At 56.7% G+C, this 52,531-nt stretch carries 62 protein-coding genes (3 of these 62 cut by a window edge); 34 read left to right on the top strand and 28 right to left on the bottom strand.

Annotation, left to right across the window (positions count from 1 at the left end; all coding sequences use genetic code 11):
* The 4 genes from FPV09_RS06755 to FPV09_RS06740 form a co-directional block, all read right to left on the bottom strand.
* A protein-coding gene (locus FPV09_RS06755; protein WP_148883744.1) for an ATP-binding protein crosses the window boundary here: on the bottom strand, positions 1-111 show its start. The gene continues 1,311 nt to the left of window position 1, outside the view; the window shows 111 of its 1,422 coding nt (coding positions 1-111); its start codon is at positions 109-111; its stop codon lies beyond the left edge, outside the window.
* A gap of 66 nt (positions 112-177) precedes the next feature.
* Positions 178-2,085 carry an indolepyruvate ferredoxin oxidoreductase subunit alpha gene (gene iorA, locus FPV09_RS06750; RefSeq protein ID WP_148882815.1) on the bottom strand — a complete coding sequence of 636 codons (1,908 nt, stop codon included), beginning with the start codon at positions 2,083-2,085 and terminating at the stop codon, positions 178-180.
* A gap of 84 nt (positions 2,086-2,169) precedes the next feature.
* Positions 2,170-2,448, bottom strand: coding sequence for a hypothetical protein (locus tag FPV09_RS06745; protein ID WP_148882814.1), 279 nt, complete (start codon positions 2,446-2,448; stop codon positions 2,170-2,172).
* A 5-nt stretch (positions 2,449-2,453) separates the two neighbouring features.
* Entirely contained in the window at positions 2,454-2,711 is a 258-nt protein-coding gene (locus FPV09_RS06740; RefSeq protein ID WP_342781698.1) for a hypothetical protein, read from the bottom strand.
* Between the two features lie 81 nt (positions 2,712-2,792).
* On the opposite strand from FPV09_RS06740, the gene FPV09_RS06735 reads away from it, so the two are divergent.
* Complete coding sequence (locus FPV09_RS06735) at positions 2,793-3,080, top strand: hypothetical protein (protein ID WP_148883742.1); 288 nt, start codon at positions 2,793-2,795, stop codon at positions 3,078-3,080.
* Positions 3,081-3,099: 19 nt separating this feature from the next.
* Complete coding sequence (locus tag FPV09_RS06730) at positions 3,100-3,417, top strand: nucleotide pyrophosphohydrolase (RefSeq protein ID WP_148882813.1); 318 nt, start codon at positions 3,100-3,102, stop codon at positions 3,415-3,417.
* On the opposite strand, the gene FPV09_RS06725 is transcribed toward FPV09_RS06730, so the two are convergent.
* Entirely contained in the window at positions 3,407-3,856 is a 450-nt protein-coding gene (locus FPV09_RS06725) for an HIT family protein (protein WP_148883741.1), read from the bottom strand. The genes FPV09_RS06730 and FPV09_RS06725 overlap by 11 nt on opposite strands.
* Positions 3,857-3,902: 46 nt before the next feature.
* Here FPV09_RS06725 and FPV09_RS06720 point away from each other — a divergent pair, with 46 nt between their 5' ends.
* The 9 genes from FPV09_RS06720 (at position 3,903) to FPV09_RS06680 (ending at position 9,560) form a co-directional block, all read left to right on the top strand.
* Positions 3,903-4,133, top strand: a complete 231-nt coding sequence (locus FPV09_RS06720) for a hypothetical protein (protein ID WP_240703258.1) — start codon at positions 3,903-3,905, stop codon at positions 4,131-4,133.
* Between the two features lie 77 nt (positions 4,134-4,210).
* Positions 4,211-4,993: an archaeal proteasome endopeptidase complex subunit alpha gene (gene psmA / locus FPV09_RS06715; protein WP_148882812.1), complete on the top strand. Its 783-nt coding sequence runs from the start codon at positions 4,211-4,213 to the stop codon at positions 4,991-4,993.
* An 11-nt stretch (positions 4,994-5,004) separates the two neighbouring features.
* Entirely contained in the window at positions 5,005-5,715 is a 711-nt protein-coding gene (locus tag FPV09_RS06710; protein ID WP_148882811.1) for a ribosome assembly factor SBDS, read from the top strand.
* The gene (rrp4, locus tag FPV09_RS06705) at positions 5,712-6,482 is read left to right on the top strand and encodes an exosome complex RNA-binding protein Rrp4 (RefSeq protein ID WP_148882810.1); all 771 of its coding nucleotides are present in this window, start codon (positions 5,712-5,714) and stop codon (positions 6,480-6,482) included. Before FPV09_RS06710 ends, rrp4 begins: the two co-directional genes overlap by 4 nt.
* The gene (rrp41, locus tag FPV09_RS06700; protein ID WP_014012606.1) at positions 6,479-7,228 is read left to right on the top strand and encodes an exosome complex exonuclease Rrp41; all 750 of its coding nucleotides are present in this window, start codon (positions 6,479-6,481) and stop codon (positions 7,226-7,228) included. The genes rrp4 and rrp41 overlap by 4 nt, the downstream gene beginning before the upstream one ends.
* Before the next feature lies 1 nt (position 7,229).
* Positions 7,230-8,039 carry an exosome complex protein Rrp42 gene (gene rrp42 / locus FPV09_RS06695; protein WP_014012605.1) on the top strand — a complete coding sequence of 270 codons (810 nt, stop codon included), beginning with the start codon at positions 7,230-7,232 and terminating at the stop codon, positions 8,037-8,039.
* Positions 8,040-8,062: 23 nt separating this feature from the next.
* A complete protein-coding gene (locus FPV09_RS06690; protein WP_148882809.1) occupies positions 8,063-8,350 on the top strand; it encodes a hypothetical protein in 288 nt (95 codons plus the stop codon).
* Between the two features lie 51 nt (positions 8,351-8,401).
* Positions 8,402-8,806, top strand: coding sequence for a cell division protein SepF (locus FPV09_RS06685; protein WP_148882808.1), 405 nt, complete (start codon positions 8,402-8,404; stop codon positions 8,804-8,806).
* Positions 8,807-8,885: 79 nt separating this feature from the next.
* Entirely contained in the window at positions 8,886-9,560 is a 675-nt protein-coding gene (locus tag FPV09_RS06680; protein ID WP_148882807.1) for a ZPR1 zinc finger domain-containing protein, read from the top strand.
* Here the strand turns inward: FPV09_RS06680 and FPV09_RS06675 are convergent.
* Positions 9,557-10,081 carry an ASCH domain-containing protein gene (locus FPV09_RS06675; RefSeq protein ID WP_148882806.1) on the bottom strand — a complete coding sequence of 175 codons (525 nt, stop codon included), beginning with the start codon at positions 10,079-10,081 and terminating at the stop codon, positions 9,557-9,559. The two genes, FPV09_RS06680 and FPV09_RS06675, sit on opposite strands and share 4 nt — an antisense overlap.
* A gap of 57 nt (positions 10,082-10,138) precedes the next feature.
* Between FPV09_RS06675 and FPV09_RS06670 the strand changes: the two genes are divergently transcribed.
* Positions 10,139-10,504: a hypothetical protein gene (locus tag FPV09_RS06670; RefSeq protein WP_148882805.1), complete on the top strand. Its 366-nt coding sequence runs from the start codon at positions 10,139-10,141 to the stop codon at positions 10,502-10,504.
* 33 nt (positions 10,505-10,537) lie between these two features.
* Here the strand turns inward: FPV09_RS06670 and FPV09_RS06665 are convergent, their stop codons facing one another.
* The 9 genes from FPV09_RS06665 to FPV09_RS06625 form a co-directional block, all read right to left on the bottom strand.
* Positions 10,538-11,548 (bottom strand): homoserine dehydrogenase, encoded by a 1,011-nt coding sequence (locus tag FPV09_RS06665; protein WP_148883740.1) that lies wholly within the window; start codon positions 11,546-11,548, stop codon positions 10,538-10,540.
* A gap of 43 nt (positions 11,549-11,591) precedes the next feature.
* Positions 11,592-12,437 (bottom strand): CBS domain-containing protein, encoded by an 846-nt coding sequence (locus FPV09_RS06660; protein ID WP_148883739.1) that lies wholly within the window; start codon positions 12,435-12,437, stop codon positions 11,592-11,594.
* Positions 12,438-12,522: 85 nt separating this feature from the next.
* Positions 12,523-13,731 (bottom strand): sodium ion-translocating decarboxylase subunit beta, encoded by a 1,209-nt coding sequence (locus tag FPV09_RS06655; protein ID WP_148882804.1) that lies wholly within the window; start codon positions 13,729-13,731, stop codon positions 12,523-12,525.
* Positions 13,732-13,737: 6 nt separating this feature from the next.
* Positions 13,738-14,205 (bottom strand): biotin/lipoyl-containing protein, encoded by a 468-nt coding sequence (locus tag FPV09_RS06650; RefSeq protein ID WP_148882803.1) that lies wholly within the window; start codon positions 14,203-14,205, stop codon positions 13,738-13,740.
* Positions 14,206-14,207: 2 nt separating this feature from the next.
* Complete coding sequence (locus FPV09_RS06645; RefSeq protein WP_058939815.1) at positions 14,208-14,564, bottom strand: OadG family protein; 357 nt, start codon at positions 14,562-14,564, stop codon at positions 14,208-14,210.
* 18 nt (positions 14,565-14,582) lie between these two features.
* Entirely contained in the window at positions 14,583-16,151 is a 1,569-nt protein-coding gene (locus FPV09_RS06640) for a carboxyl transferase domain-containing protein (protein ID WP_148882802.1), read from the bottom strand.
* A 129-nt stretch (positions 16,152-16,280) separates the two neighbouring features.
* On the bottom strand, positions 16,281-16,712 hold the full coding sequence (locus FPV09_RS06635; RefSeq protein ID WP_139680118.1) for a translation initiation factor IF-2 subunit beta: 432 nt from the start codon (positions 16,710-16,712) through the stop codon (positions 16,281-16,283).
* 62 nt (positions 16,713-16,774) lie between these two features.
* The gene (locus FPV09_RS06630) at positions 16,775-21,241 is read right to left on the bottom strand and encodes an LAGLIDADG family homing endonuclease (RefSeq protein WP_246112241.1); all 4,467 of its coding nucleotides are present in this window, start codon (positions 21,239-21,241) and stop codon (positions 16,775-16,777) included.
* Complete coding sequence (locus FPV09_RS06625) at positions 21,241-21,735, bottom strand: DNA replication complex GINS family protein (RefSeq protein WP_148882801.1); 495 nt, start codon at positions 21,733-21,735, stop codon at positions 21,241-21,243. Before FPV09_RS06625 ends, FPV09_RS06630 begins: the two co-directional genes overlap by 1 nt.
* A gap of 105 nt (positions 21,736-21,840) precedes the next feature.
* Here FPV09_RS06625 and FPV09_RS06620 point away from each other — a divergent pair, with 105 nt between their 5' ends.
* Positions 21,841-22,353, top strand: a complete 513-nt coding sequence (locus FPV09_RS06620) for a metallophosphoesterase (RefSeq protein WP_058939813.1) — start codon at positions 21,841-21,843, stop codon at positions 22,351-22,353.
* A 109-nt stretch (positions 22,354-22,462) separates the two neighbouring features.
* On the top strand, positions 22,463-23,305 hold the full coding sequence (locus tag FPV09_RS06615; RefSeq protein ID WP_148882800.1) for a hypothetical protein: 843 nt from the start codon (positions 22,463-22,465) through the stop codon (positions 23,303-23,305).
* Here FPV09_RS06615 and FPV09_RS06610 read toward each other — a convergent pair.
* Positions 23,286-23,876, bottom strand: a complete 591-nt coding sequence (locus FPV09_RS06610) for a hypothetical protein (RefSeq protein WP_148882799.1) — start codon at positions 23,874-23,876, stop codon at positions 23,286-23,288. The genes FPV09_RS06615 and FPV09_RS06610 overlap by 20 nt on opposite strands.
* An 89-nt stretch (positions 23,877-23,965) precedes the next feature.
* Between FPV09_RS06610 and rtcA the strand changes: the two genes are divergently transcribed.
* The gene (gene rtcA / locus FPV09_RS06605) at positions 23,966-24,994 is read left to right on the top strand and encodes an RNA 3'-terminal phosphate cyclase (protein WP_148883737.1); all 1,029 of its coding nucleotides are present in this window, start codon (positions 23,966-23,968) and stop codon (positions 24,992-24,994) included.
* On the opposite strand, the gene FPV09_RS06600 is transcribed toward rtcA, so the two are convergent.
* The 8 genes from FPV09_RS06600 to shyB all read right to left on the bottom strand — a co-directional run bounded on the left by FPV09_RS06600 (position 24,991) and on the right by shyB (position 31,470).
* Positions 24,991-25,839: a TatD family hydrolase gene (locus tag FPV09_RS06600; protein ID WP_148882798.1), complete on the bottom strand. Its 849-nt coding sequence runs from the start codon at positions 25,837-25,839 to the stop codon at positions 24,991-24,993. The two genes, rtcA and FPV09_RS06600, sit on opposite strands and share 4 nt — an antisense overlap.
* Positions 25,840-25,848: 9 nt before the next feature.
* Positions 25,849-26,166 carry a tRNA-binding protein Pbp11 gene (gene pbp11, locus FPV09_RS06595; protein WP_148882797.1) on the bottom strand — a complete coding sequence of 106 codons (318 nt, stop codon included), beginning with the start codon at positions 26,164-26,166 and terminating at the stop codon, positions 25,849-25,851.
* Positions 26,167-26,170: 4 nt separating this feature from the next.
* Complete coding sequence (locus tag FPV09_RS06590) at positions 26,171-26,836, bottom strand: DUF257 family protein (protein WP_148882796.1); 666 nt, start codon at positions 26,834-26,836, stop codon at positions 26,171-26,173.
* Complete coding sequence (locus tag FPV09_RS06585) at positions 26,811-27,500, bottom strand: DUF257 family protein (protein WP_148883736.1); 690 nt, start codon at positions 27,498-27,500, stop codon at positions 26,811-26,813. The genes FPV09_RS06590 and FPV09_RS06585 overlap by 26 nt, the downstream gene beginning before the upstream one ends.
* A gap of 112 nt (positions 27,501-27,612) precedes the next feature.
* Positions 27,613-28,860 carry an NAD(P)-dependent hydrogenase/sulfhydrogenase 2 subunit alpha gene (gene shyA / locus FPV09_RS06580; protein WP_148882795.1) on the bottom strand — a complete coding sequence of 416 codons (1,248 nt, stop codon included), beginning with the start codon at positions 28,858-28,860 and terminating at the stop codon, positions 27,613-27,615.
* The gene (shyD, locus tag FPV09_RS06575; RefSeq protein ID WP_148882794.1) at positions 28,857-29,597 is read right to left on the bottom strand and encodes an NAD(P)-dependent hydrogenase/sulfhydrogenase 2 subunit delta; all 741 of its coding nucleotides are present in this window, start codon (positions 29,595-29,597) and stop codon (positions 28,857-28,859) included. The genes shyA and shyD overlap by 4 nt, the downstream gene beginning before the upstream one ends.
* Positions 29,594-30,469, bottom strand: coding sequence for an NAD(P)-dependent hydrogenase/sulfhydrogenase 2 subunit gamma (gene shyC, locus FPV09_RS06570; protein ID WP_148882793.1), 876 nt, complete (start codon positions 30,467-30,469; stop codon positions 29,594-29,596). Before shyC ends, shyD begins: the two co-directional genes overlap by 4 nt.
* Positions 30,466-31,470 (bottom strand): NAD(P)-dependent hydrogenase/sulfhydrogenase 2 subunit beta, encoded by a 1,005-nt coding sequence (shyB, locus tag FPV09_RS06565; protein ID WP_148883735.1) that lies wholly within the window; start codon positions 31,468-31,470, stop codon positions 30,466-30,468. Before shyB ends, shyC begins: the two co-directional genes overlap by 4 nt.
* A 167-nt stretch (positions 31,471-31,637) precedes the next feature.
* On the opposite strand from shyB, the gene nuoE reads away from it, so the two are divergent.
* From nuoE to FPV09_RS06550, 3 genes are read left to right on the top strand one after another with little or no spacing between them, the layout of a single operon-like run.
* Positions 31,638-32,102, top strand: coding sequence for an NADH-quinone oxidoreductase subunit NuoE (gene nuoE / locus FPV09_RS06560; protein ID WP_058937877.1), 465 nt, complete (start codon positions 31,638-31,640; stop codon positions 32,100-32,102).
* The gene (gene nuoF / locus FPV09_RS06555) at positions 32,095-33,897 is read left to right on the top strand and encodes an NADH-quinone oxidoreductase subunit NuoF (protein ID WP_148882792.1); all 1,803 of its coding nucleotides are present in this window, start codon (positions 32,095-32,097) and stop codon (positions 33,895-33,897) included. The genes nuoE and nuoF overlap by 8 nt, the downstream gene beginning before the upstream one ends.
* A 1-nt stretch (position 33,898) precedes the next feature.
* Complete coding sequence (locus FPV09_RS06550; protein WP_148882791.1) at positions 33,899-36,757, top strand: NAD(P)-binding protein; 2,859 nt, start codon at positions 33,899-33,901, stop codon at positions 36,755-36,757.
* A 26-nt stretch (positions 36,758-36,783) separates the two neighbouring features.
* Here the strand turns inward: FPV09_RS06550 and FPV09_RS06545 are convergent, their stop codons facing one another.
* Both FPV09_RS06545 and FPV09_RS06540 read right to left on the bottom strand, forming a co-directional pair.
* On the bottom strand, positions 36,784-37,962 hold the full coding sequence (locus FPV09_RS06545) for an aminotransferase class V-fold PLP-dependent enzyme (RefSeq protein ID WP_148882790.1): 1,179 nt from the start codon (positions 37,960-37,962) through the stop codon (positions 36,784-36,786).
* Positions 37,963-38,015: 53 nt separating this feature from the next.
* Complete coding sequence (locus FPV09_RS06540) at positions 38,016-38,918, bottom strand: asparagine synthetase A (RefSeq protein WP_148883734.1); 903 nt, start codon at positions 38,916-38,918, stop codon at positions 38,016-38,018.
* A 199-nt stretch (positions 38,919-39,117) separates the two neighbouring features.
* Between FPV09_RS06540 and FPV09_RS06535 the strand changes: the two genes are divergently transcribed.
* Positions 39,118-39,699: a P-loop NTPase family protein gene (locus FPV09_RS06535; RefSeq protein ID WP_058937883.1), complete on the top strand. Its 582-nt coding sequence runs from the start codon at positions 39,118-39,120 to the stop codon at positions 39,697-39,699.
* Here the strand turns inward: FPV09_RS06535 and FPV09_RS06530 are convergent.
* Both FPV09_RS06530 and FPV09_RS06525 read right to left on the bottom strand, forming a co-directional pair.
* Positions 39,692-40,477 carry a hypothetical protein gene (locus FPV09_RS06530; RefSeq protein WP_148883733.1) on the bottom strand — a complete coding sequence of 262 codons (786 nt, stop codon included), beginning with the start codon at positions 40,475-40,477 and terminating at the stop codon, positions 39,692-39,694. The genes FPV09_RS06535 and FPV09_RS06530 overlap by 8 nt on opposite strands.
* 29 nt (positions 40,478-40,506) lie before the next feature.
* Positions 40,507-41,661, bottom strand: coding sequence for a pyridoxal-phosphate-dependent aminotransferase family protein (locus tag FPV09_RS06525; protein WP_148883732.1), 1,155 nt, complete (start codon positions 41,659-41,661; stop codon positions 40,507-40,509).
* Positions 41,662-41,824: 163 nt separating this feature from the next.
* On the opposite strand from FPV09_RS06525, the gene FPV09_RS06520 reads away from it, so the two are divergent.
* Positions 41,825-42,991 (top strand): MFS transporter, encoded by a 1,167-nt coding sequence (locus FPV09_RS06520; RefSeq protein ID WP_148882789.1) that lies wholly within the window; start codon positions 41,825-41,827, stop codon positions 42,989-42,991.
* Between the two features lie 89 nt (positions 42,992-43,080).
* The gene (locus tag FPV09_RS06515) at positions 43,081-43,629 is read left to right on the top strand and encodes a 50S ribosomal protein L16 (protein ID WP_014012566.1); all 549 of its coding nucleotides are present in this window, start codon (positions 43,081-43,083) and stop codon (positions 43,627-43,629) included.
* 128 nt (positions 43,630-43,757) lie between these two features.
* A complete protein-coding gene (locus FPV09_RS06510) occupies positions 43,758-44,900 on the top strand; it encodes an RNA ligase (RefSeq protein ID WP_148882788.1) in 1,143 nt (380 codons plus the stop codon).
* 51 nt (positions 44,901-44,951) lie between these two features.
* A complete protein-coding gene (locus FPV09_RS06505; protein WP_148883731.1) occupies positions 44,952-46,319 on the top strand; it encodes an ATP-binding protein in 1,368 nt (455 codons plus the stop codon).
* A gap of 634 nt (positions 46,320-46,953) precedes the next feature.
* Entirely contained in the window at positions 46,954-47,724 is a 771-nt protein-coding gene (locus tag FPV09_RS06500; protein ID WP_139680142.1) for a putative RNA uridine N3 methyltransferase, read from the top strand.
* 1 nt (position 47,725) lies between these two features.
* Positions 47,726-48,769 (top strand): 50S ribosomal protein L3, encoded by a 1,044-nt coding sequence (locus FPV09_RS06495; protein WP_148882787.1) that lies wholly within the window; start codon positions 47,726-47,728, stop codon positions 48,767-48,769.
* A gap of 10 nt (positions 48,770-48,779) precedes the next feature.
* A complete protein-coding gene (gene rpl4p, locus FPV09_RS06490; RefSeq protein ID WP_148882786.1) occupies positions 48,780-49,547 on the top strand; it encodes a 50S ribosomal protein L4 in 768 nt (255 codons plus the stop codon).
* Between the two features lie 6 nt (positions 49,548-49,553).
* Positions 49,554-49,814 carry a 50S ribosomal protein L23 gene (locus tag FPV09_RS06485; RefSeq protein WP_148882785.1) on the top strand — a complete coding sequence of 87 codons (261 nt, stop codon included), beginning with the start codon at positions 49,554-49,556 and terminating at the stop codon, positions 49,812-49,814.
* Between the two features lie 13 nt (positions 49,815-49,827).
* Complete coding sequence (locus tag FPV09_RS06480) at positions 49,828-50,547, top strand: 50S ribosomal protein L2 (RefSeq protein WP_014012558.1); 720 nt, start codon at positions 49,828-49,830, stop codon at positions 50,545-50,547.
* Between the two features lie 5 nt (positions 50,548-50,552).
* On the top strand, positions 50,553-50,954 hold the full coding sequence (locus tag FPV09_RS06475; protein ID WP_058937910.1) for a 30S ribosomal protein S19: 402 nt from the start codon (positions 50,553-50,555) through the stop codon (positions 50,952-50,954).
* Positions 50,955-50,964: 10 nt separating this feature from the next.
* A complete protein-coding gene (gene rplV, locus FPV09_RS06470) occupies positions 50,965-51,435 on the top strand; it encodes a 50S ribosomal protein L22 (protein ID WP_058937895.1) in 471 nt (156 codons plus the stop codon).
* A gap of 5 nt (positions 51,436-51,440) precedes the next feature.
* Positions 51,441-52,073: a 30S ribosomal protein S3 gene (locus tag FPV09_RS06465; protein ID WP_148882784.1), complete on the top strand. Its 633-nt coding sequence runs from the start codon at positions 51,441-51,443 to the stop codon at positions 52,071-52,073.
* Positions 52,060-52,260: a 50S ribosomal protein L29 gene (gene rpmC, locus FPV09_RS06460; RefSeq protein ID WP_014012554.1), complete on the top strand. Its 201-nt coding sequence runs from the start codon at positions 52,060-52,062 to the stop codon at positions 52,258-52,260. The genes FPV09_RS06465 and rpmC overlap by 14 nt, the downstream gene beginning before the upstream one ends.
* A 36-nt stretch (positions 52,261-52,296) precedes the next feature.
* On the top strand, positions 52,297-52,531 hold the 5' portion of the coding sequence (gene yciH, locus FPV09_RS06455) for a stress response translation initiation inhibitor YciH (RefSeq protein ID WP_206204241.1). It continues 32 nt past the right edge of the window; only the first 235 of its 267 coding nucleotides appear in the window; its start codon is at positions 52,297-52,299; its stop codon lies off the right edge, out of view.
* Positions 52,449-52,531, top strand: the 5' end (the start) of a protein-coding gene (locus FPV09_RS06450; protein ID WP_148882783.1) for a ribonuclease P protein component 1. Its footprint extends 295 nt past the window's final position; 83 of the gene's 378 nt are visible here — the first part of the coding sequence; its start codon is at positions 52,449-52,451; the stop codon falls past the right edge of the window. Before yciH ends, FPV09_RS06450 begins: the two co-directional genes overlap by 115 nt.

Here is a 52,531-nt window from a genome sequence, read left to right as displayed (position 1 = left end):
TAAGGCGGTCTTTCCAACCCTTCGCCTGCCGTAGATGATGAGGAAGCTCGAACCGGGGAAAGAGTACACCTCGTTGAGCTTTTCAAGCTCGCGCTCCCTGTTATAAAACATATTACCCACCGAGTATATTACCGAATCAGTAATATTTAAGGCTTGCGGAAAAGAGAAAGTACGGGGCTAAGCCCCCTTCTCCAGCTCGCTCGGGAACTTTATCGCGTCGAACGGGCAGAGCTGGTTGCAGACGCCGCATCCGGTGCATAGCAGGTTGTCTATCCTGACCTTGTTGGTATCCGGCTCGTAAACGAGCGCCGGACAGCCGGTCAGGAGTATGCAGGCCTTGCAGCCGGTACACTTGTCCTCGACGACAACCGGTATCTCTCCTATCTCGCCGCGCCTTATGACCGGAATGACGCACTCCTGCTTCGCTATTATCACTGCCGGCCCTTCAACCTGCATCGCTTCCTTTATGGCCTCCCTCGTTGCCTTGAGGTCGTAGGGGTCAACGGTCTTGACGTACTTAACTCCTAACGCCTTGACGAGGGCCTCTATGTCAATCTCGTTGAACTTCCTGCCGGTCTCACTCCCGCCCGTTCCCGGATGAGGCTGGTGGCCGGTCATCGCGGTGGTTCTGTTGTCGAGTATCATCACCAGAACGTTCAGGTTCTTGTAGACGGCATCAACCAGCGGCTGGATTCCGTTGTGGAAGAACGTCGAATCACCGATGGTGGCTATCACCTTCTTGTTCAGCGCCACGCTCTGGCCGTTGGCCAGGCTTATGCTAGCGCCCATCACGTACTCGGTCCAGATGGCTTCGAGCGGTGGGAGGAGCGAGAGGGCGTAGCAGCCTATGTCGCCGTGTATCGGGACGCTGTATCTGCCGAGCTTGAGGTCCCTCAGAGCGTCCAGCGCGGCCCTGTAGGAGCCCCTGTGAGGACAGCCTGGGCACATCCCAGGGGGTCTCTTCGGGGCGAGGCTTTCGGCGAGCTTGACCTCCTCCGGCTTCTCGTAGGTCTCTCCCTCCTCGCCGATGAGTCTTAAGAGTGCGTTCCTGACGAGGCTTGGGGTGAGCTCGCCCTCGAGCGGGAAGTGGCCTGTCCTCTTGCCGTATATGGGCACGTTAAGACCAGCTTCGTAGGCCGCTATTTTCACCTCCTCCTCGAGGAAGGGCGCGCCGTCCTCAACCACTATCGCGAAGTCCACGCCCTTGAGGAACTCAACGACGAGCTTCCTCGGAAGCGGGTGCGGCGTTGAGAGCTTGAGGACCTTGAAATCACCGTCGATCTTCGGGAGAGCCTCGCGCACGTAGTTGTAGGGCGCGCCCTCGACGATGATTCCGATCCTTCCCCCGCCCTCGACCCAGTTGAAGGACATCGAGTTGAACTCCTCCTCTATCTTTGCCAGCGTCTCGTTCAGCCATCTGTGCCTCTTCCTGTTGCCCTCCATACTCGCTCTAACGTAGCGCTCGATGTCCTTCTTGAACTTCGGCTCGCGCTCCAGCTCGACGAACTCTCCAACTTCCACATCGGCCGTCGTGTGGTTCACCCTCGTGGTAGTCCTGAAGATGACCGGGACTTTATACTTCTCGCTCAGCTCGTAGGCGTAGATGATTAAATCGTGGGCCTCCTGCGGGTCTGCGGGCTCAAGAACCGGCAAAAGCGAGATTTTTCCATAATACCTGTCGTCCTGCTCGGTCTGGCTGGTGTGCGGTCCGGGGTCGTCGGCGACGAGGATTACGAGGCCACCTTCAACGCCGGAATAGGCGAGACTCATGAGAGGGTCGGCGGCGACGTTGAGACCGACGCACTTCATGGTGACAAGCGTTCTTAAGCCGGTGTACGCAACTCCCGCGGCTTCCTCAAGGGCGACCTTCTCGTTGGGAGCCCACTCGGCGAATACCTCCGGCTTCAGATGGGCTATCGTTTCAATGACCTCGGTTGATGGCGTTCCAGGATAACCTGTGGCGAAGGCGACGCCGCTCTCCAGGGCGCCGTAGGCTATCGCCTCGTTCCCCATGAGAAGTTTTCTTTCCCTTTTTTTGGCCTTGGGCTCGGCCGAGTCAGAAGGGTAAGCCTTAACCGCTTCCATATTACCACCGCTCAAACTTGTATCGAAGGGTTAAAACTCTACCTTCAGAAAAACCCCGAGGAAAACTGAAAAATTTTCGGAAAATCATCGCCGTTTTTTCTCGTTCTTGCCGTAGTGGACCTCGTTGTGCGTCCGGAAGAAGGTTCTCGTCATGGTCTCCGAGCGCCATTCTTTGGGAACCATGATGAAGAGGGTTCCTAGGATGAATGCAACCACTGTGATGACGCCGGCAAGGGGTGCGTAATCGGAAAAGCCCCAGAACATGATGAGAAACGGAACGCTGATAATCCCGATCACTATGGAGGCGAAGAGCACCGTGAGGAGCTTGTATCCGTACCGCTCCATGAAGAGACCGGGATCCATCTCGTTTACCTCCGTTTCCTATCGTCGTAGAAGTACTTGCTGAACACCTTGGCCTGGGCGTCGAGTATTCTCCTGTTCACGAGGCTGCGGACGGCAACAAGGGCCACTACCAGACCCCCGAAGAAGAGGCCTAGGTACTTCAACGCCACGTATGCCCAGATGCCGATGATCGCGAACATACCCAGGATTATCATGCCAAAAATCCCGAGCAAGATTTTGTACCCGTACCTCTCCATGAAGAGGTCGAAATCCACCACAACCACCGTATGAGTTTTATCCTCTTCAACGTAAAAGCCTTTCGGGAGGCTTAAATACTCTCCCTGATAAATGGGTACGTGGTGAAGATGAAGGTTCGCGAACTTTTGGAAATCCTGGACGAGACGATAGCGACGGTGAGGATAGCCATCGTTTCCAACCAGCAGAGGGCCTTTGAAAGTCCCCACACCAGCTACGAGTTCACGCAGAGGGCGATTGAGCTCCAGGAGGACCTTGACGATCTCCTGAAAGCCAGAGATGCCCTGGCAAAGCTCGACCCGGAAGACGATGTTGAGAACCACTACTCCCAGGAGGAGCTTGAGGAGTTTTTAAAGCTCTTGGAGCTTCTCAGAACGGCTGAACCGCATGCCTTCTAAAACCTGCTGGGGTGGTGGTATGGACTTCCGGGAGATTGAAAGGAAGGTCGTCGCCTTCCGCGAGGAGAGGGGCTGGGGGAGATACCACACGCCGAAGAACCTGGCCATATCCGCGGCGGTCGAGCTGGGCGAGCTTTTAGAGCACTTTCAGTGGGAAAGCGATGGGGAGATACTCGAGGCGGTGAAAGACCCGGCCAAAAAGGAGGCAATAGCAGACGAAGTAGCCGATGTCGTGATTTACCTAACCCTCCTCGCCCACGAACTGGGCATAGACCTCGATGAGGCGGTTGAGAGGAAGCTGGAGAAGAATGGGAGGAAGTATCCAATCAGGACTTGAAGGTCTCTCTGAGCTTCTCGATTTCTTTCTCGTTCAGCCTGTTCTTTACCCACCGCTCCTTTAGGCTCAGGTTCTCGTCCTCCAAATCGAGAACTGCCTTCCTGACCCCTCCCCTGGGGTGAGCGCAGTCACCTTCCCAGCGGGGAATCACGTGGAGGTGAAGGTGCGGAACGGTCTGGCCGGCTTCCCTCCCCAGGTTCATTCCCACGTTGAAGGCGTCCGGCTTCAGGGTTTCCCTCAGCTTCTCCATCGCCAGCTCCATGCCCCTTATCAGGGCGGCCTTTTCCTCCCCGCTCAGCTTCCACCAGCTCTCGACGTGCCTCCTCGGAACCACCAGGAGGTGGCCCCTGTTCGCGGGGTAGGAGTCGATTAAAATTCTGATCAGCTCATCCTCGTAAAGGATTACCTCGGACCTTGCGCTGCAGAACGGGCACTCCATTGGAAACACCAAAGGCTTAAAACAGGTTCGGAATAAAAAGCCCTCGGTGAGTGCGGTGGACGATACCTTGGAGGTTATGAAGAAAAGCTACCAGAGGTTCCTGGCCGTTGGCCTCGGCCTCATGCTGATCGCGTTCCTCCTGATGATATGGCAGCCGCTGGGCAGACAGAACTCTCTGATACTGGCGGTGATAGTCTTTCTGGTGGCGTTTCTGCCGCTGGAGTTCGCACGCAGGATAGCGAGAAAGATGGCCCTCGTGGCTTTGAAAGGTGAATAGAAAAGCTTAATTAGACCGCCCGAGAATTACGGGAAGAGTGTAGAGGAGTGACGATAATCCGTTAGAGGTGATGTAAAATGGCGTTTGTACCACCACAGGCAGGCTACGACAGGGCGATTACCGTTTTCAGCCCTGACGGAAGGCTCTTCCAGGTGAACTATGCCCGGGAGGCAGTGAAGAGGGGCGCCACCGCCGTCGGCGTCAAGTGGAAGAACGGCGTCGTCCTCGCGGTGGAGAAGAGGATAACGAGCAAGCTCATCGAGCCGAGCAGCTACGAAAAGATTTTCCAGATCGACGACCACATAGCCGCGGCTCCAAGCGGCATCATAGCCGACGCCCGCGTTCTTGTGGACAGGGCCAGGCTGGAGGCCCAGGTTTACAGGCTTACCTACGGCGAACCCGTTCCGCTCACCGTTCTGGTGAAGAAGATCTGCGATCTCAAGCAGGCCCACACCCAGTACGGCGGTGTGAGGCCCTTCGGTGCCGCCCTGCTCATGGCGGGCGTGAACGACAAACCCGAGCTCTACGAGACCGACCCGAGCGGGGCTTACTTCGAGTGGAAGGCCGTGGCAATAGGCAGCGGCAGGAACACCGCCATGGCGATCTTCGAGGAGCACTACACCGACGACATAGACATGGGCGGGGCAGTGAAGCTCGCGATAATGGCCCTGGCGAAGACCCTTGAGGAGCCGAGTGCGGATGGCATAGAGGTTGCCTACATAACCACGGACGACAAGCGCTGGAAGAAGCTCTCCAGGGAGGAGGTCGAGAAGTACCTCTCGGAGATACTGGAAGAGGTCAAGGAAGAGGAAGTCGAGGAGAGGGAAGAGGACTACTCCGAACTCGACCAGAACTACTGAGGTGACGGGCGATGCCCATAGGTGTGGATAAAGCCGTCATCGCCCGTCTGAAGACGCACGGCGAGACGTTTGAGATACTCGTTGACCCGTACCTTGCGAGGGACTTCAAGGAGGGCAGGGACGTCCCGATAGAGGATGTCCTCGCCACCCCTTACGTTTTCAAGGACGCCCACAAGGGCGACAAGGCCAGCGAGCACGAGATGGAGAAGATATTCGGAACCAGCGACCCCTACGAGGTGGCCAAGGTAATCCTCCGCAAGGGAGACGTCCAGCTCACCGCGGAGCAGAGGCGGCAGATGCTCGAGGACAAGAGGCGCTACATAGCGACGGTAATACACAGGCATGCGGTTGACCCCAGAACGGGTTTTCCCCACCCCGTTGACAGGATTCTCCGGGCGATGGACGAGGCCGGTGTCCACGTTGACCTGTTCAAGGACGCCGAGGCGCAGATTCCGGGAGTCATCAAGGCCATACGACCGCTCCTCCCGATAAAGATGGAGATGAAGGTCATCGCCGTGAAGGTGCCCGGTGATTACGTTGGAAAGGCCTACGGGGAGATCAGGAAGTTCGGAAAGATAAAGCGTGAGGAGTGGGGAAGCGACGGCTCGTGGATGTTCCTCATAGAGATTCCGGGAGGAATTGAAGAGGAGTTTTATGAGAAACTTAACGCCCTCACAAGGGGCGAGGCGGTAACTAAACTGATAGAGAGGAAGGGACTATGAGGCGGATTTTTGTAAAGAGTAGGGAACTTGTGGTCCCGGGCACTTTACTTGCCCAGGGGCCGTTTAAGAACGGAAGAGGGACCTTCAGGGAAGGCAACAGGATATACTCCACTGTCGTGGGGCTCGTTGAGATAAGGGGCGACACCATACGTGTTATCTCGCTCGAGGGGCCGTACATACCCGAGGTCGGCGACAACGTCATAGGGAAGATAGTGGACGTCAGGTTCTCAAACTGGACGGTTGACATAGGCGCCCCGTATCAGGCGGGCCTCCGCGTTCAGGACGCCACGGAGGAGCGCATCGACCTGGCAAAGACGGACCTGCGTAGGATATTTGACATAGGGGACATAATCTACGCCAGGATAAAGGCGTACAACGAGATAAACCAGATAGACCTCACCACGAAGGGCATGCCCTTCAGGGGCGGTCCCCTGCGCGGGGGGCAGATAGTGGAGATAACCCCCTCCAAGGTGCCCAGGCTCATAGGTAAGGGCGGTTCGATGATAAACCTCATCAAGAAGCTGACCGGCACGAGGATAATCGTCGGCCAGAACGGCTGGGTGTGGGTCAGCGGAAAGAACGAGGAGCTCGAAAAGCTGGCCATCGATGCCATCCTCAAGGTGAACAGGGAGAGCCACACTCAGGGACTGACCGACAGGGTCAAGGAGCTTCTCATGACCAGGCTCCAGGAGCTCAAGGAGCGGGGAGTTATTGAGGAGATACCGCAGATTGAGGAACCAACCGCTGGAAAGGGTGAGGGAGAATGATGGGCAAGCCCGAGGATTTAAAGCTCATAGATGAGAACGGAAAGAGAGTCGATGGGAGAAAGAAGTACGAATTGAGGCCCATTAAGATGGAAGTTGGTGTTCTAAAGAACGCTGATGGCTCCGCCTACGTTGAGTGGGGTAAGAACAAGATCCTGGCCGCGGTTTACGGGCCGAGAGAGATACACCCCAAGCACCTCCAGAGGCCGGACAGAGCTATTTTGCGCGTCCGCTACAACATGGCCCCCTTCAGCGTCGAGGAGAGGAAGAAGCCCGGCCCGGACAGGAGAAGCGTTGAGATAAGCAAGGTCATAAGGGGCGCCCTTGAGCCAGCGCTCATACTCGAGATGTTCCCCAGGACTTCTATAGACCTGTTCATTGAGGTTCTCCAGGCCGATGCGGGAACGCGCGTCGCTGGAATAACAGCAGCCTCACTCGCCCTCGCCGACGCGGGTGTGCCGATGAGGGACCTCGTCGCCGCCTGCGCCGCGGGCAAGATAGAGGGCGAGATAGTGCTCGACCTCAACAAGGACGAGGACAACTACGGTGAGGCCGACGTTCCGGTGGCGATAATGCCGCTCAAGAACGACATCACCCTCCTACAGATGGACGGGTACCTCACGAAGGATGAGTTCGTCGAGGCCGTGAGGCTCGCCATCAAGGGTGCCAAGGCGGTCTATCAGAAGCAGCGCGAGGCGCTGAAGGTCAAGTATCTCAAAATAGCCGAGGAGGTCGGTGGAGGTGAGTGAGATGGAAATAATGGCGGGCATAATGCGCGACCACATCCTGGCGCTCCTCAAGGAAGGCAAGCGCGTGGACGGCCGCGGCCTTGAAGACTACAGGGACCTCGAAATCAAGGTCAACGTCATCGAGAAGGCCGAGGGCTCCGCATGGGTCAGGCTCGGCAACACCCAGGTTCTCGTGGGCGTGAAGGTCGACATGGGAGAGCCCTTCCCTGACCTCCCGGACAGGGGCGTCATAACGACCAACGTGGAGCTCGTTCCCCTTGCCTCCCCGAGCTTTGAGCCCGGCCCGCCGGACGAGAACGCCATAGAACTCGCCCGTGTGGTTGACAGGGGTATAAGGGAGAGCCAGGCAGTTGAGCTTGAGAAGCTCGTCATAGTTCCGGGCAAGCTCGTCCGCGTCGTTTTCATAGACGTCCACGTCCTCGACCACGACGGCAACCTCCTCGACGCGAGCGGCATCGGCGCGATAGCGGCCCTGCTCAGCACCAGGATGCCGAAGGTGGTCTACAACGAGGAGACCGACGAGGTCGAGGTTCTCGACGAGTACGAGCCCCTCCCGGTCAGGAGGATACCGATACCGGTTACCATGGCCAAGATCGGTCCGAACATCCTCGTTGACCCGAACCTCGATGAGGAGCGCGTCATGGACGGCAGGATAATCATAACCACCGACGAGAACGCCATGATATCCTCCGTCCAGAAGAGCGAGGGCGGTTCGTTCAAGCTTGAGGAGGTCATGTATGCGGTTGACACCGCGATAAAGAAGGCCGCCGAGATACGGGAGAAGGTTCTTGAGGCCGTTAAGGCCGAGTGACCTTTTCCCCTTTGGTGATTTTTATGGACCTTGTGGACGCCATCGCAGTGGCCGTGATGGTGCTGTTCACGCTCCAGTTTCTTGCACTGGCGGTTAGGGGCGGCTCAAAAAAGGAGCTTTTTCTGACCCTCGCACTGTGGTCAATGAGCCTCGGCGTCTGGGTTATCTACAGTGCCTCCGTTGAGGGGGGATGGGACTTTTACGCGTACGTATCCCTAATGTTCGCCGCGGTCACGTTCCTCCTGAGCGTTTTTGGACTTTATCGGCTGCGTGAGGAGGAAGGACTGGGCGAATTTCAGAAAGAGATATAAACACAAATGCCCAAAATAATCCAGCCTTATGATTAATTGGGGGGAACGGTTATGGGATTGTTTGACAGCCTTAAGAAGAAGGACGAAAAGCCCAAGCCCAAGAAGAAGCCGCCGGCGGCGGTTAAGAAGAGTGTTGCCGCTCCTAGGCGTGACATCGATGTCGTTCCTCTTGAGGAGGATGTTATTGCTAAGGAGATAGTCAAGCCCCAGATCAGGTACCTCAAGAAGATCGTCGTCACCAGCTACGCCGATCTTGAGAGGATATCCGAGGAGCTCCAGAACGGCAACATAATCCTGGTCGACCTCACCCCGCTCGAGGTCAAACCGGAGGTTCTTGAGAAGGTCGCGGAGCAGCTCAAGGGTATGGTCGGGGCCCTCGGCGGTCAGGCCGCTAAAATATGCAAGCACGAGATAAAGCTCATTCTCGTCCCGTCGGACATCAAGATAGCCAAGTGATTTCCTTTTTGGCCCTTTCTACTTCTGCCTACCATGGATTTATAAAGGGGTCGGTCCCTCTATTCTCCGGTGGTGTGAGATGACGGAAGGTGAGAAACCCCGGGTTGATGTGGGAGAGGCAGATGATATTCAGGTCATCTCTCTTGGGGACTGTCCGATCTGCGGCGGCAAGGGCACGCTTAAGGCCATGCAGTACATCCACGAGATACCCTACTTCGGCAGGGTCATGGAGAGCACGATATTCTGTGAGAAATGTGGCTACAGGAACGCTGACGTTGTGATGCTGGAGGACAGGCCCCCGAAGCTCTACACGGTTCGCGTTGAGGAGGAGAAGGACCTCTTCACCCGCGTCGTCAGGAGCAAGAGCGGAACAATCGAGCTGGACGAGATTGGTGTCAAGATAGAGCCCGGTCCCGCGGCGGAGGGCTTCGTCAGTAACGTGGAGGGCGTTCTCGAGCGCGTTCGCGAGACCCTCCTCATGGCGAGGGAGTTCAAAAAGCAGGAGGGCGACGAGGAAGCGGTGCGCAGGGCGGACGAGGTGCTTGATTATATCAACGCCGTCAAGGACGGCAAAAAGCCTCTGACGGTCAGTATAATGGACCCCCTCGGCAACAGCGCCCTCATCGGTGAGAAGGTGAAGAGCCGCCTGCTGACGCAGGAGGAAATCGATAGCCTCAGCCTCGGCCCCTACGTCACGGTCGAGCCCGAGGCTGGAGAGGATACCCCAGAGGAGAACCCCGAAGGCGGCTCTTAGAGATAGACTGCCTCCCTCGACAGGAGGTCCTCGATAAGATTGTTTACCCACTCCTTTCGGCTTTTTCTTGAGAGATGGATTATACCTTCAACCTGGACCCCGTAGCGCTCCCTCATCTCCTCCCTGCTCATGGGCTCCTTAAAGAGAAACGGCCTCTCTATCGTGAAGGCGTAGCCGTACCCCCTGATATACCCTCCCAGCCAGCGCTTTCCGTTTTCTCCGTGAACCAGGGTTAAACCGCTGGTCTCCCCGGTCATCTCCCACAGCGTGTCCAGGTCAGCCCTTATGACCTCCCCGACTTCGAAGCCCCCCGCTATGGTGCCCCTTCTTGTCAGGGTCTGCTCCTCGTGGAGGCCGAGCCTTCTCAGTGTATCCCTGAGCTCGTAGGGGTTCCCCCTCGCCACGTAGAGAAATACCGTGTCTCCCTCCCCGAACGCCCTGCTCTTCCTGAGCTCTACCGTTTTCAGTCCCCGGAATATCAGCTCCGCGTAGACCTGGTGGAGCGCTATCACGTGCTCCATGGTCTCACCGCCCTTCCCTCGCGGATAATCTTTTAAAACCTTCGATGATTACTATTGATGGGGGTTACGGTGAGCCAGGTCAAAGTATCTCCCAGGCGTGGGGGGCTTACGGTAGCCGCTTTATCCCTCCTGCTCTCCGTCGTTGCCCTTTGGTGGGGTTTTGAGTTTTTGGGGCAGTTCCTCGTGATCTTCGGGTTCATAGTTCTGGCCCTCTCCTTCGAACGGACCGTTATCGCTGGAGATTACGGGGTTCGGGTTAGGAAAAAGGGAGCCACCTTTGAGGTAGAGGTCTTTCGGGATAAGAGAAGGGTGTGGCGCGGAAACGTATCGGACTACGCCGAATTCGGCGATTTTGCCTTTGATGTAAGGGGCAGAAGGGTGGCGGTCGTTTACAGAGGGGAGGAAGTTGGACTGCTCCCGTGAGGCAGTTCTGCCCCGAACAGGGAGAAGGGGAAGTCAGGCTCCCCTGAGGCTTAGCGAGGCTTTCACGATGTCGCTTACCACGCCACTTGCCGTCTCCTTCAATCCTGCCCCGGCCCCCTTGATGACCAGCTCGCCGAGCAGGTCGGTCCTTATTACTGCGGCGTTCTCGTGGCTCTCAACTGCGAGGGGGCTTCCGAGCGGTACCTCCCGCGGTTCGACGACGACCTTTCCCTTCTCCACGGCGGCAACGAGCCTTATCGTCCTTCCGCGCTCCCGGGCCCTCCTCACCTCCCCGGATGTGACCTCCGCTATTCCCTTGACCGCTATATCGTCAAATGTTATCGGGTGGAATGCGAGGCAGTGGAGCACGGTCGCCTTGTAGCCCGCGTCGATGCCCAGGACATCGCCGCTTGGGTCTCTTTCAGCTATTCCGAGCCTTTGGGCGGTTTTTAGGGCCCTCTCGAAGTCCTGCCCCATCTCCATCTGGCTCAGAATGAAGGTCGTGGTGGCGTTGAGCACCGCCTCCATGCCTTCAATTGAGTCTGCGAGGATGCCCTCGCGCAGGAGGGTGATGATTGGCGTGCCCGCCATCACGGTGGCCTCGAAGAGGTACGGAAGGTCTCTTTTCTCGGCTTCCCCGATGAGGTCGGCGTAGTGAAAGGCCAGGGGCGGTTTGTTGCTCGTAACAATCCCTCTGCCATCCCTGAGTGCCGCCAGATGCCACTCGTGGGCGTTTTTGTCGTTGGTCACGTCCACGATTATGTCGGCATCTATTTCCCTCACGGCCTCCTTTGGTGTGAGGCTGTAAACCTCGTAGTCGTTGGTCCAGGAGGAGAGCTTTCCGAAGGTCTCCTTAACCGCGAGGGCCTCGCGCATATCCATTCCCTCTGGGAGCCACACCACCCCGCTCGTGTCCGCTACGCTCACGACCCTGAACTTCAGCCGGTACCTCTCACGGAAGAACGCCTCCTTGCTGAGGAGAACGCGCGCGACTGCCCGTCCGACGTTCCCAAAACCGAAGAGCGAGAGCTTCACCTCTCTCACGCGCATCACCGTAAGAAGAGGGAGAAAAGGGGCTTAAATCCTTTCACTTGTTGAGGATCACTTTTATGATGTCCATGTCCCTGACGATGCCGACGAGCTCGCCCTCGCCCCGGATGACGGGCAGCTGCTCTATCTCGTACTTGACCATCTTCTGGGCGACGTCGTAGACGCTCATGTGCGGTGTCGCAACGACCAGCTCGCGGTTCATTATGTCCTCAACGGGCTTCTTTGGCAGCTGGAGCTCGGCCTTCTCGAAGAGGAGCGTCGGGTTGCTCTCGAGTATCCAGTCCTCCTCGCTCGAGGCGGAGAGGGCGGTGCTCTTCATGACGCGGATAACCTCGCTGTCCTTGAGGATGTCCGTCTCGTCCACCATTCCAACCAGGTTGCCTTCGTCGTCGATGACCGGGATGGCCATGGCGTTGCACAGGAGGAGGGCCTTGAGAGCGGCCTTGAGCGGCGTTCCCCTCCAGACAACACCCACGTTCTTCTGGTAGTAGTCCTCTATCGTCACGTTCTTCAGCTTCTCGTTCTTGGCGAGGTATCTGCGCACTATGTCGCCGACTGTTAGAACGCCTATAACCCTGTTCTCCTCATCAACGACGACGACACGCCTGTAGTCCATCTCCAGCATCGCCCTGACGGCCTTTTTGAGGTCGTCGTTGGGTTTGACTGCCGGCACGTCCCTCTTAACCAGCATTGCTAGCTGCTCCTCATCAGGGTGAAGCAGAACCCGCTTTATACTTATGATCCCGACGAGGGCCTTGGTGTTCTTGTTGATTACGGGAAATGACCTTACCTTATGCTTTCTGAAGAGCTCGAGGGCGTATCCCCTCGTGGCTGGAAGCTCCACAACCACCGGCTCCGAAGTCATCAAAGTCTTCACACGCATTTCCTTCACCACCGCTTTAAGTTAAAGCGCCCTCCTCCTATTTTAAGCTTTTCATTCAAAAATTGACAAAAAAGTGAGGGGGGCCTCAGCCCGCCAGAACTGAGAGGAAAACACCCGCGGCGACAGCGGTTCCGATGACTCCTGCAACGTTCGGCCCCATGGCGTGCATGAGGATGAAGTTCCCCGGGTCCTCCTCGCTGGCCATCCTCTGGACGACGCGAGCCGACATCGGGACCGCTGAAACGCCAGCCGCCCCTATCATCGGGTTTATCCTTCCTCCGGAGAGCTTCATCATGAGCTTCCCGAAGAGCACACCGCCGGCGGTGGCGCTGGCGAAGGCAACGATACCGAGGCCGAGGATCATCAGGGTCTCCTGGGTGAGGAAGCTGTCGGCCCTCATGGTCGAACCGACACCGAGGCCGAGGAAGATGGTGACGATGTTCATGAGCTCCTCCTGGGCGGCCCTGCTGAGCCTCTCGACGACACCGCTCTCGCGGAAGAGGTTGCCTATCATGAGCATTCCGACGAGCGGGGCGGCGCTCGGAACGAGGAGGCCGATGACGATCATGCTGATTATGGGGAAGATTATCTTCTCCCTCTTGGACACGGGCCTGAGCTGCTCCATTCTGATTTTTCTCTCCTCCCTGGTCGTGAGGGCCCTGATGATGGGTGGCTGAATGAGCGGAACCAGGCTCATGTAGCTGTAAGCAGCGACCGCCGTCGCTCCCAGTATCTCGGGCGCGAGCTTTGTGGTGAGGTATATCGTCGTCGGCCCGTCGGCGCCACCGATGATTCCTATCGAAGCGGCCTGGTGCAGGTTGAAGCCGAGGGCCAGTGCGGTGAGCATCGCTATGAACACACCTATCTGTGCCGCCGCACCCATGAGCGCCGTCTTGGGGTCGGCTATCATCGGCCCGAAGTCGGTCATGGCTCCTAGGCCGAAGAATATCAGGAGCGGCACTATCTCCGTCCTGATGAGGGTGTAGTAGATTATGTCAAAGATGCCTGGAGGTCCGTACTGCTGGTTGAGGTAGCTCAGCGTTGCGAAGATGTTGTCCGCTATGTGCTCGGGCAGGTTCGGGGCTATGGGCCAGTTGGCCAGGTGGCCGAGCGGGATGTTCACCAGCACGGCGCTTATGCCTATCGGGAGGAGCAGGAGGGGCTCCATCTCGTAGCGTATGGCCAGGTAAACGAGCGCCAGACCGACGGCTATCATCACCACGTTGCCCCAGCTGAGGTTGAGCAGCCCCATTCCCTGGAAGAACGCTATTATCGATTCCATCAGTCCCGCCATCTGTCCTCACCCTAGCTCTATTAGTGCCTGTCCGGTGTCCACGGTGTCGCCCTCTTTGACGAGGATCTTCTTAACCACTCCGTCCTTTGGAGCGGGGATTTCGTTTTCCATCTTCATTGCTTCCAGGACGAGGAGGCCCTGTCCGGTCTTAACCTCTTCGCCCTCTTTCACGAGTATTCTCAAAATCTTACCCGGCATTGGGGCCGTCACGGCACCCTCGCCGGCGGGAGCGGGAGTCGGAGCCGCAGGGGCAACCGGAGCCGGAGCGGGGGCGGCCGTGGGAGCGGGAACGCTCGGGGCACTCGGGGCGCTCGCGGCGGGAACCGCGCTCAGGGCACCCACGTCGATTCCAAGCCCCTTCGCTTCAACGGTGTACTCCTTGTCCTCAAAGGCGACCTTAAAGCGGCCGCCTCCGAGTTCCTCAACCTCAACCTCGTATTCAACACCATCGACGATGACCTTAACCTTCGCCATCTTCACCACTTCCCAATTTCATAGTTGAAGTCCTCAACTTCCTCCATGCTCGACTGAACGCCGTATAGGCGCCAGGCGTCTGAAACCTTCCTCCTGAATGGCAGGGGCCTGAGCTGGGCGGCCTTCTCGGCGGTGTACGCGAGAACCGCGGCGGTTACAACCGCGAGGTCCCTCGGCGGTATGGCGGGCTTCTCCTCCCTGGCCGCGGCGGTCGGCGCGGGGGCGGGGGCCTCCTTCTCAACGAGCCTTCTCTCGCTCCAGCCCACGAAGTAGAGAACGACCGCCAGTATGCTGAGCACCATGAAGACTATGGTAACGCCCAGCACCGTCAGGTTCAGGCCCTCCATGAACTCGCTCATTACTACCATGCTAACACCTCACAGGGGTATGTTGCCGTGCTTCTTCGGCGGCAGCTTGACGCGTTTGCTCTCGAGGGCCTCGAGTGCGAGGATTATCTTAGCCCTGGTTTCGGCGGGGTCTATGACGTCGTCGATGTAGCCCCTCGCGGCGGCGACGTACGGGTTGGCGAACTTCTCCCTGTACTCGGCTATCTTCTGCTGCCTCACTTCCTCCGGGTTTTCGGCCGCCGCTATGTCCTTCCTGAAGATGATGTTGGCGGCTCCCTCTGGCCCCATGACGGCTATCTCCGCGGTCGGCCAGGCGAAGACGAAGTCCGCTCCAAGGTGCTTGCTTCCCATGGCGAGGTAGGCACCGCCGTAGGCCTTCCTAAGGACGATGGTGACGAGTGGAACGGTCGCCTCTGCGTAGGCGTAGAGTATCTTCGCTCCGTGTCTGATGATTCCGCCGTACTCCTGCTGGGTTCCCGGCAGGTAGCCGGGGACATCGACGAGGGTAACTATCGGGATGTTGAAGGCGTCGCAGGTTCTCACGAAGCGGGCAATCTTGTCGGAGCTGTCGATGTCGAGAACGCCCGCGAAGTGTATCGGGTTGTTGGCGACTATGCCGACGGTCTGGCCGTTCATCCTTCCGAAGCCGACGACCGCGTTCGGGGCGAAGTACGGGAGTATTTCAAGGAAGTCCGGGTTGCCGTTCTCGTCCCTGTCAACTATCTCATAGATGACCTGCCTCACGTCGTAGCCTTTGTTCGGGTCGTCGGGGACGATGGAGTAGAGGTTCTCGGTCTTCCTGAAGGGCAGGTCGTTCGTCTTGACGCGCGGCGGCTTCTCCATGTTGTTGGAGGGCAGGTAGCTCACGAGGCGCCTTATGAGCGCCAGAACCTCCTCATCGCTCTTGCCTACGAGGTGGGCCTGTCCGGCGCGCTGGGCGTGAACCATGGCACCGCCGAGCTGTATCGGGGTGACCTCGACGCCGGTGACTGCCTTAACGACCTGCGGCCCGGTGATGAACATGAAGCTCGCCGGGTTGTCCACCATGAGGATGAAGTCTCCTATCGCCGGACTGTAAACAGCTCCACCGGCGCAGGGTCCCATTATCGCCGTAATCTGCGGAACAACACCGCTGAGAATCGTGTTCATCTTGAAAATATCGCCATAGCCCTTGAGCGAATCAACGCCCTCCTGAATCCTGGCACCGCCGGAGTCGTTGAGGCCTATCACCGGCGCCCCTGCTTCGAGGGCCAGCTCCATGACGCGCTTTATCTTCGCCGCGTGCATCTCACCGAGCGAGCCGCCCATGACGGTGAAATCCTGAGCGAACACGAAAACGAGTCTTCCGTCGATGGTTCCGTAGCCGGTTATGACACCATCGGCGGGCAGCTCCTTCTTATCGAGGCCGAACTCCGTTCCGCGGTGCCTGACGAAGGCACCTATCTCGACGAAGCTTCCCGGATCCAGGAGCTTCTCAATCCTCTCGCGGGCGGTCAGCTTGCCCTTGGCGTGCTGCTTTTCAACGGCAGCCTCCCCGCCCATCTCAAGAACCTTCCTCTTCCTCTCATACAGTTCGTTGACCTTTTCCTCCATGCTCATGAGAACTCCCCCTGATGGCTTGGGTGCCTTGCACTTGTAGTTTGTAAAGTTTAAAAGGGTTTTCAAAACCGTTAGGCCTTCCAAAGAAAAAATGTGTACAATCGTACAAAAAATTGAGTGAAAAAAGGTTCAGAGATGCTGTATCGGCGTCTCGGCACCGCACGCCTCACACTTGAGGAAGTGGAAGCGGCCCTTCTTGATGATCTTGGTGTCCGGCGAACCGCAGACCGGACAAATGACGTAGTCCCTGAGGTACTTCTTCATCTTGTTTGCTATGAGGTACGGTGTGAAGCGTCCCTGGAGGATTACGCGCCTGCCTTCGAGCGTTCCCGCAGTGGCTACCTCGCGCAGGATGAACTTGAGCAGGTGGTTCGGGTCGCGGTTCATGGCCTCGGCTATGTCGACGAAGTTCTCGATTATAGTCCTGTTTCCGGCTATTGTGACGGCCGCCGCGGGCACCTCGAAACGGGAAGTGTGATGCTTGACGTTCTCAGGGAGCTCCTCGTAAGCCTTATCGAGTAAACCTTCGAAATCGTAAAAGTCAACCTTCTTTTCGCTCATGCTCTCACCTCCATCTTAACTATCCGAAGGCGTTTATAACCTTTTGGAAAAATGGATAAGAATCAGAGGACGCGGTAGAACCCTGCTCGCGGCTCGTATATCCTGGCATCGCGCTTGAGGTCGTTCAGAAGCTTTCTCACGTCGTTCTCCGAGCCTATACCGGCCTGCTTCGCGGCTTCGAGGACCTTGTCCTCCGGCGCCCCGAACTCTCCCTCGCTCTCAAGGTTCTTTATGATGTCCATGAGCCTGTCGATCTTGTTTATCTTCTTGGAGCTCTTGCCGACCTCCAGTATCGAGATATCGAGCGTTCCCTCCTCGTCGGTGGCTATCTTTCGTATCATTTCCTCGATTATCTTTATCGCGGCCTTGGCGTCCTCCCTCGTCACGGTCTCGCTCAGACGCATCCTCGCGTGGGCCTCGCTCAGACGTATGAGGGCCTCCAGCTGCCTCGCCGTAACCGGAATCGGCTGAACGCCCTCCTCCTCGCCGGAGCGCTTGAAGCCCTTTCTCATCCTGACGTAGTAGCGCTTTATCTCGTCCATCGCCTCCCTGCTGAGAACGGGGTGGACGTTCTTCCTCGCGTAGGCTATGTACTTCTTGAGCAGGTCGTAGGGTATCTTCGGCGTCACGACCTCGGCCTCTCCCCTGCGGACCTTGAGTATGTGCTCCGCTATGCTGGCGTCGACCTTCTCGTCCGGCTCGTCCAGGAGGAGGAAGATGAGGTCGAAACGGCTCAGCAGTGTGGGCGGAAGATCGAGCTGCTCGGGGAGGCTCTTGTGGCGGTTGAACCTGCCGTACTTGGGGTTCGCGGCAGCGATGACCGTCGTTCTGGAGTTCAGGGTCGCGGTGATGCCGGCCTTGGAGATGCTTATCGTGTTGTGGAGAACCAGTCCGTGGGAGACGAAGAGATGGTACGGCTCAACGGTGACATCGTAAACCCATTCCCAGCGGTCGTTTGGAACCGTTTTAACTTCCCTGACCTTCAGGAAGTTCACGTTGCGGCTGAGAAGGTCTTCGGCCCTTTTGATTGCCAAATTTATCTCCCTAACCCTGTTGTAAACCTCGTCCCGGACTATGCCAACGACAACGGGATCGCCCCTCTTCACTTTGTTCCTAAGAGTCAGGAAAGCCATGCTGTAGAGGCTGGCCAAATGGGTTTTGGGGAGGTAGTTAAAGGCCTTCTCCGGTTTCTCCTCGGCGAGCTTCAGGAGAGTTTCCGCGTGCCTTCTTAAGCCCTCGATTGTGCGCCTTATCAGGGACTCCGGAACGAGCTTACCTGCCTGGGCGTACCTTTCTGGCTTGAACTTGAGAAGTTTTCCAGCCTTAAGGAGCTCATGGAGGACCTCTGACGGGAAGTACCTCTCGGCTTCCACAACCTCAAAACGCCCCGGCAAGCGTCTTATCTTCGAAACCACGCCGATGGAGTAAAGATAGTCCTGTCTGGCTTCGGCGTCACGGAGTTTGCGGAACATGTCGCCCTCGACAGGGGGGAGCCCAGTGGGGTAGCGGGCGACGCCGAGCACTATATCGTGGGGGTAAACCATCTCGGCCGGTTTTTCGACTATTCTGCCGTTCTCCCATACCATTATCGGGTGCTCTGGCGTTACGGTTATTTCCCTTCCGTTCGAAAACTTCAGCTTTATGAACCTCTCCGGGGCTTTGTGTCTGCTCACCCTGTCCGCTTTGACCTTCACTATCTCCTTTCTTTCGAGGTCATAGGCAAGCAGATGGAGGTCATCAACGGGCAGAATCTCGGTGTCTTTGCCGAGGATTACTTTATCGCGGTTGGCCTCGATGAGCGAATCCACGAGTTCGCCTATCTTAACCTTCCTGCCGTCAGCGAGGAGAAGCTCGAAGTCGTGATGATAGCTCTGCTGCTCAAGTGCCTCGTGTATCGCGCTCCTGTCTCTGTCGCTCATCTTGTCGAACTCGTCGATTAACGCGAACCCTCCATCGGCCAGAACGAGAACACCAGCCTCAAGAACCCACGAGCCGGTGAACTCGTCGCGCACGGCTGCGGCCGTCAAACCGGCGGCGCTTGAGCTCTTACCACTCGTATAAATTGCCCTCGGCGCCAGATTGGCAACATAGCGAAGGATTTGGCTGTTGTGAACGAAAATGTTGTTGGCTATGAAGTTGTGATGTTCCGGAACCTGGAGGTCGTAGACCCATGGATGTTCGGGTTTGTACTCCTCGATCTCGACTATCTTGTCCCAGAAGATGTCTGATTCGGCAAGGAGCCGAAGGAGACTAACATCGGAGGATTTTTGTAGATGCCTACTTAGTGTTTCTGCAATCACTTTGAGTTTCTCCCTGCTTGGTAGTCTATCTCCCCGTTCGTAGTGGAGATAAGTTGAGCGGTTTATACCCATCTGTGCCTGAGTGAGTCCCGCCTTAGTGCGAAGGTTCCTTAGCAGGCTTCCAACTCCTGGAACGACATCAACGTTGGTGTTTGGCTGTAGGTTTGAAGTGACTTTTTCCAAGAGTCTTATCTTTGAGGATAACCCAAACCCAATTTTTTCTCTGAACTTGAGAGCGTCTTCTCCAGTTATGAACAGCCGATAGTACGTTTCTTTGGTTTTCATTTTTCCGTTAGTTGCACGTGCTCTCGTCTCGTGGAGCTGGGATTTCACACCGAAGCGCAGTAGTAAATGTTGGATGCCCTGAAGCAGTTCCTTTGAGGCAGAGACAATCGTAATCTTTGGCCGTCTCTTGTCTACTGTAGCCTCAGCGTCGAAGTATCCCCGGAGGAATTCCTTTATGTCCTTCAGTCTCGCACTGAACAATTGAGGTGGAACCTTTTTCTCCCGTGATTTTTTGGCTATCCCAAGCCATTCCAGTAAACGGTATAGTTCTACACTGCTCACATAGACCTCCTTGGCGCTTTTGCCTTTATGACTCTCCCTAATGGTTGGGGTGAGACCAAGAGCATTGATGTAGTTGTGAGCAAATCTTATCAGCTCCTCATCGTTGTTGGTGAAATAAACTGTGGCACTGCCGTTCCTGTTCTGGGAGTACCCTTCACCAGTCAGCAGTCCAACTAAATACCAGAATTTCTCGTCTGCAACATCAGGGAGTTTCAGTCTAGGTTTAGCGGTTTTTGGCCTCTCAATTGGGGCATCTGAAAGCTTAACAGCTTCTCCGTCAACTGGAATAACCCGAGGTACTGCGATGAAATCCCCAATCTTCAACTCTTCCGCTTTTCTTGTCTTGAACTGGCCGCCCTCAAAGGTAAAGAACGGGTGAGTCGGAGTAACCTTAATCTCCCTTCCGCTCGCGGTTTTTATCCTGAACATCCTCTCTGGGGCGGTTCTCTTCCAGGCGATGTTGGCCTTAACCTTCCTGACCTTTAGAGTTTCTGCATCGAGTGAGTATAGCTCAAGGTCAATCGTGGCATAGAAGCCATCATCAACCCTTCCGAGGTTTCCTTCCGTTTTGGCTCTCTCTATGGCCCCCTCAACCAACTCACCTATCTCTTTCAGGCTTCCATCGGCGAGGAGGACCTTCGTGTGGTAATCAACACACTTTGCAACACCCGGATCTCCAACTAGCAGAACGTGGCTCTCTCCCCTGAGCTTCGTCCCATCGGGGAGCGTTCTCTGCACACCGCCGAACAGCGCCAGGGCTATGCCCTTCTTAACTGTCTTGTGGCCCCATATGGCGGGGGCTATGGAGTCAACGATGGCATCGACGATGTCCTTTCTCCTGGCCAGCTCGCGTATCTTCTGTTCGTCCTCCGGGGAAATCTCGAGCTCCTCTATCTCCTTGCTGAGCTGTTCTATGTGGTTCACCTCGAGAACCTTCTTGAATATGGGCCTCTTGTCCTTCTGCTCCAGGATAACGCGCAGGATCCCCGTGACGAGTACGCGGTCGCCCGGCAGGGCGGTATCCACCAGGTCGTCGAGGAGTATCGCATCAACGAACCTGGGCATCTGGCCGCCCTTGAGGCTCTCTGGCCTGTCCTGAAGGCGGAAGCTCTGGAAGTTTATGAAGCGGCTCTTCTCGACGTCGAGGTCAACGTTCCTTGAGCCGCAGGCATCGCACTTGGCCGGCTTAACGAGGTTGTCGTAGGGTCTCTGGAGACGGACCATCTCGTTGCCGCAGTCCTTGCATACAAATACCGCCTTCTCAACGAATGGTTTGACCTCGCTCACACGTGTGATGATTCCGTCAACCTGAATGAGCCTGTTTATGTGCTCGCTTCCAAGCTCCTTGACGAGGAGCGTCTTGGGGAGGTTGTAGAACCTCGCATGGGCGGTAAACTCCTCCTTCTTCTCGATGGGGGGCTCCCTCAGGACTATCTGAATGGCATCCTCCGCTGCTAGAATACTTTCCTCAGGGTTTTCTATCAGCTCCGCCGCCAGTTCCGGGTCGAATGAGTTGAGGTGCGTCCAGTCTATCGCGAGCGACCGTCTGGGGGTCACCGTGAGCAGGTCCTTCAGTTTGTTGAGGTAGACCTCCTTGCCCTCGTCGTCGACGTACTCCCTCAGAAAGCGCGCGTACCTCTCTATCATGTCCTCCCTGTCCATCACTCCTCACCGAGCCATTCGTTCCGTATCTTCGACAGCTGCAGGTATATCCTCCTCTCCTCCGGCGACAGGCGGGAGAGGAGTTCCAGGCTGTTGGGCCTCAGCCGCACCGCCTCGAGTATCTTTCTGAATCGTATCTGCTTGAGGTGCTCAAGCTTCTTCTTCAGGTTGGCCAGTTTGGTCAGCTTGATGTTTATGGTCTCTATGCTCTCGCCCGCGTTCAGCCTCACGTAGTTCTCGAGGTAGTACATGTAGAACTCCGCCCTCTCATACAGCCCGGCCGGGAGGGACGTGAGGGGCTCGCTCTCCCTCTCCTCGGCTATGGCCCTGTCTATCTCTCCGATTACCTTATCAGCCTCGTCTATAACCTCGACCACCTTCGCTTCCCAGAGCTCCTTTGCCTTCCAATCCTCAATGAGCACGACGTCTCCGGCGCTCCAGTCCCCGAAGGGGCGGAGGATTTTAACGGGTATCACTGCCCTCCCCGTGAACATGACATCACCCTCTCGAATATACCCCTACCCCCGGATGCTCTTAAAGTTCTCGGTTCATGGATAAGCCTATAAGCCCCGCCGCCCTATTCCAGCGCAGGTGAGAGCATGCTGATAGGTATAATGAGCGATACCCATGACAACCTCCCGGCAATCGCGAAGGCGGTCGAGCTGTTCAACGGAAGGAACGTTGAGCTGGTTATTCACGCCGGGGACTACGTCGCCCCGTTCGTTGCCAGGGAGCTCAAGAAGCTCAGGGCGCCGCTCAGGGGTGTTTTTGGGAACAACGACGGCGAAAGGAAAGGCCTCTATGAGGCACTGGACATCTACGATGAGATACTCGAAATCGAGGCCGACGGAATGAAGATAGCCGTGACACACGGCACCGACGAGCGCATCGTCCGCGCGCTGGCCAGGAGCAGACTCTACGACGTTGTCATAGTCGGCCACACTCACCGCTACGAGATACGCGAGGTGGGTAGGACTATACTCGTCAACCCCGGCGAGGTCTGCGGCTACGTCACCGGAGTGAAGAGCGTCGCCCTGCTCGACACCAGGAAGAGGGAGGTGCAGATAGTCAACCTCGACACCGGGGAGCTCCTGGGCGCAATGAGTCTCTAAAGAGCGCCTCTAACGAGCGTCTCTAACTAGCACCGCTGAAGGGCTGCTGAGCTTCCTGCACTCTCGATTTTTGCCTCTTTGAATCAGCAGAAACGAACCGGCGATGGGTATGGAGGATATACTGATTCCGAAGGAAAGGCGCGACGCGGTTGTGCTGATAGGTGTGGATCGGTCCGGGAGCGTCGAGTTCATCAAGGTCTATGCGGTCAGCGAGGAGAAGGCAAAGGAAACGCTTGAGGAGTTCTTCAGCGCGAAGGGTCTGTTCCCCAGCGACTATCGCCTCGTGAGCAGGGGGATCGAGGAAACCGGGGGGAAGGCGGCGATAACAACGCGGAGTGAGTCATCTCTGGGCGCATCCCTCTCGAGGCTCGGCCTCCGCCTGCTCTCGAACGGTGTGCTGTACCTTGAGGGTGTCGATAGGGTCTACCAGTTCACCCTGGTGAGCGAGGACCTCTACCGCAGGATAACCTCCGAGAAAGCCGGAACTGGTCCGGAATTTGAACCGCAGGCAATACTGCCGGAGGACGTTCTCTCCCTCGGCCTGGATACGCTCGTGGAGAACCTGCGGGGGATCGAGCTGGATGAACTCCTGCCAGAGGGCGCGGTTCTTCTGCGAGAACCCCCCGTCGATAGGGTCGCCGAGATTCTGGCGGAGGCGAGGGATTACCCGGTTGTGATTGAGACGAAGGATGCCGGGAAATACGGATTCCTTGAGTTTCCAGTCGTACTCAGGCTCCCCCCTCTCTCGCCGGACGAGTTCGCCGCCGAGCTGTCGGCGATGCTCGGCTTCGAGGTCGGCGCGGGATACTTCCTTGACTACCCTCCGGAGAAGCTCGGCCTGAGGAACGCGAAGGCCCTCGCGCGTCTCGTCCGGGTGCTCGTGGAGAAGAGGGGTCTGGGGGAGAGGGAGGCCCTGGCCCTCGCGGTGCGGCTTAACCTTGGAGAGCCTTGAAGTATCGAATCACGGCCTCCCTGAACTGGGGATTGTTCTTTCCGAGGGCCGCGTTTATCAGTCCCCGGAGCTTTTCGTCCTCCGCGATGTACACAAGCAGAAGCCCCTGGTCCGGGCTAAGCTCGCCGAGAAACTCCGTTCCTTTCAGCAGACCCTCTCTGCTTCCGGTGGTTTTTTCAAGCTCCACTATCCTCTCGAGGTACGGTTCAACTTTCTTTCTCCTCGCCTCAAACTCCAGCCAGTCTATCGCCAGCCTCTCCCCGGGGAATATGTGGCGTCCGGGACTTTCTATATAGGGCCTGAGAACGTCCCCGAGCTTCGAGCCCAGCATCTTCCTTCGGAACCGTTCAATGGCCCTATAGTCGTTTTGAAGACGCTTTTTGTCCACGAAGTCGAGGGAGTCGTAGAGGGCTATTCCTGTGAGGTAGCAGAGGGCGGCGAAGGGAATCTCCGGGAGGGTGATGCAGTTTCGCGTTACCCTGACGAATTCTCCATGTCTTCTTCCGGACCCCTCCAGGAGCATTCCCAGGGGATAGCTCATGCTCTTGATGCAGAACTCAAGTTCGTCCATACTCACACCGCCTGAAATTCGTTCCGTAGAGTAAAAGCCTTTCGGCAAGGTTTTTAGCGGTCCCGCCGAAACTAATAACGGTGAGAAGGGTGATAGTGATAGACGGTTCCTACGGCGAGGGTGGAGGGCAGATACTGAGGACCGCCATAGCTCTCTCCGTCATCACCGGAAAGCCCGTTAAAGTCGTCAAGATTCGCGCTAACCGGCCGAACCCCGGTCTCAGACCGCAGCACCTCCACGGAATTCTGGCCCTGAAGGAGCTGAGCGGCGCGAGGGTTAAGGGTGCCCAGGTTGGCTCGACGGTCCTTGAGTTCATACCCGGAAAGGCCGAGCCAAAGCGCATCCGCGTTCCGATAAAGACCGCCGGCAGTGTGACCCTTGTCCTTCAGGCCATACTTCCGGCGATGGCATTCATCGGTGGAAGCTTTGAGATAACAGGCGGAACCGACGTCCCCTGGAGCCCGCCGGTCGATTACCTGAAGAACGTAACGCTCTACGCCCTTGGGAAGATGGGGATTAAGGCCGAGGTGGACCTCAAGAGGCGCGGCCACTACCCGAAGGGCGGTGGCCTAGTCACTGGAAGGGTCGAGCCCTGGGAAGAGAGGAAACCCCTGAAGGCCATTGAGTGGGGTAGGATAGAGCGCTTCGCAGGGATAAGCCATGCCACCAATTTACCCGCCCACGTCGCCGAGAGACAGGCGAGGGCTGCAGAGGAGAGGCTTGAGGAGCTTTACAGCGCCCCCGTTGAGATAGAGACCGAAGTTTCTCGCTCCCTTGGGCCGGGAAGCGGTATCGTCCTCTGGGCGGAAACCGATTCGCTGAGACTCGGCGGAGACGCCCTTGGAAAGCGCGGAAAGCCTGCCGAAGTTGTCGGCAGGGAAGCCGCCGATGAACTCCTCGACCAGCTGACGGGCGGAAAAGCGGTTGACAGGTTCCTTGGAGACCAGCTGATACCGTTTCTAGCTTTCGCCGGCGGAGAAATAGGCGTTGCCGAGATCACCAGCCACCTCGTCACAAACGTCTGGGTTGTGGAGCAGTTTCTGGGCAAGATCTTCGAGGTGGAGGGAGAAATCGGCGAACCCGGGATTGTGAGGGTGATGAAGCGGGCGGAGGTTTAATCCTCCTCCACCTCTACCTCATAGACCTTCCTCGGGTTCTCCATGTGGATCTTGTAAACGTCCTCCTCTGTGAATAAGCCGTTCTGGAGGAATGCCTTCGTTCTCTTCGGCACGGTCTTCGGCCCGAGCACTGCTCCCGGACGGCGCTTGTCGTCTATGTAGTCCGTCTCCATCATGAACCTGTTTCCCTGCTCTATTGCCTCCTTGATGTTCTTCTTGCTGGCTATTATGCTCGGGAAGACGCCGACCTCCTCGGCCACCTTCACGAGGGGCGGCGAGAAGTGTTTGACGACCTTATACGGCTTTATTCCAACTTCCCTCACGTACTTCCCAAGCTCCCTGAACTTCTCCTCGTCGAAGCTCTCGGTGTGGAGCTGAACCGCGCAGTCGGCTTCCTTGGCAAGGCTCATCCCGTACTTCATCAGCTCGATGCTGGCGTTCCAGATTTCTTCGCTCACCTCGTAGTGCGGCCTGCCTATCTCGCCTATGGCTATGGCCTTCCCCTCCATGCACAGCCCCTGGGCGTATTCAAGGGCCTTCATGACCTCGTTTTTGGCGTATTCAAGGCCTTTCTGCTCCGCAAGATAAACGAACTCCGCAGGGTGCACACCGACGACGGCATAGGCCTTGACGGGCGTCTCCTTGTTTATCTTCTCGACGAGCCCGATGTGGAAGTCCATCGCATTCATGAAGTCCTCCGCCCTCAGCCCCGAAAAGCCGTAATCATGGGCGGTTTTGTAGACGACGACGAGATGTGTCCCTCCTGCCCTGTGGAACTGCCTCACGGCCTCAAGAAAGATGCCCTTGTATGGGTCAACGTGGAAGTGGTCGTCCCAGATTATCATGCCATCACCTCACGACTGGTAAACTTCTATGATTTCACCCTCTTTGACCTTCAGCGTTCCCTCGAGAACCAGGGCCGCTTCGTCGTGCTCCACGACGAAATCTACCTTCCTGTTCTGGAGGTGTATCTCCCTCACGAGCGCTATTCCCCCACCCTTGAGCTTGTAACCGGGGTATATGACGCCCTCAAGCACAACGCCGCCCAAAACCTGCTTTCCGAGGACGTAGGTTACCCCAACCACCTGGAACCTGCCCGCGGGCTTTCGGGAGACGATTTGAACATCTCCCCCGTTTCTGCCCCTGCCGAACAGCCGGTCCAGTATTCCCATGCTCTCACCTTGCACTCCCGTCCAGGTATGCTATCATGTCGCCGTCGACTATCCGAAGGGTAGGCCCCTTGGCGAAGACGAGGGCGTGCCGCTTGTTCCGCAGCTGAATCCTTACGACGGTTGTGGCTATCTCCTCCAGCTCCGGTATCGGGTTGGTTCTGAGGGCGGAAACTACACTTCTGTTCAGTATGTAGAACGAGACGTGGCTCTCGTCCCCAAGCCGCTCCTTTATGGCCCCGGTCATCATGTAGAACTCGCGTTTGCTTTCAAAGAATGCGAACAGTCTCTCTATGCCGAGGGTTATGTGTATGTATCTCTCACTGGGGGCCGCTTCTTTGAGGGCCTCTCTGTGCTGGTTCAGATACCTGGCGGCGTCGCTCTCTATGCCTATCCTCGCCACGACGTTTCCGATGCTCTTGACCCCGCCTGTTTTTATGACGCGGACGTCTGAGAAATCCTCTTCTATTCCCAGGAACCGGAGATGTTCCCTGACTACGTGAAGCGAATCCAGGATATCATCCACGTAAACGGGTACCCCCTTCTTTCTTCCGTACTCCGCTATCAGGCGGGTCATCAGGGCGGTCCCGTAGGGGGATTCGTTCTCCACTAGGATCACATCGCCGAAAAAGACGCTGTCCAGGTACTCATAGACCCTTTCCGTGGAAAGCATCGAGCATCCCCTCCAGGCTCACCTCATACTCCCTCCCCAGGAGTTCCCTTACCGGTGTTTTCAGGAAGGTGACCTTTGCACTGACCGGGGTGGGGGTTATCTCCACAACGGTGCTCGCTATGTACTCCAGCTCCGGCAGGGGGTTGAACTCCAGGGTTGAGGCCACCTCCGTGTTCATCAGGTACGCCGCCTTTCTCTTCGTGTTCCCGAGCATCTTCTGAAGTTCAGTTATGAACAGATAGTACTCTCTGGGGCTGTGGATGAAGGCAAAGAGCCTTTCTAGGCCGAGGGCAATGTTTATGGAGTCTTTAATTTCGGCGAGTGCATTTTTCATGGTCTCTTCATACTTTTTTATGTAAACAAGCGGCTCCGAGCTGAACTCCACGTTGGCTATGACGTTTCCAACGTTTATCCTGCCCCCCGATTTCACGACGAGTGCATCGCTGAAATCCTCCTCGATTCCCCAGAACCTGAGGTGCTTCTGAAGCACGTGAAGGGAATCAAAATTATCATCTATGACTATCGGGACGTCCCTCTTCCTCCCGTACTCTATCAGCAAAAGAACGAGGAACTCGGGTGCGTAGGAGGGATGGTACTTCACGAGAACGCTCTCCCCGGACTGTACCAGATCGACTATCCTGAAAAGCTCCTCGAGCTGCTCCATGGTTCTCACCTTTCAGAGTTTTACCATGGAGTGATATAAACATTTTGGGAGAATCTGAGGTTTGTGCACTGGATTTGAGGTTTTAGACTAAATTAAAATAAAAAACAACGCTTCAGAGCTTCACTAGGTGCACGGAGCAGGAGATGCACGGGTCGAATGCTCTGACGGTCTCCTCGAGCCTTCCTATCATCGCCCTCTCGTCGGCCTCACCGTACAATTTCCTTGCCTCTTCCAGTAGGCTGGCCTCCATCATCGCGTGGTTCAGCGCGGTTGGGGTTATTATGTTGGAGTAAGCGATGTTGCCGCTTCCGTCTATCCTGTAGTGGTGTATCAGAACACCCCTCGGGGCCTCGACGTAGCCTATCCCCTCGCCCTCCCTGGGCTCAACCGGGATGTTCTCCCCTTCGATGCCCCTGTCGAGAAGGGTCTTCGCTATCTCGTTTGCCCTCTCGAGGGAATAGACAAGCTCTATCGCCTGGGCCAGGTTGTTGTAGCTGACGTAGCCGGTCTCCAGTTTTTCCCTGTGCTCCTCAAAGAGCCTCTTGGCCCTGGGGGTGAGCATCTCCGACTTGAGGAGCAGCCTCGGCAGCGCTCCGACGAAGAAGGCCTCGCCCTTGTAGCGGCTCTGCTTGGCGAAGCTGTAAACGAGGGAGCGCTCTCCTATCCTCTCTGTGTAGTGGAACTCTCCTTCCTCGTCCGAGACCAGCTTTTCGCCCCAGAGGTAGCCGTCGGTGGCAACGAAGTGCTTTGCCTGGGCGCCGTAGGGATCCAGTTGAGCGAAGAGCCTCACAGCCCTCCTGGCCAGCCTGAGGAGGGCTTCGCTTTCCGTCTCCACCCTCTCGAGCTCCTCCACCGTTGGATACCTGCCGAAGCCGCCGGGCTTGACGTTTATTCCGTGTATCTCCCTGCCGCCTACCAGCACCCTTATCCTGTTGCCGAAGGCCTTCAGGGCGAGGCCCTCTTTCACCAGCTCCCCGTGCTTCGTGGCCATCCTTATGGCGTCGGGGTAGCCGAACACGTCCGGCGCAACGAGGAGGTACAGGTGTAGCGCGTGGCTCTCAAGCAGTTCGCCTATGAGTCCGAGCTCCCTGATGAGGGCTATCTCCTCCGGGACTTCAACGCCGAAGGCCCGCTCTATCCCGAGGGCTGAGGCGACGCTGTGGGAGAGGTAGCAGATGGCGCATATTCTGGCCTCGAGGTCAGGAACGTCGTAGTAGTGCCTTCCAAGGGTCAGAAGCTCGAAAAATCTCGGCCCCTCGATGATCTTAAGCCTGACGTCCTTTACCTCGCCCTCCTCGATGACTATCTCAGCCTTTCCGTTGCCCTCAACCCTCGTGAACTCGCGGAGTTCGATTATCATGGCTCCCACCTCGCGAAGGTCTTGAACTTCCTTACGATGTACTCATCATCGTAGCCGAGCTCCTTGAGTATCTCGTACTCGCCCGCAGGGTTCACTTCTCCGGGCAGCGGACCGCGGCAGCCGATGCATCCCAGACCCGAGCGCACGCAGACGGCGTTGCAGCCGCCGTAGGTTATCGGGCCGAGGCAGGGAAGGCCTTTCTTGACGAGGACGCACTCGTACTCGTTGAGCTTGCACTCCAGACAGACGGGGTAGTCCTTCCTGACGGGCTCGATGCCCTTGGCTATGTCCATGAGCACCTGGTAGACCTCGTTTTTGTCGTACGGGCATCCAGGAAGGGCGAAATCAACGGCTACGTATTCTACGACCGGCTTTGAGTCGAGGGCACGCATCGGGTTGCCGTCGTCCCCGTAGACTGCCTTCAGCTTCTCCCTGATGGGTAGCTCAACGCTCCCCTGAACCGAGCCGTGGGTTGCGCAGGTTCCGAGGGCGATGAGGTACTCCGAGTGGTTTCTCGCCTCTTTGAGCAGGTTCAGGTCGCGCTGGGTCGAGACGGTTCCGGTTACGAGGGCGACGTCGTAGTGGTTCCCCTCGCTGAGGCTTGTTGCCATGTGGAACTCGGTTATCTCGTAGAATTCGAGGAGGTCGAAGAGCCTTTCGTAGAGGAAGAGCATGTTGAGGGCACAGCCGCCGCAGTCGGTAAGCTCGAAAACCCCCAACTTGAGCTTGTCCATCATATCAACCCCCTCGTGGAGAGAGCGTCCCAGTACGTGAAGACCGGGCCGTCCTGGCAGATGTACTTCATGGAGACGCTGGTTCCGACGACGCAGTGGCCGCATTTGCCGACTCCGCAGCGCATGCGCCTCTCTAGGGTCATGTAAATCCTGCCCGGTGAGAGCTTTCTGTCTAGGAGCTCCCTTATGACGAACTTGTACATAACCGGCGGGCCGCAGATGAGGGCGTAGGCCTTGTTAACGTCGAACTCCTCGCCCCTGAAGAGGTCTGTGACGACACCTTTGCACACCCTGTCTGAGAAGCCCTGTTCGAGGTAGATGCACGATGGGCTCTCAACCTCGTATGCTAGCTTTACCGAGCAGTTCATGGCCTCGCCGTGCTTCAGGAGGTGTATTATCTCGTCGCGGAACAGTATGTCCTCGTAGGCTTTGGTTCCGTAGAGCAGCCAAACGTTCTCATACTTGCCGGTGTCGATTGCGTACCAGAGCACCGAGCGGAGGGGTGCCATCCCGAGGCCACCTGCAACGAGTATCAGGTTGGAGCCCTCCATCTTCTCCATGGGGAATCCGTTTCCGTAGGGCCCGCGGATTCCCACGATGTCCCCTTCCTTCATCTTGTGGACGAACTTGGTCATCCTGCCGACCTTTCTGATGCAGAGCTGGAAGTAGCCCCTCCTCGTGGGTGAAGAGCAGATGCTTATCGGGAACTCGCCGAAGCCGCGGATATCGACTATGACGAACTGCCCTGGCTTGAAGTCGAACTTGGCCTCAACCTCGGGGTCGAGGAAGCGCAGTGTGAAGAGCTTCTCCCTCGACGTTAAGTCCTTCACTTCGAGAATCCTTGCGTCGTACGTCTGGTACGGGTTCTCGCTCATTTCAGGGACCCCCTTACCTCTTCAAGAACCTTAACGTGCTCTATCTTCGCCGGGCAGAACTCGTCGCAGCGGCCGCAGCCGACGCAGTTGTAGCCCGCCGTGGGGTCGAAGTAGCTCTTGCAGTAGTATCTGTGCCTGAAGCGGTCCAATCGCGTAGGCCTGAAGTTGTGGCCTCCAGCAACGAGCCCATGGTTCTCCATGAAGCACGAGTCGTAGCGCCTCTCGCGCACCGAGCTGTAGGCGTCCATCCAGCTGTCGCAGACCTCGTAGCAGCGGCACGTCGGGCAGACCATGTTGCAGTTGCCGCAGGCGAGACAGATGTCCGCGTACTTCTTCCACACGGGGCTGTTGTACGCTAAATCGAGCATGTCGGCGAGGCCTTCCTGTGGAAGCTCCTTCTGGAAGGCTTTCGCGCGCTTCTCCTCGAACTCTTTGAAGTTGGCGAGGTCCTCGTCGGTCACCTCCTCGAACAGCTCACCGTTCTCCCAGACTATCTCGTGGCCGCGGACGCTCCCGATTCTGACCAGCCAGCCGTCGGGAAGCTCGTGGAGAAACAGGTCGAAGCCGTCCATTGCGAAGTGCGTCCCGAGGCTCTTGCAGAAGCAGTACTCGTCGGGCATACAGCTTATTCCTATTATTAAAGTCTTCTCGCGCCTGCTCTTGTAGTACGGATCGGCCGGCTCGTCGAGGTATACCTTGTCGAGTATCTTAAGACCGTGAATGTCACAGGAGTGGAGCCCGAAGAGAACCGTCGGTTCTGCTTCGACTTCTTCCTCCCAGCGGCCGTTCTTCAGCCTGAGAATAGCCTCTTTGGGTCTGAAGAAAAACTTCTTCGGCGGAAGCATGGTTCTGTTGTAGTCCAGCGCTATCTCCGCCGGGTCGTGCACTTCCTGGAAAGAATAGATGCCCCCTCTTTTGACCGGGGCATACAAGGTACCCCATTCCCCAAGGGACTTGAAGAACTTCCCAAAGTTTTCGGAGGGCAATTTTATATATCTCAAGGGCATCACCGCCTTAAATGGGATTACAATTTTAAGTTTGTAAAGAATCGATTTAAGAATTTTTCAAACGAATGGTTACCAACCAGATGTTACAAACTTGTACTTTAGTGCACGCTTATAAACATTAAAGTTGAGACTCTTTTGAGAAAATCCCGTGGTGATGCGAGATGGAAGCCTCGTTCGATTACATGCGCTCTTATCCGCCGGAACCGAGTTCCCTAATCCCTCTTCTCCAGAGAACCCAGGAGCGCTTCGGTTACCTTCCCAGGGAGGCCCTTGAGGAGATCGCGAACTACGTCGGTGTCCCGCTCAGCAGGGTCTACGGCGTCGCGACTTTCTACGCCCAGTTCCGCTTCGAGCCCCTCGGAAAATACGTCGTCAAAATCTGCCACGGAACAGCATGCCATGTCAACGGTGCGGTGAACATATCCCAGGCCATAACTGAGGAGCTTGGAATTGAAGAGGGGCAGACAACCGAGGACGGCCTCGTGACGCTTGAGCGCGTCGCCTGTCTCGGATGCTGCAGCTTGGCACCGGTCATAATGATAAACGACAAGGTCTTCGGCAAGCTCACGCCGGATAAAGTCAGGAAACTGATGAGAAAGCTCAGGGAGGGGAAGCTCGATGTCTGAAATCAAGGCCATAGCGGTCGGCATGAACTCCTGCGGGATAGCCGCCGGCGCGAGAGAAACCTACGAGGCCATAAAGGCTGAGCTTGAGAAGAGAAACCTCGACGTGAAGCTCAAGATAGTCGGCTGCGTCGGTATGTGCTACCGCGAGCCCCTCGTTGACATAATTACCGATGATGAGATAATCACATACGGCCACGTCGACCCGAAGAAGGTTCCGAGGATTATAGAGGAGCACGTCATCAACGGAAGGCCCGTCGAGGAGTGGATAGTCAAGCGCGACTGGTGGGAGAACGGCGAGAGGAAAACCTGGGACGTTGATGGCTACTTCGCCAAGCAGAAGAAGATAGTGCTCGAAAACTCCGGCTACATAGACCCCGAGAACATCGACGAGTACATCCAGGCTGGCGGCTACGAGGCGCTGAAAAAGGCCCTCACGATGGAGCCGGAGGAGATAATAGACGTCATCATGAAGTCCGGACTCCGCGGAAGGGGTGGAGCAGGATTTCCAACCGGCCTAAAGTGGAAGTTCGCGAGAGAAGCTAAGGGAGACGTCAAGTACATCGTCTGCAACGCCGACGAGGGCGACCCCGGAGCCTTCATGGACAGGAACGTTCTCGAAGGCGACCCGCACAGGGTAATCGAGGGCATGATAATCGGCGCCTACGCGATTGGAGCGACGAAGGGCTTCATCTACGTCCGCGCTGAGTATCCGCTCGCCATAAGGAGGCTGAAGATAGCGCTGAAGCAGGCGCGCGAGAGGGGCTTCCTAGGAGAGAACATACTTGGAAGTGGCTTCTCCTTCGACATCGTCATCAAAGAAGGTGCTGGAGCGTTTGTCTGCGGTGAGGAAACCGCTTTGATAGCCTCGATAGAGGGCAAGCGCGGAATGCCGAGGCCGAGGCCGCCGTATCCGGCCCAAAAGGGTCTCTGGGGCAAGCCGACCAACATCAACAACGTGGAAACGTGGGCAAACGTGCCGTGGATAATCAAGCACGGCTGGGAATCCTACGCCTCGATAGGAACCGAGAAGAGCAAGGGAACGAAGGTCTTCGCCCTTTCAGGTAAGATAAAGCACGGCGGAAACGTCGAAGTGCCTATGGGAATGACGCTGAGGGAGATACTCTATGAGATAGGCGGCGGGACGAAGACAGGCAAGAGGATTAAGGCGGTTCAGCTCGGCGGTCCCTCTGGAGGCTGCATTCCTGAGTATCTCTTCGACACGCCCGTTGACTACGAGAGCGTGAACGCGACCGGCGCGATAATGGGGAGCGGCGGAATGGTCGTCATGGACGAGGACACCTGTATGGTCGACGTCGCCAAGTTCTTCCTCGACTTCACGGTGAAGGAGTCCTGCGGAAAGTGCACCTTCTGCCGTTTGGGTACCAAAAGGATGTGGGAAATACTCGACAAGTTCACCAAGGGCGAGGCAGCGGAGGAAGACCTCGAAAAGCTCGAACGGCTTGCCTATCAGGTCAAAGCGGGTTCGCTCTGCGGCCTCGGACAGACCGCCCCGAATCCTGTTCTCACAACGCTCCGCTACTTCAGGGACGAATACCTGGCTCACATCGAAGGAAGGTGCCCGGCCAAGGTCTGCAAGCCGCTCATCAAGTATGTCATCATCGCCGACAAGTGCACCGGCTGTACGGCATGTGCGATCTTCTGTCCGGTGAAGGCGATAAGCGGCGAGAGGCTCAAGCCCCACGTCATCAACCAGGATGAGTGCATCAAGTGCGGGACCTGCTACGAGGTGTGCCGGTTCAATGCCATAGAGATAGTCGATGCGGGGGGTGAGTGAGATGGTCAAAATCATAGTCAACGGGAAGGAAATCGATGCTCCAGAAGGAAAGCCGCTCATAGACTTCCTCCGTGAAATCGGGGAGCACATTCCCGGCTTTTGCTACAGTGGCGAAATTGACCCCTACGGCTCCTGCAGGCTCTGCCTCGTCTCCACCAAGAGAGGGGTTACCACCTCGTGTACCATCAAACCGATGGACGGACTGGAGGTAGAGACCCTCAGCGACGAAGTCGTTTCGATGAGGAAGACGGCACTTGAGCTCATCCTCTCGGACCACTACGGCGACTGTATCGGCCCCTGTCAGGACGGCTGTCCGGCCCACAGCGACGTGCAAGGATATCTCGCGCTGATAGCCATGGGCAAGTACCACGAGGCCGTCAAGCTGATGAAGGAGAAGTATATCCTCCCGGCGGTCCTCGGAAGGGTCTGCCCGGCCTTCTGTGAGGACGCCTGCCGGAGAAACCTCGTGGAGGAGCCCCTCGCGATAAGGCAGCTCAAGCGCTTTGCCGCTGACTACGACCTCGAGCACGGTCCGTGGATGCCCGAGATTCCGCCCTCCACCGGAAAGAGAATAGCCGTCGTCGGCGGTGGACCGGCAGGCCTTGCCTGCGCCTACTACCTCAGGACGATGGGGCATGAGGTGACCATAATCGAGGCGATGCCGGAACTCGGCGGAATGACCCGCTACGGCATTCCGCCCTACAGGCTGCCGAGGGACGTTCTGGACAAGGACATAGCGACCGTAATAAACACGGGAATAGAGGTGAAGACCAACACCGCCCTCGGAAGGGACGTAACCCTTGAGGAGCTCCGCGAGAAGTACGATGCCGTATTCCTCGGTGTCGGAGCGTGGAGAAGCAGAAAGATGGGGATTCCGGGCGAGGAGCTTGAGGGAGTGATGCACGGTATAGAGTTCCTCAGGAAGGTCAATATGGGCGAGAAGGTCGAGCTCGGGGAGCGCGTCATAGTAGTCGGCGGCGGAAACACCGCCATGGACGTTGCTCGGACGGCTCTGAGGCTCGGTGCAAAGGTTACCGTCGTTTACCGCCGTTCAAAGGCCGAGATGCCCGCCAACGAACGCGAAGTCGAGGAGGCCATGGAGGAAGGCGTGGAGTTCATGTTCCTCACCAACCCTGTGAAGATTCTCGGAGACGGGAAGGTCGGGGAGGTAGAGCTCATCAAGATGCGTCTCGGCGAGCAGGATTCAAGCGGAAGGAGGAGGCCGATACCGATCGAGGGTTCGGAGTTCCGCGTTAAAGCGGACAACGTTATCCTCGCCATAGGCCAGTACTGTGACGAGGAGTTCCTCAAGAGCCTTGGCATCGAGGCGAAGCGCGGAAAGGCGGTGGTCGACGAGGTGACGCTCCAGACGAGCGTTCCTGGCGTCTTCGCCGGCGGCGACCTGGTCCTTGGCCCATCCACCGTTATCGAGAGCATAGCCACCGGAAGAAGAGCCGCGATAATGATAGACCTCTACCTCAAGGGCAAGCTTGATAAGGCTAAGGACGTGCTTACCGAGCCCGAGAAGCACATCGAGGAAGTCTTAAGCGATGATGACCTTTACAGGGTTCTCTTCGACCTCAGGCCCTACAACCACTGGAAGAGGGTCACCGAGAAGGACTACGAGGGTGTTGAAAGAAAGCCGAGGGCGAAGGTCAAGCTCCTCGATCCAGAAAGGCGGAAGAAGACCTTCGAGGAGGTCGAGCCGGCCTTAACCGAGGAGCAGGTTCTTGAGGAGGCCCAGCGCTGTATGAGCTGCGGCTGTATGGAGGTCTTCCGCTGCAAGCTGAGGGAGTACGCCACGCTCTACGGTGCCGAACAGTACGCCTTTGAGGGGGAGCAGAACAAGTTCGAAATCGACGAGAGCCACCCATGGGTGACGCTCGACAACAACAAGTGCGTCCTCTGCGGCCAGTGCGTCAACTTCACCCACGAGGTTGCTGGAGAGGGAGTCCTCGACTACCTGTTCCGCGGATTTAAGACGAGGATCTCGCCGCCTCTCGGAGAGACCCTTGGAAACATGGACGGCAGATTCATCGGGGAGATGATAGACCTCTGTCCGGTTGGGGCAATAACCGAGAAGCTTCCATTCGTCAAACCCGGCCCGTGGAAGACGAAGCCCGTCAAAACCGTCTGCAACGGCTGCTCCTTCGCCTGCGAGATGAACGTGGAGGTTTACGACGGCATGCTCGTGAGGGCTTCGAGGGTGGAAAACTCATGGAACGGGCACCTCTGCGACTACTGCCGCTTCGCCAGGCCCTGGGCTGAAGACCTTGCCGGACCGCTCCTCAACGGCGAACCGGTGAGCTGGGAAGAGGCAAAGCGCTTCATGGCCGAGAGGAACTACGCCCTGGTACTGACTCCTGAACTGACGAATGAAGAAATCGCCCGGCTCAAGGCCTTTGCGGAGGAGAAGGGCATTCCAATAGGTTCAACCGTGAGTGGAGGCCTCTCCACGGCTACGCTGGAGGACATCAGAAACGCCAAGAGGGTTCTCCTGAAGGCAAGCGTGGATAAGTTCCCGCTCCTTAAGATACTCCTGAAGGGCAAGGAAATCGTTGAGGAGGGCTACGACGTTGCGATACTTGAGGGGCCAGCTGAACCGCTCGATGTTCCAACTCTCATCCTCCACAGGGGGGTCAACGCCGCCGGACTGCTGAAGGCCGGAATAACGGGAATCCCAGAGAGCAAGGCCTACGTCGTGGTTGGAAGGCCTGTGGAGAGCCTCAAGGGCGATACCCTGGTGATTCCGGCTGGAGTGTGGGCAGAGAAGAGCGGGACGGTGGTCAACGCCCTCGGAATGGAGCTGAAAATGGAGAGGGCGAGGGAAGGCTTCAGCCCCCTGGAGCTTTTCTCGTGATTTTCTTTTCTCTTTGATGTCTTGGTTTATTCTCCCATCGCCCCGAACAGTGCCTCAAGGAACATCTCGACGTCATCCAGCGTGTTGTAGAGATGCGGCGAGGCCCTTATCCCGTAGTGGCCGAGAACGCCGCGGTGGCTGACTGAAATCCCCTCCGCGGCGAGCTTCTGATACAGTTTTTCCTCTTCCTCGTAGCTCAACCCTGTTTTTATTGTGACTATCGAGGAACCCTCCGCGAGAACCTCAAGGCCGGCGTTCAGGGCTTCGTCCCTTATTCTGCCCGCCAGTCTGAGGTTGTGTCGTTCTATCTCTTCGATGCCTATCTCGTTTATCAGCTTCAGCGAGGCTTTAAACGCCGCGGCTATGAGATATGGGGGCCCACCGCCGAAGTCGAGCTTCTTGACGCCTTCAGCAGGTTTCAACTCGCCCCAGGGGTCCTTCTCGGGCAGTCCCCACCAGCTGCCCCATTCACCCGTCGGCGGTTCGTTGTTCAGCAGGCCGGTTATCGGCTTCACCTCATCTAGAAGCTCGTCCGAGACGTAGATTAGGCCCGCCCCAGTGTCGGGGCTGACGAGCCACTTCTCAGAGCCCGCTGAAAGCGCATCAACGCCCTCCTTCTCCGGGAACAGCCTCAGAACCCCGAGGTGCTGGACGGCGTCAACTATCAGCCAGGCGCCGTGTTCGTGAGCCATCCTCGAAAGCTCCCTGAGGTTGAGCCGTTGCCCGGTGACCCAGTTGACGGAGCTTAAGACTACCGCAAAGGTGTTGTCGTCTATTGCCTTTTCGATGTCCTCCAGGCTGTGAACCCCGTTCCTGTTCTCCACGACCCTCAGCTCGAGGCCGAACCTCTTCGAGTAGCTCTTGAGAAGCGCGGGCACGGTTGGAAACTCTGTGTCCAGCGAGACGATGTTCTGCCCCCTCTTGGGCTTCATTGCCAGGAGTATTCTTCTAAGTCCCTCGGTCGTCTGTATCGAGAGGCCGACGTTCTCCGGGTTAACCTTCATCAGCCTTGCCGCCTCATCTAACAGCGGCTTCAGAACGACCTCGTCCATGTAGTCGACTGAGTTGACCTCCCCTTTGAACTCGATAACGTCGTTGAGGAGCTTTGTTGCCTCAAGAATCGCGGTTGACGGCATCAGGCCGAGGCTCGCGGTGTTCAGGTAGGCCTTAAACCTTCTTAACGAGGGAAACAGGCTTTTTCTCATAGAAATCCCCAAAAGGAGTGGGGAAGAAGGGTTTAAATGAGTTTTGAGGGGCCTCAGATAACTGCAGGAACGCCCGGAATCCTCGGGAACGGCTGCACCTCAGCTATGTGCTTTGCCCCCACCATGTAGCGGATCAGCCTCTCGACGCCAATTCCGGCCCCGGCGCTGGGCCTCAGGAGACCTGCCTTGGCCACTTCAAGGTACGGTCTGAATGCCTCAAGGCTTATCCCGGCGCTCTTCATCTTTCTGACGATGACCTCGTACTCCCACTCCCTCTCACCGCCGCTCGAGACCTCGCCGTAGCCCTCTGGCAGGTAGAGGTCGTAGTTCCTGAAGTGGCCGGGCTTTTCCGGGTCCTCCCTGTCGTAGAACTCCCTCTTGATGTCGGTCACCCAGAAGGGTTCCTTCATGGCTTTGCTGGCCTCGTCTTCGTCCTCGAACTCCTCCTTTATCTCCTCCAGGGTGAAGCGCTTGAACGGTGGTTTAACCTTCGGCACCTCTCTCTCAAGTCCCCAGCTTCTTGCCTCCTTGAACAGGCCGCTGATGAGTCCCTCGATGAGGCTCATCACGTCGTCCATGCTGGCATGGGCTATCTCGAAGTCGAGCTGGGTGAACTCGTAGGCGTGCCTTCCGTCGTCCGCGGAGCGGCCCTCAAGCCTCACGTTCGGCGAGAGGATGAAGAGCTTATCTATTCCCATCGCCACCGCCATCTGCTTGTGGAGTATCATGCTGTGGGTCAGTCTCAGTCTCGAGCCGTAGACCTCGACCTCAGGCGGTCTGAGCGCCTCTTCGGCGGCCGGATCGGGCCAGAGGGGGTCGGTGATGGAGCTGAGCATCACTGGGAGCATCCACTTGAAGCCCTCACTCACCATGTATCCTGTCATATAGTCAATAATCCTCGTCTGTATCTCCATAACTGGTTCAATTTTTCTGGTCACAATTTGGAGAGCGTTCATATCTATCACCTAGTTTTTGTCACTGACTTTTTCCTTTATGGCCTTTGTGCAAAAACTTTTGGATTTTGGGCAAGATATGACATGTAACTGCGATGATTTTTGAATATATGACGATATATTGCGCTTTATTTGACGTTTGTCAAAGCCCGCCGGCGATAGCGTTATAACGCCAGTCGAGAACCTTGTATGGTGGTAAAGCATGGGAGTGTACATATTCACGCCTGAGGACCTGATACGCTACGGCGCCGCAACCGAGGAGCAGTTTGAGGTTCTGAAGAACGCGATTCTCTCCAAGAAGGACATCCTCGTGGTTGGTTCCAGCCGCTCCGGAAAGACCAAGCTCGTTGAGGCGCTGATGCACTTCATACCCGACGACTGGAAGGTCGCTGTTATAACCGCCTACGGCGAGTTCAAGCCCTTCAAGCCGAACATCGTTGTCATGGATACTCAGTTCGACAGCCAGCCCCTGGAGAGGCGCACCTCGGACGTTATCTCAAAAATCAGGACTTTGAATCCCGACTACGTCGTCATCGACACCCTTCACACCGTTGACGCTGCAAGAATATTCCGCGAGCTTATAGACGATTACGCATTCATAGTGACATCCCTCGCCCTCACGGACGATATAAAGGATGAGGTCAGGCACTGGCTCAGGATAAGCGGTGAGACCTTCGACAAGTTCGACATAGTCGTCGAGCTCAAGAGGGACTTCAGAACCGGCAGGAAGAGCATAGACCGCATATACGAGGTAAAGAACGGGGAACTCAGGCCCGTTATTTAGAGCGCTTTTTCAACCGCTCCTTTAACTTTCTCCAACCGTCCCTTATCTCGTTTCTGACCTTTCTCTGCCCCTCTTTTGTGAGGTAGCCCTTTCTCCATGCGATGTACATGAGGCCATTAAACGCGAGTGTAGCCACCACCGCCAGAAGCAGGGAGTTAACGGCGACGCCGGCTATCGTTTTCTGCGTCCTCCTGAACATTCCGAGGGCAACGTAGTCGTTGGGGTTCATGTGCTTCATAGGCAGAATCGCCCTCTCGGTGCCTTCGGCGGGGATGAGGGACAGCATGTGGTTCCAGGTTACGACGTAAACGTTGATGTGGGTCCCGTTAACCGTGCAGTTCGGCACTATCTGGTTCTCATCCACCCACAGGCAGCTCCCGTTCTCCAGGAGCTTTCCATTGACATCGGTGTGCTCGTAGGTCTGGAAGTAAAAGGTGCCGTTCTCTGGGTTCACCTTCACTACCTCTATGTCCTGCGTCGCGCCCCCGTAAACGAGGCCCCTGAAGAAGCGGTAGAGCTTGTCTATCAGCGAGTTGCTGAAGTACTCATCCTCCCAGACGATGTAGTAGTAGAGAACACCGTCGTAGTCCACCATGTAGAGAATTCCGACGGGTCTGTCGTTGGGGGCCGTGTAAACGATCGGTGTGTAGAGGTTTATCTTCTCGCTCTGGCCCGGCATGTAGCCTTCCAGGGAATAACCGCTTGAGGCCAGTCCAACGAACCAGAAGATGAGGAAGTTCAGGATGAGCCAGGCGGTTATCCACTTCTTTGAGACCATAACATTCACTAGAATAAAAAGAAGGGGGCTCAGCCCTTAAGCTTTTCTATGACCTCGCGGAGGTTGGCGAGCATCTCCTCGATGTCCTCGAAGGTCATGTAGCCCATGTTTCCAATCCTGAAGGTCTTCTCCGCCACGCTTCCGTAGCCCTTGGCCAGCTCGAAGCCACGCTCGCGCATAGCGTTGTAGACGTCGACGCCCTTCATTCCCTCGGGGACGACGACAGCGGTTATTGTCGGGCTCTCGTAGCCGGGCTCAGCCAGAACGCCGAGTCCCATCTCCTTGACGCCTTCGCGGATGGTCTCGCTCCTCTTCCTGTACATTCCGAGCCAGGCATCCTTGCCGCCCATCTTCTCGACTATCCTGAGCACGACGTTGAGGCCGAATATCTGCGGAAGCGGGGGAGTTGAGGGGGTTCCCTTCTTCTTGCCGTTGAACTTCTTGTAGAGCGGCAGGTCGAAGTACCATCCGCGCTCGGGCATCTTCTCGGCGATCTCAAAAACGCGCTCGCTGACGGCGGCGACGGCCAGGCCGGGCGGGACGCCAAAGGCCTTCTGGGAGCTGGCGAATATCATGTCTAGGCCCCACTCGTCGAACTTTATGTCCGCGCCACCCATGGCTGAGACAGCATCGACGAAGAGTAGCTTGTCGTGCTCGTGAACGACCTTCGCCAGCTCGGGGAGCGGGTTGAGGACACCGGTTGAGGTCTCGTTGTAGGTTATGGTTACCGCAACGACGTCGGGGTTCTTTCTGAGGGCCTCGTCGAGCTCCTCCGGCTTGATTGCGTATCCAGGCTCCTTCCTCAGGATGACGGCTTCCCTGCCGTTGGCGTTGACGACATCGGCAAACCTGTCCCCAAAGGCGCCTATCGTCGTGACCAGGACCTTTCCTCCCCTTGGCACGGTGTTCCTGACGGCCGCCTCCATGAAGCCGGTTCCGGAGCTGGGGAACATTATTATCTCGCCTTTCTCGGCTTCAAGAAAAGCCTTGAGTCTGTTGAGGGTGTCAACGTGAACCTCCTTAGCTTCGGCCGAGCGGTGGCTGAACATCTGAACGCTCATTATGGCGAGAACCTCGGGGAAGCATGCAACGGGTCCGGCGGTAAAGAGCCTGTACTTCGGCTTGACGAGCTCATAAACTTCCCTGTAGGCTTCTTCATACTCCATTTCGAACCTGAGTTCCATCAGCATCACCTCGGCGGGAGTTGAGCTGGAATCTATAAAAGGGTTCTCCCAGGCTTTGCGGGGGGTTTCTGAAGCTTTTTCTGTGGAGGATGGAAGGGCATGAAAAGCCTTCGACACCGCCAAGACTTTTAAAGCTTCACACTAACGTTTAGAAGGTGGTCTGATGGAACGAAGACGCCTCGCCGGAATAGTCCTTCTTATAATCTCGGCGTTCACCGGGACGATAGCCTTTCGCCTCGCCACTCCAGCCATAGCGTTCTACACGCGCGACATACTCAAGGCCTCTATGCTCTCCGTGTCCATAGTCTCGATGTCGTTCGTGCTCGCAAGGGCATTTTCGTCAGTCTTTGGCGGGCTGATGCTCGAAAGGAGCAAGAGGCTCGTCTATATCGGCGCGGTAGCCATGATGGGAAACGCCCTGGCGGTTCAGCTCTACCCCCTGACCTCAACGTGGTTCCAGGTTGCCGGGATAAAGCTCCTCAACGGTTTTCTCAACGGTCTGAGCTGGCCGATGGCGCAGTTCGTCATAGCCGTGGCAACCCCGAAGGAGATAAGGGCGAGGGTTACCGCAGTGTATTTCTTCTTCGGCAGCATCGCTTCCCTCCTCGGAAACTACGTCTACGCCTACACGATAGACCTTGGGCTGGCAGGGCAGATGTGGATTTCCTCCGCGTTCTTTATCCTGACCGGCCTGATAATGGTGGCCAGCTACATCCTCCTCTACGAGAGAATAACGCCCAAGAGGAAGAAAACCCCCGACGGTGAAAAGCCGAGCCTCGAACCCAAGAGGGTTCTAATCATTGCCTCGCTGATGGCAGTAATAGTGGCCTTCACGTCCGGCGAGATAACCTACGTCTACGTCTCCGAGGCCCTGGGGATGGAGAAGGCAACGACCGCAACGCTCATCGGCTGGGCGGGTTTTCTCTCGGCAATGCTCAGCTACGGCGTCTCTTGGCTCGCCGACGTGAGGAGCGAGAGGCGGATGATTCTGCTCACGTCCCTAATGGCCGCGCTCTCACCGCTCCTTGCGGCAGTAAAGACCGCCCCGACGGTTTTCCTGGGAATATTCCTTGCCCTCTTCGCTTTCCAGAGCTTCAGACCGATTTCCAGAAAGGTTCTGGCTTCCTACCACCGCTCATCGCTGGCCATCGGGGGCGTCAACGGCGTCCAGAACCTCTCGACCTTCCTTGGGGGGATGCTGTTCGGCTTTGCGTACTCGCTGGGCGAGCTCCACGGGGTTGTAACACTGAACCTCGCCCTTCTAGCATTTACCCCGATTTCGGTGGCCCTGCTCTGGCAAGGCGTTAAGCTTAAAGGCGGTGGGGAGTAAGTTCCCTTTGACAAAGGCTCCAAAACTTTTATAAAAGAGAGCACTCGCCTAAGTTTAGGCTTAGCTTACGCTCATTTGGAGGTGAGAGTATGGGACTGAGACCAGCCAAGATTGATAGGGACGTTGATAAGCCCGCTTACACGAGGAGGAAGTACATCCGCGGTGCGCCCGGTCCGAGAATAACGATCTTCGATATGGGCAACCTCTCAGCCGAGTTCGAGTACGAGGTCAGCCTTCACGCGGAGCAGGCCATGCAGATAAGGCAGAACGCCCTCGAGGCCATCCGTATCCAGGTGAACAGGTACCTCCAGAAGAACGTCGGTAGGAGCAACTTCCACTTCAAGATAAGGGTCTACCCCTTCCAGGTGCTCCGTGAGAACCCGATGGCTACCGGAAGGAAGGCCGACCGTTACGGAAACGGTATGCGCAGGCCCTTCGGAAAGCCGATAGGCCTCGCCGCTCGCGTCAAGAAGGACCAGAAGATCATCACCGTCTGGGTGAACGAGAACCACCTCAAGTTCGCCCTCGGCGCCATGCACAGGGCCAAGATGAAGCTGCCCTACAGCGCCTACTACAGGATCTACGACAAGGAAGGCAACGACATCACCAGCAAGGTTCTCTCCACCATGAAGCGCTGAAAGCGTAGCGCTGTTGCCCTCTTCTACATTTTCATAACCGTTGTGTTCTGCGCACTTGACCCGATGGTTTTTTGTCATATGTTCATAATAATTATTAACGATGCCATCCAACTTAGACTGGTGGGATGATGGTAAGCTCAGGTTTCAAGGCCATGCTTCTCAAGCTCGGCGTTCCGGAGGACAGGTTGACCGTTCTTGAGGGCAAGGGTGGAGTGGTGGAGGGCGAATTCGAAGGCATCAGGTACGTTCGCTTTCGCGATTCTGCCAAGGGCTTTCGGCGCGGAACGGTTGTCTTTGACAACGGGGACGTCGTTCTTGGATTCCCCCACATAAAGCGCGTCGTCCAGCTGGAGAGCGGTATAAAGAGGGTCTTCAAGAACAAACCCTTCTACGTTGAGGAGAAGGTGGACGGCTACAACGTTCGCGTTGTCAGGGTTCGAGACAGGGTTCTCGCCCTCACCAGGGGAGGTTTCGTCTGCCCCTTCACGACGGAGCGAATACTCGACTTCATAAACGAGGAGTTCTTCAAGGACTACCCAAACCTCGTCCTGGCGGGGGAGATGGCCGGGCCCGAAAGCCCGTACATCGTCGAGGGGCCGCCCTACGTGAAGGAGGACATCGAGTTCTTCCTCTTTGACATCCAGGAAAAGGGAACGGGGAGGAGCCTCCCGGTGGAGGAGAGGCTCAACCTGGCCGAGGAGTACGGTATTCGTCACGTTGAGAGCTTCGGCCTCTACGACCGTTCAAAAATTGAGGAGCTGCATGAGCTAATCGAAAGGCTCAGCAGGGAGAGGAGAGAGGGCATCGTCATGAAAACGCCCGACATGAAGAGAATCGCGAAATACGTCACCCCCTACGCCAACATAAACGACATCCGGATAGGTTCCCACATATTCTTCGACCTGCCGCACGGCTACTTCATGGGGAGGATTAAACGCCTCGCGTTCTATCTGGCCGAAAAGCACGTTAAAGGTGAGGAGTTCGACGAGTACGCCAAGGCCCTTGGAAAGGCTCTTCTGAGGCCCTTCGTCGAGAGCATTCACGAAGTCGCCAACGGCGGGGAGGTCGAGGAAGTCTTCACGGTGAGGGTGAAGAACATAAGCACCGCCCACAGGATGGTGACCCACTTCGAGAGGCTCGGCGTGAAAATTCACATCGAAGACATAGAGGACCTCAAGAACGGCTACTGGAGGATAACCTTCAAGCGGGTCTATCCCGACGCCACACGCGAGATGAGGGAGCTGTGGAATGGTTTGGCGTTCGTTGATTGAGGCCGAAAGGCTTATATTATTATCCTAATTAAGATTATCTTAGTGAGGATAATGTTTGTCAATCGAAAAGATGAGCTGGCTCTCCTTGAGTCGCTGTATTCATCGGGCAAAAAGGAGGTCCTGATTCTCTACGGGCGCAGACGAGTTGGAAAGACCGAGCTTGTAAAGAGGTTCATTCGGGAGAAGAATGCCATTTACTTCCTTGCCGACAGAAATGGACTTGAGTCGAACGCGAGACGGTTTTACCGGGAATCAGCGGAGGTTCTCGGACTTCCGGAGGTTGAAGTGAGGGACTTCAGGGAGACCTTTGAACTGATAAAGCTTAAGGCTCCTGAAAGACTTGTTGTTGTTATAGATGAGTTCTCATACCTACTTCTCACTGATAAAAACACGTCGGCGGTCTTCCAGCACGTTATAGATGAAATCCTTGACGACCGCTTTTTCTTGATTCTGAGCGGCTCGATAATAGGTCTGATGGAGGGGCTCATGGACTACGGCAACCCCCTCTACGGCAGGAGAACTGCCCAGCTCAAGCTTAAGCCCTTGAACTTCTTCCACGTGCGCGAGTACTTCAGGGAGGCATCCATCGAAACCGCCGTGAGGATATACTCCGTAACTGGCGGCGTGCCCATGTACTTCCGGCTCTTTGAAGGGAGGAACTTCGAGGAGGAACTCCTCAGGGTGGCGTTCTCGCCGACTTCTATACTCTACGAGGAGCCAGAGTTCATCCTGAGGGAGGAGCTGGGTGACGTTCACCGCCACTACCTGATTCTGGAGGCGATGGCCCTCGGAAGGCACAGGGTGAGCGAGATTGCGAACTTCGCGGGCATCGAGGCAAAGGACATGCCGAAGTACCTCAGAACCCTCATCTCTCTCGAACTCGTGAGGCGTGAGGTCCCAGTTACCGAGTCTGAGAGGAGCAAAAAGGCGCGCTATTACATCAATGATAACTTCTTTGCTTTCTGGTTCCGCTTCGTGAAGCCGAACCGGGGGAGGATAGAGATTGGGACGTTTGAGATGGACTGGAACGCTTTCAACACTTACGTGGGTAGGGCCTTTGAGGAGGTTGCGAAGCAGTTCCTCATCGAGCTGAACAGGTCCGGAAAGCTCCCGTTCAGGTTCACGAAAATCGGTCGCTGGTGGCGGAAGGGCGAAGAAATTGACCTCGTCGCATTGAACGAACGGGAGCGAAAGGCTCTCTTCGTCGAGGTGAAGTGGAAGGACTTAAGCGAGAGGGAAGCGAGGGGGATTTTGAGGGACTTGGAGCGGAAAGCTGAACTTGTTGGGTTGGACGGTTGGGAGAAGAGCTACGGTTTGATTGCTAGGAACATTGATGGGGAAGAAGAGTTGAAGGCTGAAGGCTGGCTCGTATGGGATTTGGGGGATTTCGAATGGTTGAGAGAGATTGAGAAGCTCTAACTTGCACCCCCTATCAACCTTTGCTCGCGCAAAGCTTGACCAAGAAACTTTTCTTGCGAAAAGTTTCTTTTGATGAAACTTTGCGCCAGCAACCTTTGCTTGTGCAAAGGTTGATCAAAAAGTCTTCACCGTTAAAAGGGTATGGAAATGTTTGCATGCCATTTTAATGAGGTGCGTTTTAATGGGTTTGTACCAAATTTCATCAATTTTGAGCGTGTTTTACTCCAACTCAGCGCCAGAAGGGCGCTAACAATAAGAAAACACAACTAAAAACAGCAGGTTGGAGATAAACCCCTTCCTAAGAACTACATTAAAAGTGCATGCAACATACCAAATTCCAAATCTCACACTCAAAAACATTCCGCCAGCGCTTGCGAAGCAAGGGCTGAACTGGGGGTGTGGGGGCGTTAGCCCCCCGGAGTTTTAGAGAAAAACGGGGTTGTGGGGCGTAGCCCCACTTTGGGGGTTTGAGAGTACAGAGAGATAAGGGGGCGGAGCCCCCTTGTCTTTCGTTTGCAAAAAATTTGTATACCTCCAAACCCAAAAAAGGGTGGAACGGTTCGAAAGCCTTTTAAATAGTCTCCATAGACCCCACTTCAGCGTTAAAGTACCCACAGCAAAGGATGACGGAAAAATGGCCTGGCACATCTTCATTCCAGATTCGCTCCTTGAAGAGACCGACGACCCCAAAATCAGGACGTACAAGGTTGGGCAGATAGCCAGGGCCGCTGCAATCTTCGGCGTTGAGCACGTGTGGGTTTACAGGGCCGGCGGTAGGGACGGAAGGTTCATCAAAACAATCCTTGAGTACGCGGAAACGCCCCAGTACCTCAGAAAGAGGCTGTTCCCCCTCATGCCGGAGCTCAGGTACGTCGGCGTTATCCCGCCGCTGAGGACTCCTCATCACAAGCTCAAGGGGAAACCGAGGGTCGGGGAGATCCGCGAGGGCTTTGCCTTCCGAAAGGGAAGGAGAACTTACGCGGACATCGGCCTCGACGACCTCGCCGCGGTGGAGGGGGACGTTGAGGGGCGCGCAACTTTCAGAATCGTCTCAGCAAGGCCTCTCAGGGTGATACCAGCGAAGCCAGAGGAGTACTGGGGGTACAGTGTGCATCTCACGAGGAAGTCACTGGCAAAAACACTTAAAAAGGCCAGGCTGGATTTGGCGATTGCCACCTCCCGGAGGGGGCGTGACATTCGAGAGGTGAAGCTTCCCCCGCTCGAGGGGGAGGTCGGATTCGTGTTTGGCTCACCGAGGAAAGGCGTGATGGAGCTCCTCGGCGAGGAGGAATATGACTTTGATCTAATCCTCAACACCATTCCAAATCAGCGGACGGCCACCGTCCGCACCGAGGAGGCCGTGTTGGCCACACTCGCGGTGTTTAATCTCATAAGGAGGGATTGAGATGGGAAAAATACACAGGCCAAGGAGAGGTTCACTGGCTTACTCCCCGAGAAAGAGGGCTAGGAGTGTAGTCCCAAGAATCAAGAAGTGGCCGAAGGACAGTGAGGTCAGGATGCTCGGTTTCGCCGGCTACAAGGCTGGCATGACCCACGTCCTCATGATCGACGACAGGCCAGGGCTCACCAAGGGCAAGGAGATCTTCATGCCGGTCACGGTGGTCGAGGTCCCGCCGCTCTTCGTCTACGGCATCAGGGCCTACAGGCAGGGCTACCTCGGTCTCGAGACCGCCACCGAGGTCTGGTTCCACGAGCTCAACGACCACGTCAAGAGGCGCATAAAGACCCTGCCGAAGAACTACGACGAGGACGCGTTCAAGGCCAAGCTTGCCCAGCTTGAGGAGCTTATCAACAGCGGCGAGATAGTTGACGTCAGGCTTCTCGTCCACACCCAGCCGTGGCTCATCAAGCTCAAGAAGAAGCCCGAGGTCATGGAGTACGCCATCGGTGGCGACGACGTCAGGGCCAAGTTCGACTACGCCAAGGAGAAGATAGGCAAGGAGCTCCGCGCGAGCGAGGTTCTCCACGAGGGCGAGCTCCTCGACATCATAGCCGTCACCAAGGGTAAGGGAACCCAGGGCCCGGTCAAGCGCTGGGGTGTCAAGATACAGTTCCACAAGGCCCAGAGGGCTGGTAAGGGCAGGCACATCGGTAACCTCGGTCCGTGGCACCCGACCAGGGTCATGTGGACCGTCCCCCTCGCGGGTCAGATGGGCTTCCACCACAGGACCGAGTTCAACAAGAGGCTCATTGCCATAGGTGAGAACGGCGTTCTCAAGCTTGGTGACAAGAAGGAGATAGAGATCACTCCGAAGGGCGGCTTCCCGCACTACGGTGTCATAAGGAGCGACTTCCTCATGATACAGGGCACCGTTCCGGGAGCCTTCAAGAGGATCATCAGGGTCAGGCCGGCTATAAGGGCGCCGAAGAAGAGGCCGCCGGTTGAGAGGCCGCAGATAACCTACGTCAGTAGGGAATCCAAGCAGTGAGGTGAGATAGATGAAGGTTAAGGTTTTCAATCTCGAAGGCGAGCCTGTGGAGGAGATAGAGCTTCCGAAGGTCTTTGCCACTCCGTTCAGGCCCGACCTCATCAGGAGGGCTGTCATCGCCTCATGGACCCACAGGATACAGCCGCAGGGCAGGGACCCGATGGCCGGCAAGAGAAGGGTCACCGAGAACATCGGAAAGGGCCACGGAATGGCCAGGGTTGAGAGGATAAAGACCTCCCCGAGGTTTGCCGCCTTCGTCCCCTTCGCGAGGGGTGGAAGGAGAACCCACCCGCCCAAGGTTGAGAAGGTCATATGGGAGGACATCAACAAGAAGGAGCGCAGGCTCGCCATAATGAGCGCCATTGCTGCAACCGCCAACTACGACCTCGTCAGGGCCAGGGGACACATCGTTGACAACGTTCCGCAGGTTCCGATAGTCGTCACCGACGACCTCGAGAAGGTCTTCAAGACCGCCCAGACCAGGGAGATATTCAAGAAGCTCGGCGTCTGGGACGACATCGAGAGGGCCAAGAAGAACACCAGGATAAGGGCCGGTAAGGGTAAGATGCGCGGAAGGAAGTACAAGAAGGCCAAGGGCCCGCTCGTCGTTGTCGCCAAGAACGAGGGAATCGTTCAGGGTGCCAGGAACCACCCGGGCGTTGACGTTGTCACCGTAGAGAACCTCGGCGTTGAGCTTCTCGCTCCGGGCACCCACCCGGGAAGGCTCACGGTCTGGACCAAGGGCGCCATAGAGAGGCTTAGGGAGATTTACGGGTGATGAGAGATGGATCCGTACAAGGTTATCGTCAAGCCTGTCGTCACGGAGAAGGCCGTGGCCATGATCGAGAACGAGAACAAGCTCACCTTCATAGTGGACAGAAGAGCTACCAAGCAGGACATCAAGAAGGCCGTGGAAGCGATGTTCGATGTCAAGGTCGAGAAGGTCACCACCCTCGTGACCATGAAGGGCGAGAAGAAGGCCTATGTGAAGCTCAAGCCTGAGTACAGCGCAAGTGAGGTTGCTGCCAGGATAGGATTGTTCTGACGGGGTGAGTGAGATGGGAAAGAGTCTGATTCAGCAGAGGAGAGGTAAGGGAACCACGACCTTTAGGGCCCCCTCCCACAGGTACAGGGGTGCCGTCAGGTACGTTCCGCTCAACCTTACCAAGGAGAAGACCCTCGTCGGCAAGGTTGTAGAGATACTCCACGACCCGGGAAGGACCGCCCCGGTCGCCAGGGTCAAGTTCGAGAACGGCATGGAGAAGCTCATCATAGCTCCGGAAGGAGTCCTCGTCGGCGAAGAGATAGCCATCGGGCCGAACGCTCCGATCAAGATCGGCAACACCCTCCCGCTTGCCATGATACCGGAGGGAAGCTACGTCTACGACATCGAGGGAGTTCCGGGCGACGGTGGCAAGTACGTCCGCGCCGGCGGTGCCTACGCCCTTGTCGTCAGCAGGGAGAAAGACAAGGTCATAGTCCAGCTTCCAAGCGGTGAGCTCAAGCAGTTCAAGCCGACCTGCAGGGCCACCATAGGTGTCGTCGCCGGCGGCGGTAGGCTCGAGAAGCCCATCGTCAAGGCGGGTAAGGCCTACTACATCGCCAAGGCCAGGAACAGGTTCTGGCCGAAGCCGAGGGGTGTCAAGATGAACGCCGTCAACCACCCGCACGGTGGTAAGGAGCACCACATCGGCAGGCCGAGCACCGTTTCGAGGCGCGCCCCGCCCGGAAGGAAGGTCGGTCACATAGCCGCGAGAAGAACGGGTAGGAGGAAGTGATGAAAATGGCGAGAAAGAAGGAGTTTAAGTACAGGGGTTACAGCTTCGAGGAACTGCTCAACATGTCACTCGAGGACTTCGCTAAGCTCCTCCCGGCCAGGCAGAGGAGGAGCCTCAAGCGCGGCCTCAGCCCGGAGCAGAAGAAGCTCCTCAGGAAGATAAGGCTTGCCAAGAAGGGCAAGTACAACAAGCCGATAAGGACCCACAGCAGGGACATGGTTATACTCCCCGAGATGGTCGGCATGACCATCCACGTCTACAACGGAAAGGAGTTCGTCCCGATAGAGATCAAGGAGGAGATGATCGGCCACTACCTCGGCGAGTTTGCCCTCACAAGAAAGGTCGTCCAGCACGGCTCGCCTGGTGTCGGTGCGACCAGGTCATCGATGTTCGTGGCGGTCAAGTGAGGTGGTATAGATGAGCAGGGGCAGGTTTTCCTACTCATTCCAAAATTTTGACCCCGAGAAGATGGCTCGTGCCAGCGGAAGGGACCTCAGGATATCCCCGAAGCACAGCGTCGAGCTCCTCAGGGAGATCAGGGGAATGATGGTCAACGACGCGCTCAGGTACATCGACGACGTCATAGCCCTCAAGAGGCCGGTTCCGATGAAGCGCCACAACGACAGCCAGGGCCACAAGCCGGGCAGGGGCTTTGGTCCGGGTAGGTACCCGGTCAAGGTCGCCAAGGCCGTCAAGAAGGTCCTCCTCAACGCCAAGAACAACGCCGAGCAGAAGGGCCTCGACCCTGACAGGCTCAAAATAATCCACGCGGCAGCGCACAGGGGCCCGGTCCTCAGGGGTTACATCCCGAGGGCCTTCGGAAGGGCCACACCGTTCAACGAGCAGACCACCCACATCGAGATAGTCGTTGAGGAGATTAGGAGGTGAGACTTTTGGCGATCGAGAGATACTTCATCAAGGAAAACGTTAGGGATATGCTCATCGACGAGTACCTCGAGAAGGAGCTCAGAAGGGCTGGCTACGGTGGAATCGACATCAAGAAGACCCCACTTGGAACCAAGGTCACCATCTTCGCCGCCAACCCCGGCTACGTCATAGGCAGGGGCGGCAGGCGCATAAGGGAGCTCACCAGGATACTCGAGAGGAAGTTCAACCTCGAGAACCCGCAGATCGAGGTCGAGGAGATCAAGAACCCCTACCTCAACGCCAAGGTCCAGGCCGTCAGGCTCGCCCAGGCCCTTGAGAGGGGCGTCCACTTTAGAAGGGCCGCCTACTCGGCCATCAGGGCCATAATGAGGAACGGCGCCCGCGGTGTCGAGATCCGCCTCAGCGGAAAGCTCACCGGCGAGAGGGCTAAAAGCGTCAGGTTCTACCAGGGCTACCTTGCCAAGGTCGGAAACCCGGCAGAGACCCTCGTCAGCAAGGGCTACGCCCAGGCCAAGCTCAAGCTCGGTGTCATCGGTGTTAAGGTTTCCATCATGCCGCCCGACGCCAAGCTCCCGGACGAGATTGAGGTCATAGAGAAGCTCGTTGAGGAAGAGGTGAGCACCAATGAAGCCGAGTGAGATTAGGGAGATGAGCATCGAGGAGATCGACAAGAAGCTCAGGGAGCTCCGCCTCGAGCTCGCCAAGGAGAGGGGTGTGCTCACCATGGGGGCCTCCATAGAGAACCCCATGGTCATCCGCAACCTCAGGCGCGACATAGCGCGCCTGCTTACCATAAAGAAGGAGAAGCTTAGGGAGAAAAGGTGAGGTTCGGTGCCAAGGATTGTTAACCCTCTGGATGAGATGCTCTTTAAGGAGGTCCTGAAGGAGCAGCAGAGAATTAGAGTGTACATAGAGAAGGCCCGCTACGGAAAGCTTAAAACCATAATTGAGGGCATAGACGAGAAGGAGTTCGACCTGGATGATATAGCAAAGAAGCTGAAGGCGAAGCTGGCATGCGGCGGAACGGTAAAGAAGGGAAGGATAGAACTCCAGGGAGACCACAGAGAAAGGGTCAAGAAGTTGCTCGGAGACCTTG

Origin of the sequence: Thermococcus aciditolerans, assembly GCF_008152015.1 — an archaeon.
Taxonomy (GTDB): domain Archaea; phylum Methanobacteriota_B; class Thermococci; order Thermococcales; family Thermococcaceae; genus Thermococcus; species Thermococcus celericrescens.
This window is presented reverse-complemented; position numbering and strand designations above follow the sequence as displayed.

What these genes read in the sequence shown, in the direction of transcription:
- iorA (WP_148882815.1), bottom strand. Translation starts at nt 2,085, where the DNA reads ATGGAAGCGGTTAAGGCTTACCCTTCTGACTCGGCCGAGCCCAAGGCC.
- FPV09_RS06745 (WP_148882814.1), bottom strand. Translation starts at nt 2,448, where the DNA reads ATGGATCCCGGTCTCTTCATGGAGCGGTACGGATACAAGCTCCTCACG.
- FPV09_RS06735 (WP_148883742.1), top strand. Translation starts at nt 2,793, where the DNA reads ATGAAGGTTCGCGAACTTTTGGAAATCCTGGACGAGACGATAGCGACG.
- FPV09_RS06730 (WP_148882813.1), top strand. Translation starts at nt 3,100, where the DNA reads ATGGACTTCCGGGAGATTGAAAGGAAGGTCGTCGCCTTCCGCGAGGAG.
- FPV09_RS06725 (WP_148883741.1), bottom strand. Translation starts at nt 3,856, where the DNA reads ATGGAGTGCCCGTTCTGCAGCGCAAGGTCCGAGGTAATCCTTTACGAG.
- psmA (WP_148882812.1), top strand. Translation starts at nt 4,211, where the DNA reads ATGGCGTTTGTACCACCACAGGCAGGCTACGACAGGGCGATTACCGTT.
- FPV09_RS06710 (WP_148882811.1), top strand. Translation starts at nt 5,005, where the DNA reads ATGCCCATAGGTGTGGATAAAGCCGTCATCGCCCGTCTGAAGACGCAC.
- rrp4 (WP_148882810.1), top strand. Translation starts at nt 5,712, where the DNA reads ATGAGGCGGATTTTTGTAAAGAGTAGGGAACTTGTGGTCCCGGGCACT.
- rrp41 (WP_014012606.1), top strand. Translation starts at nt 6,479, where the DNA reads ATGATGGGCAAGCCCGAGGATTTAAAGCTCATAGATGAGAACGGAAAG.
- rrp42 (WP_014012605.1), top strand. Translation starts at nt 7,230, where the DNA reads ATGGAAATAATGGCGGGCATAATGCGCGACCACATCCTGGCGCTCCTC.
- FPV09_RS06690 (WP_148882809.1), top strand. Translation starts at nt 8,063, where the DNA reads ATGGACCTTGTGGACGCCATCGCAGTGGCCGTGATGGTGCTGTTCACG.
- FPV09_RS06685 (WP_148882808.1), top strand. Translation starts at nt 8,402, where the DNA reads ATGGGATTGTTTGACAGCCTTAAGAAGAAGGACGAAAAGCCCAAGCCC.
- FPV09_RS06680 (WP_148882807.1), top strand. Translation starts at nt 8,886, where the DNA reads ATGACGGAAGGTGAGAAACCCCGGGTTGATGTGGGAGAGGCAGATGAT.
- FPV09_RS06675 (WP_148882806.1), bottom strand. Translation starts at nt 10,081, where the DNA reads ATGGAGCACGTGATAGCGCTCCACCAGGTCTACGCGGAGCTGATATTC.
- FPV09_RS06670 (WP_148882805.1), top strand. Translation starts at nt 10,139, where the DNA reads ATGGGGGTTACGGTGAGCCAGGTCAAAGTATCTCCCAGGCGTGGGGGG.
- FPV09_RS06660 (WP_148883739.1), bottom strand. Translation starts at nt 12,437, where the DNA reads ATGCGTGTGAAGACTTTGATGACTTCGGAGCCGGTGGTTGTGGAGCTT.
- FPV09_RS06655 (WP_148882804.1), bottom strand. Translation starts at nt 13,731, where the DNA reads ATGGCGGGACTGATGGAATCGATAATAGCGTTCTTCCAGGGAATGGGG.
- FPV09_RS06650 (WP_148882803.1), bottom strand. Translation starts at nt 14,205, where the DNA reads ATGGCGAAGGTTAAGGTCATCGTCGATGGTGTTGAATACGAGGTTGAG.
- FPV09_RS06645 (WP_058939815.1), bottom strand. Translation starts at nt 14,564, where the DNA reads ATGAGCGAGTTCATGGAGGGCCTGAACCTGACGGTGCTGGGCGTTACC.
- FPV09_RS06640 (WP_148882802.1), bottom strand. Translation starts at nt 16,151, where the DNA reads ATGAGCATGGAGGAAAAGGTCAACGAACTGTATGAGAGGAAGAGGAAG.
- FPV09_RS06635 (WP_139680118.1), bottom strand. Translation starts at nt 16,712, where the DNA reads ATGAGCGAAAAGAAGGTTGACTTTTACGATTTCGAAGGTTTACTCGAT.
- FPV09_RS06630 (WP_246112241.1), bottom strand. Translation starts at nt 21,241, where the DNA reads ATGGACAGGGAGGACATGATAGAGAGGTACGCGCGCTTTCTGAGGGAG.
- FPV09_RS06625 (WP_148882801.1), bottom strand. Translation starts at nt 21,735, where the DNA reads ATGTTCACGGGGAGGGCAGTGATACCCGTTAAAATCCTCCGCCCCTTC.
- FPV09_RS06620 (WP_058939813.1), top strand. Translation starts at nt 21,841, where the DNA reads ATGCTGATAGGTATAATGAGCGATACCCATGACAACCTCCCGGCAATC.
- FPV09_RS06615 (WP_148882800.1), top strand. Translation starts at nt 22,463, where the DNA reads ATGGAGGATATACTGATTCCGAAGGAAAGGCGCGACGCGGTTGTGCTG.
- FPV09_RS06610 (WP_148882799.1), bottom strand. Translation starts at nt 23,876, where the DNA reads ATGGACGAACTTGAGTTCTGCATCAAGAGCATGAGCTATCCCCTGGGA.
- FPV09_RS06600 (WP_148882798.1), bottom strand. Translation starts at nt 25,839, where the DNA reads ATGATAATCTGGGACGACCACTTCCACGTTGACCCATACAAGGGCATC.
- pbp11 (WP_148882797.1), bottom strand. Translation starts at nt 26,166, where the DNA reads ATGGGAATACTGGACCGGCTGTTCGGCAGGGGCAGAAACGGGGGAGAT.
- FPV09_RS06590 (WP_148882796.1), bottom strand. Translation starts at nt 26,836, where the DNA reads ATGCTTTCCACGGAAAGGGTCTATGAGTACCTGGACAGCGTCTTTTTC.
- FPV09_RS06585 (WP_148883736.1), bottom strand. Translation starts at nt 27,500, where the DNA reads ATGGAGCAGCTCGAGGAGCTTTTCAGGATAGTCGATCTGGTACAGTCC.
- shyA (WP_148882795.1), bottom strand. Translation starts at nt 28,860, where the DNA reads ATGATAATCGAACTCCGCGAGTTCACGAGGGTTGAGGGCAACGGAAAG.
- shyD (WP_148882794.1), bottom strand. Translation starts at nt 29,597, where the DNA reads ATGATGGACAAGCTCAAGTTGGGGGTTTTCGAGCTTACCGACTGCGGC.
- shyC (WP_148882793.1), bottom strand. Translation starts at nt 30,469, where the DNA reads ATGAGCGAGAACCCGTACCAGACGTACGACGCAAGGATTCTCGAAGTG.
- nuoE (WP_058937877.1), top strand. Translation starts at nt 31,638, where the DNA reads ATGGAAGCCTCGTTCGATTACATGCGCTCTTATCCGCCGGAACCGAGT.
- nuoF (WP_148882792.1), top strand. Translation starts at nt 32,095, where the DNA reads ATGTCTGAAATCAAGGCCATAGCGGTCGGCATGAACTCCTGCGGGATA.
- FPV09_RS06550 (WP_148882791.1), top strand. Translation starts at nt 33,899, where the DNA reads ATGGTCAAAATCATAGTCAACGGGAAGGAAATCGATGCTCCAGAAGGA.
- FPV09_RS06545 (WP_148882790.1), bottom strand. Translation starts at nt 37,962, where the DNA reads ATGAGAAAAAGCCTGTTTCCCTCGTTAAGAAGGTTTAAGGCCTACCTG.
- FPV09_RS06540 (WP_148883734.1), bottom strand. Translation starts at nt 38,918, where the DNA reads ATGAACGCTCTCCAAATTGTGACCAGAAAAATTGAACCAGTTATGGAG.
- FPV09_RS06535 (WP_058937883.1), top strand. Translation starts at nt 39,118, where the DNA reads ATGGGAGTGTACATATTCACGCCTGAGGACCTGATACGCTACGGCGCC.
- FPV09_RS06530 (WP_148883733.1), bottom strand. Translation starts at nt 40,477, where the DNA reads ATGGTCTCAAAGAAGTGGATAACCGCCTGGCTCATCCTGAACTTCCTC.
- FPV09_RS06525 (WP_148883732.1), bottom strand. Translation starts at nt 41,661, where the DNA reads ATGGAACTCAGGTTCGAAATGGAGTATGAAGAAGCCTACAGGGAAGTT.
- FPV09_RS06520 (WP_148882789.1), top strand. Translation starts at nt 41,825, where the DNA reads ATGGAACGAAGACGCCTCGCCGGAATAGTCCTTCTTATAATCTCGGCG.
- FPV09_RS06515 (WP_014012566.1), top strand. Translation starts at nt 43,081, where the DNA reads ATGGGACTGAGACCAGCCAAGATTGATAGGGACGTTGATAAGCCCGCT.
- FPV09_RS06510 (WP_148882788.1), top strand. Translation starts at nt 43,758, where the DNA reads ATGGTAAGCTCAGGTTTCAAGGCCATGCTTCTCAAGCTCGGCGTTCCG.
- FPV09_RS06505 (WP_148883731.1), top strand. Translation starts at nt 44,952, where the DNA reads ATGTTTGTCAATCGAAAAGATGAGCTGGCTCTCCTTGAGTCGCTGTAT.
- FPV09_RS06500 (WP_139680142.1), top strand. Translation starts at nt 46,954, where the DNA reads ATGGCCTGGCACATCTTCATTCCAGATTCGCTCCTTGAAGAGACCGAC.
- FPV09_RS06495 (WP_148882787.1), top strand. Translation starts at nt 47,726, where the DNA reads ATGGGAAAAATACACAGGCCAAGGAGAGGTTCACTGGCTTACTCCCCG.
- rpl4p (WP_148882786.1), top strand. Translation starts at nt 48,780, where the DNA reads ATGAAGGTTAAGGTTTTCAATCTCGAAGGCGAGCCTGTGGAGGAGATA.
- FPV09_RS06485 (WP_148882785.1), top strand. Translation starts at nt 49,554, where the DNA reads ATGGATCCGTACAAGGTTATCGTCAAGCCTGTCGTCACGGAGAAGGCC.
- FPV09_RS06480 (WP_014012558.1), top strand. Translation starts at nt 49,828, where the DNA reads ATGGGAAAGAGTCTGATTCAGCAGAGGAGAGGTAAGGGAACCACGACC.
- FPV09_RS06475 (WP_058937910.1), top strand. Translation starts at nt 50,553, where the DNA reads ATGGCGAGAAAGAAGGAGTTTAAGTACAGGGGTTACAGCTTCGAGGAA.
- rplV (WP_058937895.1), top strand. Translation starts at nt 50,965, where the DNA reads ATGAGCAGGGGCAGGTTTTCCTACTCATTCCAAAATTTTGACCCCGAG.
- rpmC (WP_014012554.1), top strand. Translation starts at nt 52,060, where the DNA reads ATGAAGCCGAGTGAGATTAGGGAGATGAGCATCGAGGAGATCGACAAG.